We start from the raw sequence: 57,346 nt of genomic DNA on the forward strand, positions 1-57,346 counted from the left end.
CGAGGTGTCTCGGGCACCTGGAAGGACCTCACCGACAACGTCAACGTGATGGCGTCGAACCTGACCGGTCAGGTCCGCTCCATCGCCCAGGTGGCGACGGCCGTGGCCAAGGGAGACCTCTCCCAGAAGATCACGGTCGAGGCGAAGGGCGAGGTCGCGGCGCTCGCGGACGTCATCAACACGATGGTCGACACGCTGTCGGCCTTCGCCGACGAGGTCACCCGGGTGGCCCGCGAGGTCGGCACCGAGGGCCGCCTCGGCGGACAGGCGCACGTGCCCAACGTGGCGGGCACCTGGAAGGACCTCACCGACAACGTCAACTCGATGGCCAACAACCTCACCGGCCAGGTCCGCAACATCGCCCTGGTGACCACGGCGGTGGCCAAGGGAGACCTCTCCAAGAAGATCGACGTGGACGCACGCGGCGAGATCCTGGAGCTCAAGACGACCATCAACACGATGGTCGACCAGCTCTCCGCGTTCGCCGCCGAGGTCACCCGGGTGGCACGGGAGGTCGGCAGCGAGGGCCGGCTCGGCGGACAGGCCGAGGTGGAAGGCGTTTCCGGTACGTGGAAGCGCCTGACGGAGAACGTGAACGAACTGGCGGGCAACCTGACCCGCCAGGTGCGAGCGATCGCCGAGGTGGCCAGCGCCGTGGCCGAGGGCGACCTGACCCGCTCGATCACCGTCGAGGCGTCGGGCGAGGTCTCCGAGCTCAAGGACAACATCAACTCCATGGTCGAGTCCCTGCGCGAGACCACGCGGGCCAACCATGAGCAGGACTGGCTGAAGACCAATCTGGCCCGCGTCTCCGGGTTGATGCAGGGCTACCGCGACCTCGACGTCGTGGCCGACCTGATCATGGACGAACTCACCCCGCTGGTCGCCGCGCAGTACGGCGCCTTCTACCTCGCGGAGGAGACCGCGCACGGGACGGAACTCCGGCTCGTCGGGTCCTACGGCTACCCGGACGACACGGAGCGGCCCGCCCGTATCCCCATGGGCCGCTCACTCGTCGGCCAGGCCGCCCGCAACCGCCGCGCCATCACGGTGGACGAGCTGCCGCCGGGATACGTGACCATCTCCTCCGGACTCGGACAGACGACACCGACAGCTCTGGTGGTGCTGCCCATCGTGGTCGAGGAGCAGGTGCTCGGGGTGATCGAACTGGCCTCGGTGACCCGCTTCACCCCGGTCCACCAGACCTTCCTGGAACAGCTGATGGAGACCATCGGTGTCAACGTCAGCACCATCGTGGCCAACGCCCGCACCGACGAACTGCTGGGCGAGTCCCAGCGCCTGACGGCCGAACTACAGGCTCGGTCCGAGGAGTTGCAGGTTCAGCAGGACGAACTGCAGCGCTCCAACGCCGAACTGGAGGACAAGGCCTCGCTCCTGGTCACCCAGAACCGGGACATCGAGGCCAAGAACCTGCAGATCGAACAGGCCCGGCAGGAGCTCGAAGCACGAGCCCAGCAGCTCTCGCTGGCCTCGAAGTACAAGTCCGAGTTCCTGGCGAACATGAGCCACGAGCTGCGGACCCCGCTCAACAGCCTGCTCATCCTGGCCCAATTGCTGGCCCAGAACCCCTCCCGCAACCTCACGCCGAAGCAGGTCGAGTACGCGGGGATCATCCACTCCGCGGGCTCGGATCTGCTCCAACTGATCAACGACATCCTCGACCTGTCGAAGGTCGAGGCAGGCAAGATGGACCTCTCCCCCGAACAGGTCTCGCTGCGCCGCCTGTTGGAGTACGTCGAGGCCACCTTCCGGCCCATGACCTCGCAGAAGAGTCTGGACTTCACGATCACCACCGCGCCCGGCGCGCCCGACGACCTGCTCACCGACGACTCCCGGCTGCGTCAGGTCCTGCGCAACCTGCTGTCGAACGCGGTCAAGTTCACCGAGCAGGGTCGCGTCGAGCTGCGTATCGAACCGGCGACCGGACACGAGATCCCGCAGGGGGTGCTGCACGCCGGCACCGTCATCGCCTTCCGAGTGAAGGACACCGGTATCGGTATCCCGGAACAGCAACTCGAGACGATCTTCGGCGCGTTCCAGCAGGCCGACGGCACCACGAGCCGCAAGTACGGCGGCACCGGCCTCGGTCTGTCCATCACCCGGGAGATCGCCCGTCTGCTCGGTGGCCAGGTCACCGTGGACAGCACACCCGGCCAGGGCAGTACCTTCACCCTCTTCCTGCCGGTGGCCCGTCCCGACTTCGAGGAGCTGCTGAGCGGCAGCCGGCAGCCGGGCTCCGGGCCGCGCGAGGACGCCGCCGACGTGGTGAGGGCAGGAACTCCGGCACAGGGCCCGGCCGGACTGCCCCGGCAGAACCGGCGCCGGCTGCTGGTCGTCGAGGAACGGCCGCGCGGTCTGCTCACCCTCGTCGCCGAGAGCGCGGTCGGGGATCTCAACCGCAGTCGTGACGACAGCGGCACACGGAAGACGGTCGACGTCGTCACGGTGGTGGGCGCGCAGGAGGCGGCGAGCGCGCTGGCCGCCGGAGCCTGCCACTGCGTCGTCCTCGAACTCGGTATGGCGGACGGGGAGGCGGCCAGTTTCCTGGAGGCCGTCGAGGGCGACTCGGCCCTGGCGAACGTCCCCGTGCTCGTCCACAACGGCAGCCGCGTGGACCTGGCCCAGGAACAGGACCTGCAATCCCGGTCCGGCCCCCGGACGCTGGAGTTCCTTTCCAGCCTGGACGAGTTGCGCGAACGCATCGCCCTGCATCTCTCCGCCGAGGAACCGGGAGACGTGCTCCCGCTGGTCCGCGCCGAGAAGCCGCAGCCCCAGGACACACGGATCGCCGGCGACGACGTCCACGGCACCACAGTTCTCGTGGTCGACGACGACGCCCGCAACCTCTTCGCCCTCAGTGGGATCCTGGAACTGCACGGATTCCAGGTGCTGCACGCGGAGAACGGCAGGAAGGGCATCGAGACCCTGCTCAGCCGTCCCGAGATCGCGGTCGTCCTGATGGACGTGATGATGCCGGAGATGGACGGCTACACCGCCACGGCCGAGATCCGCAAAATGCCCCGGTACGCCGACCTGCCGATCATCGCCGTCACCGCGAAGGCGATGCCCGGCGACCGGGAGAAGAGTCTCCTGTCGGGTGCGAGCGACTATGTGGCCAAGCCGGTCGACACCGACGACCTCATCGCCTGCGTCCGGCGCTGGCTGAGCGAGTGACACCGGAGGGCGCCCGCCGGTTCGAACGGCCGGCCGGGCGCCTTCCCCGCACCCCTCTCCCCCGCCCATGCGGACGTCCCAGCCGAGGAGCAACCGCACCGTGAGCACTCCCGAACAGCCTCCGGGTACCTGGACGGCCGAACCGACGGACGGCCTGACCGACGTCGCGTCGACGTCCATGGTGGGCAGACTGGCCGCCACGGTGGACCGGCTGCGTCGCGAGGTGCAGGCCGCGCAGGCCGAAGCCGATGGCCGCGCCCTGATCGAGCTCGCCAAGGGCATCCTGATCGAGCGTCTGGGCTGCGGCCCCGCGCAGGCCGCCCGACAGCTCACCGAGCTGACCGAGCAGGGCGAGGTGGGCCTGCTCGAACTCGCCGTCGACGTCATCAACCAGGCGGCGCGCGACCGGCTCTCCGAAATCACCAGTACGTTCCTGGCCGCCACGGCCGGTTCCCACGACGCCCGGGACACCTCCCCGGCGGTCCGGCTGCGGGAGGCGGAGAGTGGTGCGCTGGCCGCCGACGACACCCAGTCGGTGGCCGACTCGCTGCTCCAGCACGCCCTGGCACCGCTCGGCGCGGTGGCCGTGGCCATCTGGGCGGTCGGCGCCGACGGTTGTCTCACCCTGGCGGGCAGCGCGGGGTTCTCCGCGGCGGAGGCGGAGCGCTGGCGCTACGTACCGCCCGGCGTGGCGACGGTGGCGCGCCGGGCCCTGTCCGGTCGTACGACACAGTGGACCGCGTCACTCACCGAGGCCGGCCAACCGACCATCGGGCGCACCCACTACCCGTACGGCGGGAGGGTGGCAGCCCCGGCCGGTGTCGGCGGCCGTATCCACGGCGTCCTCGAAATCGCCTGGCCGTCGCCCCTGGAACCGCAGTCGCCCCAGGTCGCCCGCCAGGTCGAGGCGCTGGCCGAGTTGTGCGCCCACACGCTGGAGAGCCGCCCTCTCCTGAGCGACCGCACGCAGGCCAACGCCCCGTATGTCACGCCCGGTGTCGCGGAACTGATCGATCTCATCGACGGACTGCACGATCCCGCGCTGATCCTCGAACCCCACCTCGACGACGGCGGACGGCTCGCGGACTTCCGGATCCGCCATGTGAACAGCCGGTTCGTCGACCCCGCCGGCCGGCCCCGCGGCGTCGTCAATGGAGCCCTGCTGCTGGAGGCCTATCCGTTGGCCGCCGGGGAGAGCGAGCTCTTCCAGCACGTCGAGCGGGTCTACGCGACGGGTGAGCCGTTCCGGGACCACCGGATGGATCTCACGGCGCTGGTCGACCAGGTACCGCTGTCGAGCATGGCCGACATCAGCCTCAGCCGGCACGGCGACAGCGTGCTGCTCCTGTGGCGTATCGAGGAAGAGACCGCACGGCTCGCCAGCCTGCTTCAGCACGCCCAACGGCTCGGCAGGATCGGCGGCTTCGAGGAGAACCTGCTCACCGGCGAGATCACCTGGAACGGCACGCTCTACAGCCTATACGGGCGCTCCGCCTCCGACACGCCCGTGCCGCTCGAGGACCTGCCCGCACACGCACACCCCGACGACGCCGTGGCGATCGGCCGTTTTCTGCGCACCCTCCTCCACCACCGGCGGCCCGCCACGGCGGCGTTCCGGCTCCAGCGCCCGGACGGGGTGACCCGGCATCTGCGGGTGGTGGCCGAGCCGGTGCTTGACGCCGAGAACCAGCTGTTCATCGTACGAGGGGCCTGCCAGGACATCTCGGCCCAGCACTGGACGGAGGTCGCGCTCGCGGCGACGCGTGACCAACTCGCCCACAGCGAGCAGCAGGCCCACGAACGCAACCGGCTGACCCTGCAACTGCAGCATGCGATCATGCCACCGGCCCAGGCTCCGTTGCAGGCGCCGGGGCTCCAGGTGGCCGTCCGCTACCGGCCGGCGGAGACCGAGCAACTGGTGGGCGGCGACTGGTACGACGCCGTTGTCCTGCCCTCGCGGCTGGTGCTCCTGTGTGTCGGCGACGTGGCCGGTCACGGGATCGAGGCGGCGACCAGCATGGTGGTTCTGCGCAACGCGCTGCGCGGACTCGCCGTGACGGGTGCGGGTCCGGGCCAGCTGCTGTCGTGGCTCAACATCGTGGCGCACCATCTGACGGGCTCCATCACCGCCACGGCGGTCTGCGGCCTCTACGACCCGGCCCGGCGCACCCTGCGGTGGGCCAGGGCCGGTCACCTTCCGCCCGTCCTGGTCCGTGACACGGAAGCGAACCCGCTGCCCCTCCTCAAGGGGATCCTGCTCGGTGCCGTACCCGAGGCCACGTACGAGGAGGGCGAGGTCCAACTGGCGGTCGAGGACACCCTGTTGATGTACACGGACGGGCTGGTCGAGCGGCGTGACCGGTCGGTCGAGGAGTCGATGGCCCAGCTGCTGACCAGTGCCCGCACGGTCCGCACCACGCTGGACCACCAGTTGGACCGGCTCCTCACGTACAGCAGGTCGGACACCGACGACGACACCTGCATCGTCGGGATCCGGGTGTCGTAGCACCGTGCGCCGAGGGTGCGGTCAGTCGGGTCTCTCGCCGGTCCGGCAGATCTGACGCGCTATCTCGCGGAGTTTGATGTTGCGGTCCTGGGAGGCCTTCTTGAGGGCCTTGAAGGCCGTGTCCTCGCTCAGCCCGTGGCGCTCCATGAGGATGCCCATGGCCTCACCGATCTCGTGGCGCGTCTCCAGCGCGTGGCTGAGCTGCTGGTGCGTGCGGGCGGCGGAGAACGCCACGGCCGCGTGGGAGGCGAGCACCCAGCCCGCGCGCTGTGCCATGTCGTCGAAGGCGTGCGGCAGGCGCGAGTAGAGGTTGAGCGCGCCGAGCGCGTCGTCCTCGGTGAACAGCAGATAGCCCAGGGAACTCCCCATGCCGAGCTTCCTCAGCTCGGGGGCGAAGCGCGACCAGCGCTCATGCGGTTCCCGCAGATCCTCGATGGAGTAGACCTGTCGGCGGTCGACGACGGCGTCGAAGCACGGCCCTTCCCGCAGGTCCTGCTGAATCCGGTCCGCGGTGCGCACCAGGTCACTCGTCGCGGACAGAGCGTGGACCTCGCCGTGACGGACGGTGAGGATCCCGGCCTCGTCGACTCCCGTGATCAGCACCGAGGCGTGCGCCACGATCCGGTCCAGGGTGGTCTGGACCGAGTCCTGTGCCAGCAGATCCCGCGCCATCTCCGCCAGGCCGATGGCGAACCGCTCCCAGACGTCGTCGGGTTCCTGCGCCATGTTCCACCTCCTCAACTCGTCGGCAGGTGACTGCCGTTCGCCCGGCGCGGGCACATGACCGGCCGCGCTTCGAATCCGCTTTCCCTGGTGGGTCAGGGTTCAAGCAGGCGGATTTCAGCAGGACATCCGGGGCACGCGCCGGGAGGACAGCCGGGGCACGGGCCGCAGGACATTCGGCTCACGCGTCGGCAGGACATTCGGGTCATCGGCGCATTTCTGTTTCACCTGTGCCATCACGGGTGACCCGAACACCGAAGGAACCCGCACCGATCCACACGACTGCGAGCGCAGGAGGCCCTCATGGACAACTGGCGCGAATCCGCGGCATGCCGCACCGTCGACCCCGACCTGTTCTTCCCCGTCGGCACGACAGGCCCCGCGATTCTGCAGATCAACGAGGCGAAGGCCGTCTGCCAGGGCTGCCCGGTACGCGACCAGTGCCTGGAGTGGGCCCTCGAAACGGGCCAGAGTATCGGGGTCTGGGGTGGTACAAGTGAGGCTGAGCGGCGTTCATTGTGGCGGCGGGCGGCTCGGCGGTCCCGAGGCACCACGGCGTAGGCAGCCCCCGGCAAGGGGGACCATGTCCACGTCAGGGGAGAGCGTGGAGGAGCCCACACGGGAAGGCGACATGGCGAGCGATCCGAGTGGGGAAAGAAAGCCGACGCGACAGGGGACCGAGGCCCTCTCCAAGGCCTTCGCCGGCCAGTTGCGCAACGTGACCGATGCGCGCCTGACAGCGGAAGGCTATCTGGCCTCCCTCGCCCGGGCGTCGCCGCCGAGCACGGTCGAGCACTGGGACGACATCCTGCTGGTGGTCACCGAACTCGTCGCCAACTCGGTCCAGTACGCCCCCGGTCCCTTCGAACTCCACATGCGCCGCACCTTCGACGGCGTCCATGTGACCGTGCGGGACAGCAGCACCACTCCGCCCGCACCCCGCCCGTTCCATCCGCGGCAGGGCGGTGGCGGAATCGGCTGGCACCTGATTCACACCCTGTGCGACCAGGTCAGCGTGGAACTGCGGCCCGACGGCAAGGACGTGCACACCTTCCTACCCTGGTGATCTGCCGTTCCTGCCCTGGTGCTCTCCCGGTGCGTGGCGGGTCCGGGCGTGGTGGCGCCCGGACCGTGGCGGGGACGGCCGGACGGACGGCCTCAGTGACCGGATCCGTAGTGGCCGCCCAGCTGGTCGCGGTAGGCGGGGTCGCCCAGGTGTTTGTCCTCGTCGAACTCGGGTGACGCCTTGATCTCGGTCTTGCTGAGGGACACATGGACCTTCTTGGCCTCATGGTCGATGGCCACGATCGTGCCGGCGGGCAGCATGACCTTCCTGCCGAAGATCCACACACCCGTGTCGACCACGATGTACTGGTCGACGACGGCGCCGGAGTGCTTGTCGACGGTTCCGATATGGCCGTCCGCGGCCTCGACCGCGTAGCCGGTCAGGTCGTCGTCGGGCGTGTGACCGCTGGTGGGCGTGTAGTTCCACAGGGACTCGTGCACGGGTACTCCTGGTGTCGGGGGTGGGTGCGCCGGCGGTGCCGGGGGTTGGTGCGCCGGCGCATCGGACGCTGCTGTAGCGGTCGCGGAGGTGTCAGTCGTTGGTGTGTCAGTCGTTGGTGTGTCAGTCGCTGGTGTACCGATAGCGCACCCACATGGGCAGGAAGAACCAGCAGAACAGGTACCAGGCGACCACCCCGGCGACGAGCCACGGAACGTACACGTCGTGCGTGGCCACCCGGAGAATCAGCAGCAGCGACGCGGTCATGGTCGCGAGGAGCAGAACGAGCCCTACGAAGGTCAGCCGCGAAGCCCACCTCACCGCCTGCGGTTTGACGCGCCGCCCGGAGACGATCCGGTGAAGGGCCACGGGACCTATCAGCGCACCCGTCGCAGCGGCCCCGAGGACCACCGTGACGATGTAGATGGCCTTGTCCAGCTGCGCCAACTGCCCGTATCGCGGAGTGAACACGACGGTGAGCAGGAAGCCGAACAGGATCTGCACACCCGTCTGAGCCACCCGGATCTCCTGGATGAGCTCGCTCCATTTGCGGTCGGCTCCCTCTTCCGGGGTCTCGTCACGCCCAGCGTTCCCGGTGGCTGCTTCGTCTCCCGAGACGGTCAACTTTCCTCCCGCTTGGAGTGGTTCGATTCGGTTGCCGGTGCGCTCCTGTCCGGTGTCAGTCGCTCATCGCGGGTATCACCGCGCTCTCGCCCACGAGTTGCCGACGGGCCGCCGCCAGAGCCAGCCGCACATCACGGGTGCCGGTCGAGACACAGAGCGTGTACGCGAGGTCCTGAGCCCGTGGGCCCGGCCTTCCCGTACCGTCCGCGGCTTCCTGGGCCGCGAGTGCCTCGTACTCGGCCACGAGCTCGCGCAGCGTCTCCGGGTGGGGCATCAGCATGTCCGTACTCCTAGGTCATGTGAGAGCAGGCAGGAACAAGCGAAAGCAGCTGACCGGTCAGGTGGTTCGGGTCGGTCCCGCGGGGTCCTGACGACGCGCCTCGTCGGCGAGCACCTCGGCACGTACGCGGGCACAGCTGTTGGTGATGAGCCGGGAGACGTGCATCTGGGAGATGCCCAGCCGGTCGGCGATCCGGTTCTGGGTCATGTCCTCGAAGAACCGCATGTACAGGATGGCGCGCTCGCGCTCGGGCAGGCGGCTCAGGCCCCGCTTCGCGGCCTCGCGGTCCACCACCGTGTCGAAGGAGGAGTCGGCCGCGCCGAGTGTGTCGGCAAGGCTGTAGCCGTCCTCCCTGGAGGACAGTTCGGCGTCCAGGGAGAGGGTGCTGAAGCTCTCCATCGCCTCCATCCCGTCACCGACCTCGTCCTCCGAGAGACCGGTGTGGGCGGCGATCTCGGCGACCGTGGGCTCGGAAGCACCGGCGAACTGGCTGAGCTCGCGACGTGCGATCCGCACCGTGTTCCTGAGTTCCTGCACGCGCCGCGGAACCCGCAACGCCCACATGCGATCGCGGAAGTGGCGCTTGATCTCGCCGGTGATGGTCGGTACCGCGTAGCTCTCGAAGGCCCCGCGCGCCGGGTCGAAGCGGTCGACGGCCTTCACCAGGCCCAGTGCCGCGACCTGTCGAAGGTCCTCGATCGACTCGCCCCGGTCACGGAAGCGGCCCGCGATGCGATAGGCCATCGGCAGCCACGCCTCGACCAGTTCATCGCGGATGAGGTCGCGCTCGGGCCCCTCGTCCAGCTCCACCAGCCGGGTGAAAGCCGATGCGCAGTCCGGTGCGTCGTCGTACGGTCGTTTGGCGGCGGACCCGCTCGGGGCGGGGCCGGGGGAAATGCGCGCGGATACGTCAGTGAGCATGCGAAATCGCCCTCCACGGTGCTGTTGGGGTCTGACCGCGAGACGCGGTGCCATCGGGCCGCCGAAGGGCGGCCATGCGGCATACCACTCCCGCCGGCGCGCCTCCGGTCCGAAGCACGAAATCCAGTTGCCCGGCATTCCTCCGGCCAAACAGACGTGTTCACTTCTTCCGCGAGCCACGTCCGGAAGACGCCCTTGTCCGAAAAGAACACGTGAGAGGGCAGGCTCACTTCTCACGGGTTCGGAGGCAAGGCATATGCGCTGCGAGCCGGGGCATACGGGCCTGTCACGCATACGCCCGGCGGAAAGACGGAAACGAGGCCGATATTCTCCGGAAAGCCTCAGGACGACGAGAGGGGCACCACAGCCGTGATGCGCTTTCCTCCGGTGCGCAGATCCGAGACGACGACATCGCGCGCGAGACGGCAGACGATCGGCCAGCCATGGCCTCCCACCCGCAGGTCAGCCGGCTCGTCGACATCGCGTACGACCAGCGGCAGTTGCTCGCTTCGATCACTCACCGACAGGAGTACTTCGCAGCCGGCCAGCGTGACCTGAAAGTCCGTGAGGCCGCCCCCGTGCCTGATCGCGTTGGTCGTCAGTTCGGAGGCCACGAGCAAGGCGTCACTGGCGGCATCCTCGTCATCAGCGGTATCGCTGTCGCGGAATCGCCCCTCAATTGCGCGCCTGACCGCCTGGCGCACCTCGGCCGGACTGCGCGGCCCTGAGCGCGGCTGCTCCGGGACAGCCACCGTGTCGGTGGAGAGCGTCCGGTTCATCCGGTGTTCCGCGCACATGCTTTGCTCCCAAGTCTCGTCGTGTGACCTTTTCTCGTGACCTTTTTTCATTGCCTTTTGCCGGGGCCATCTCGCAGGAGACGGAATTCCGGGCGTCCTTCAACTGATCCGTCTTGTCCTCGGCAGAGGGTCCACCTCTACGGCTGACCGCGGAATGGCGCTCCAAACCCGTCGGCCGCGAAGGCCTGGGGTGGCATCCGGGTGCTGGTTCAGCAGATTCGCCTTGAGCGGTGCCATTGGTACAGTCGGAAGTGATCACCGGAGGCGGCAGGAGGGCGACGGACCATGGCCGTGGACGAGCTGGACACCCGTATTCTGCGACTGTTGCTGGAGCAGCCACGCACCAGCGTGCGCGAGTACGCCCGTACGCTCGGCATCGCCCGCGGCACCCTCCAGGCCCGCCTCGACCGGCTGGAGCGGGAGGGAGTGATCACCGGTACGAGCCCGACCCTGTCCCCCGCGGCACTGGGCCATCCCGTGCTCGCCTTCGTGCACATCGAGGTCACGCAGGGCCATCTCGACGACGTCGGCGACGCGTTGGCCGCCGTACCGGAGATCATCGAGGCGTTCTCGATCACCGGCGGCGGCGATCTGCTGACCCGGGTCGTGGCGCGCGACAACGCGCACCTGGAGGATGTCATCCAGGCGCTGATCAGCGTGCCGGGCGTCGTGCGCACCCGTACGGAGGTGGTACTGCGCGAGCGCGTCCCGCAGCGGTTGCTGCCGCTGGTGGAGTCGATCGGGCGCGCCGCGAGGAACTGACCGGCCGCCCCCGCGCTCACCGCACCAGCGGCCCGGACGGCCCGGCACCGAGCTGATCATTGGCATCCTGGATTCCATGAGCACCCTCGGCAGCACCTCAGTGATCTTCGATCTCGACGGAACGCTCGTGGACAGCGAGCCGAACTACTTCGAGGCGGGCCGGCGGACGCTCGCCGAGCTCGGCGTCACCGACTTCACCTGGTCCGACCACGAGAGTTACGTCGGCATCAGCACCCAGGAGACACTCGCGCTCCTGAAGGATCGCTACGGCCTGGCGGTGCCGCTCGACACCCTGTTCGCCGAGACGAACCGCCGCTACCTGGAGCTGGCCCGCGCCTCCACGCGTGTGTACCCGGAGATGCGGAAGTTCGTGGAACTGCTGGCCGGGGACGGCGTCCCGATGGCCGTGGCCTCGGGCTCCTCGCCGGAGGCCATCGAGGCGATCCTGACCGGCACGGGCCTGGTCGCCCACCTGCCGATCGTCGTCTCCTCCGACGAGGTCGCGCACGGCAAGCCCGCACCCGATGTCTTCCTGGAGGCGGCGCGCCGCCTGGGGGCGTCCGCGCCCGACTGCATGGTCCTGGAGGACGCCGCCCCGGGCGCCGCGGCCGCGCACGCGGCCGGGATGCGCTGCATCGCCATCCCTTACGTCGCCGCCCAGGCCGACGACCCGCGGTTCGCCACGGCGGATCTGCTGCTGCGCGGCGGCCAGGCCGAGTTCACGGCACGGGCGGCGTACGACTGGCTCGTGAACCCGGCTCCGGCCTCCTGAGCTTCCCGCGCAGACCTTCACCGGTTCACGCGGCCGCCTCGGTGCGGGCCGGCCCGCCGGCGTCCCTCCCGTCCATGTCGCGGTGGATCGGTGTCCCCGATCCGGTCAGCGGAACGCCGGTCCCTCCCCGGCGGGCCGCGACGATCTCCGCCGCGATGGACAGGGCGGTCTCCTCGGGCGTACGGGCGCCGAGGTCGAGTCCGATCGGGGACCGCAGGCGGGCCAACTCGGCGTCGGTGAGCCCGACTTCGCGCAGCCGACGATCACGGTCCTGATGGGTGCGGCGCGAGCCCATCGCACCGACGAACGCGACCGGCAGCCGCAGGGCCGTCTCCAGCAGCGGAATGTCGAACTTGGCGTCATGCGTGAGCACACACAGCACCGTGCGCCCGTCGGTCCCCGTGCTCCGGAGGTAGCGGTGCGGCCAGTCGACCACGATCTCGTCGGCCTCGGGGAAGCGGAGGCGTGTGGCGAAGACCGGACGGGCGTCGCACACGGTCACGTGATAGCCGAGGAACCTGCCCGCCCGCACCAGCGCCGCCGCGAAGTCCACGGCACCGAACACGATCATGCGGGGCGGCGGCACCCTCGTCTCGACGAACAGGGTCACGCCGCCCGGGCAGCGGGATCCGTCCTCGGAGATCTCGACCGTGCCCGTCCGACCGGCGTCCAGCATCGCGCGGGCCTCCGCCAGCGCGGTCCGGTCCGGAGCCGGGAGGCCGTCGTGGCCGTCGTGGCCGTCATCTGTGCGAGGGCCATGGAGACCGCCGTCGTACGAACCCTCCGGGCCGCCCGCGTGCAACTCGTGCGAGTCCCTCCCGTCCGAGCCCCCGAGTCCTCCGTCATGCGACCCGTCGGCGTGGACCAACAACGCCCCGCCGAGCAGCTCGGCCGGGCCGCGGACCACCCGGGCCACGGCGACCGCCTCCCGGCGGGCGGCGGCCGACAGGGCCGCCGCGATCACCTTCCCGCCGGGCGCGTCCGCTCGTACCGGCGTGACCAGGACATCGATGACCCCGCCGCAGGTGAGGCCCACCGCGAAGGCGTCCTCGTCGCTGTAGCCGAACCGTTCGAGCACCGGGTGGCCGTCCTGGAGGGCCTGGACGCACAGCTCGTACACCGCCCCTTCGACGCAGCCGCCGGAGACCGAGCCGATGACCGTGCCGTGGCCGTCGACGGCGAGGGCGGCGCCGGGACCGCGTGGCGCGCTGCCACCGACCGACACCACGGTGGCGACGGCGAAGTCCCGGCCCTCCTCGGTCCACAGGTTCAACTCGTCGGCGAGGTCAAGCATGTCCGCCCGCAGTCGCCATCAGCACGCGGTCGGGCCGGATCGGCAGATGGCGGTGGCGTACGCCGGTCGCGTGCCAGACCGCGTTGGCGATCGCCGCGGCGCCGCCCACCACCCCGATCTCGCCGATGCCCTTGATTCCGACGGGGTCGTCGGGGTCCGGGTCGTCCACCCAGTCCGCCTCGATGGGCGGAATGTCGGCGTGTGCGGCGAAGTGGTAGCCCGCGAGGTCGGCGCCGACATGGCCGCCGGATGCCTGGTCCCTGACCGCCTCCTCGTGCAGCGCCATGGACAGCCCCCAGACCATCCCGCCGATGAACTGGCCGCGTGCGGTCAGCGGGTTGACGATCCGGCCCGCGGCGAAGATGCCGAGCATCCGCCGTACGCGTACTTCACCGCTGGTGACATCCACCGCGACCTCGGCGAACTGCGCACCGAACGCGTTCCGTTCCTTCTTGGACAGTGCGCGGACGGCTTCGAAGGTGTTGGAGCGTGCGGTGATCCCCTGGGGTGGAATGCCACCGCCCAGGGCCAGTTGCTCACGCAGCTCGCCCGCGGCGGCGTTGATCGCCCAGGCCCACGAGCGGGTGCCCATCGAGCCGCCGGCGATCATCGCCTGACCGAAATCACTGTCGGCGATCCGTACCCGCACCCGCCCCGGTTCCACCTCCAGCGCGTCCGCGGAGATCTGCGTCAGCGCGGTGCGCGCCCCCGTCCCGATGTCCGACGCGGTGATCCGCACGGTGAAGGTACCGTCCACCTCCGCCGTCACGGCCGCCGTCGACGGTGCGGAGAGCGTCGGGAACGCGGACGCCGCCATACCGGTACCGAGCAGCCAGCGCCCTTCGCGACGGATGCCGGGGCGCGGGTCGCGGTCCGCCCAGCCGAACCTGCGGGCGCCCTCCTGATAGCAGGCGAGGACGTTCCGGCTGGCGAACGGCAGCCCGGAGACGGGCCCGACGTCGGGCTCGTTGCGTACGCGCAGTGCGATCGGGTCGATGCCGCACTTCTCGGCGAGTTCGTCGAGCGCGGACTCCACCGCGAACGAGCCCGGTGCCTCGCCCGGCGCGCGCATCCAGCTCGGAGTCGGCACGTCGAGCCGTACGACACGGTTCACGGTGTGATGCGCGTCGGCGTCGTACATCGCGTGCCCGAAGTTGGCGCTGTTCTCGACGAATTCATGGACGGTCGAGGTCAGGCTGTGCGCCTGGTGGTCGAACGCGCGCAGTCGCCCGTCGGCGTCGGCGCCGAGCCTGACGCGCTGCGCGGTGGGGCTGCGATAGCCGACCAGCGAGAACATCTGACGACGGGTCAGTACGACTCTGACCGGGCGGTGCAGGACGGTCGCCGCCATCACGGCGAGGATCGAGTGCGGACGGGTCGCCTTGGCTCCGAAGCCGCCGCCCACGTGTTCGGACCGCACCCGCACCGAGTCGCGGTCGAGCGAGAACAGTTTCGCGAGCTCGTCCGCCACGAACGCGCTGCCCTGGTTGGAGTCGACGACTTCGAGTCGGCCGTTGTCCCAGCGCGCCATCGCCGCGTGCGGCTCCAAGGGGCTGTGGTGCTCCTCCGGCGTGGTGTATTCGGCGTCCACGACGACTTCGGACGCGGCGAGTTCGGACTCCAGGTCCCCTTTCGCCGTCTCCGAGTCCTCCGGTGTGTATGTCCCCGGTCGCCCGGCGGAGAACGCGACGTCGTGCGGCTCCTCGTCGTACCGGACCAGCAGCGCCTCGGCGGCCTCCCTCGCCTGCTCGGAGGTTTCGGCGACGACCAGAGCCACCGGCCAGCCGACGAAGGGGACGCGGTCGTGCTGGAAGAGCTGCAGCACGGGGTCGGGCTGCCCGAACGCGTTCGTGTAGTTCGCGTGGAGGCGCGGGGCGTTCCCGTGGTGCAGGACGGCGAGGACTCCGGGCATCCCGAGGACGGGCGCGTCCTCCACCGAACGGATACGTCCGCGGGCCGCGGTCGACAACACCAGCCAGCCGTGGGCGAGTTCGGCGTAGGGGATCTCTCCGGCGTAGCGGGCCGCGCCGGTGACCTTGGCCCGGCCCTCCAGGCGCGTGTGGGCGGTGCCGACGGCGCGGGTCGCGGCGGCGGTTCCGGTTGTCGTGGTCGGTGTCGGCGCCGTCATCGGGTGGCCTCCTCGGCGAGTTCGGTGAGCACGGCCACGACGAGGTTGCGGATCAGCGTCACCTTGTATCCGTTGTGGGGCAGCGCTTCGGCGGCCGCCAGTTCGGCGTCGGCCGCGGCGGCGAACGCCTCGGCACTCACCGGTCCCCCGGTCAGCACCCGTTCGGCCTCCGAGGCCCGCCACGGCCTGGACGCCACCGCTCCGAAGGCCAGCCGCACTTCACGTACGACATCGTCCTGGACGTCGAGGGCGGCGGCGACCGAGCCGACGGCGAAGGCGTACGAGGCGCGCTCGCGCACCTTGCGGTAGCGGGAGTTGGCGGCGACCCGCGTCGACGGCAGGGTGACGCCGGTGATCAGTGCGCCGGGCGGCAGCGCCGTCTCCAGATGAGGGGTGTCACCCACCGGGAGGTAGAGCTCCGCGAGCGGCAACTCGCCCGGCCCGTCGGCCGTTTCGTACGACACGACGGCGTCGAAGGCAGCGAGCGCGACCGCCATGTCCGAGGGGTGGGTGGCCACGCAGTGTTCGGAGGCGCCGAGGATGGCGTGGTTGTGGTGCTCGCCCTTGACGGCGGGGCAACCGCTGCCGGGAGCACGCCTGTTGCACGGTTTTGCCAGGTCGGTGAAGTAGCCGCAGCGGGTGCGCTGGAGCAGGTTCCCGCCGACCGTGGCCATGTTGCGCAGCTGACCGGAGGCGCCGGCCAGGACGGCCTGCGTCAACGCCGGGTAGTGGCGGCGCACTTCGGGGTGGGCGGCAAGGTCGCTGTTGGTGACCGTCGCGCCGATGCGCAGTCCGTCGTCCGGTGTGAACTCGATCCGGTCGAGGGGCAGTTCGCGTACGTCGACGAGCCGGGCGGGCCTTTCCACACCGGCCTTCATCAGGTCGACGAGGTTGGTGCCGCCGCCGAGGAAGCGCGCCTCTGGGTCGGCGTCGAGCAGGGCGACCGCGCCGGGGACGTCGAACGCACGCTGGTACTCGAACTCCCTCATACCGCCGCTCCTTCGGTCCGGGTCTCGGCCTCGGCCGCCTGGGCCTGCGCGGCCCGCTCGACCGCCCGCACGATTGACACATACGCGCCGCAGCGGCACAGGTTTCCGCTCATCCGCTCGCGTATCTCCTCGTCGGTGAGCGGCGGGACCACCGCTTCGGGCCGGACGTCGGCGGTGACGGCGCTCGGCCAGCCCGCCGCGTGCTCCTCGATCACCGCGATGGCGGAACAGATCTGCCCCGGTGTGCAGTACCCGCACTGGTAGCCGTCGAGGTCGAGGAAGGCCTGCTGGACGGGGTGCAGCCGGTCACCGTCCGCCACACCTTCGATGGTGGTGATCGCCCGCCCCTCGGCGGCGACCGCGAGCTGGAGGCAGGAGAGGGCCCGGCGCCCGTCGAGCAGCACCGTGCAGGCGCCGCACTGGCCCTGATCGCAGCCCTTCTTGGTGCCGGTCAGATCCAGGCGCTCACGCAGCGCGTCGAGCAGGGTGGTGCGGTGGTCGACGGGCAGCGTGTGTTTCTCCCCGTTGATGTTCAGGGTGATGGCGCTCGACGTCGAGGGGGCCATGATCGGCCTTCTTTCGCATAGCACTACAGGTGAAGGAGTCGGTGGCGATGGACATCAGTCGGCCACACTGGCCTGATCTGCCGCTACAGTGGGCTCTAAGCGGACAGCTGTCCGGTAGCCCCGAACCTAACGGACAGTTGTCCGCTTAGCAAGACCCGGCCGGAAGGAGGACGCGTGCGACCCGACGAGGACACGAGCGACGTGCACACCAGCGACGGGGACACGAGCGACATGGGCGCTCCCCTGCGCTCGGACGCGCAACGCAATCGCGAGCGCATCCTCGCGGTGGCGCTCACGGAGCTGACGCGCGCGGCCGACGCCCCGCTGAGCGTGATCGCGAAGAAGGCCGGCGTCGGACAGGGAACGTTCTACCGGAACTTCCCGAACCGCGAGGCACTCGTCCTTGAGGTGTACCGCTACGAGGTGCAGCAGGTCGCCGACACCGCGGCCCAGCTGCTGGAGACCCGAGCTCCCGACCAGGCCCTGCGGGAGTGGATGGACCGCCTCGCCCGGTACGCCATGGCCAAGGCCGGCCTGGCCGACGCGCTGCGCAAGACCGCAGGGCCGCCGCACGGCACCCTGGCCAAGGTGGGATACGGCCCGGTGACCTCGGCCATCACCCTGTTGCTGAAGGCGAACAAGGAGGCGGGCACCATCCGCCCGGGAGTGACCCCCGACGACTTCATGCTCGCCATCGCCGGACTCTGGCAGATCGACCCGCACGGAGAGTGGCAGCCGCGCGCCCGACGGCTGCTGGACCTGGTCATGGACGGCTTGCGCGCGGGTGCACCCGGGTCTCGCCACGGCGGCGCATGAGCCTCGTTGATCGGGCGGCCCGGCCGGCCGAACATGGATGGACGGCTGGCTGGCTGGTCAGCGACGGACCAGCCTGGCGTGCGTGACGGCCGCCGAGCTGACCAGTTCCGTGACCCGGTAGCCGTCGACCCCGTCCCCCAGGTTGTCGAACAGGCGCTCGCCCCTCCCGAGGAGAGTCGGGAAGATGGCCAGGTGCAGCTCGTCGATCAGACCGGCGCGCAGGTACTGCTGAACGGTGGCCGCCCCTCCGCCGATCCGCACGTCCTGGCCCGCCGCCGCCTCGAACGCCCGCTCCAACACCTTCTCGACGGGCTCGTCGGTGAAATGGAACGTGGTCCCGCCCTCCATCACCAGCGCGGGCCGAAGGTGATGAGTGTGCACGAACACGTCGTTGTGGTAGGGCGGGTTGTCGCCCCACCAGCCGCGCCAGGTCTCGTCCGGCCACGGTCCTCGCTGGGGCCCGAACATGTTGCGCCCCATGATGGTGGCCCCGATGTTCTCCTCACTGCGGGCGACGTGGTCGACGTCGATCCCTGTCCTGCCCTCGGCCTGGTCACGCAACGCGGCGAACATCCATTTGTGCATGTCCTCCCCGAAGCCCTCACCGAGCGGATACTCCAGTCGCTGGTTGGTGCCTGCGGCAAAGCCGTCCAGCGAGATCGTGATGTTGTGTACGCGCAGCTTCGGCATCGTCGTACTCCTCGGTTCGCCGTCTCCGTCTCTCACCCCTACGTCGAACAAGAGACACCCGGATCGACGGTCCTCGACGACGACTTGCGGATCAGGAGCAGAAGTTGCGGCGATACGGCCGGGGGGTCACGCGCCGCGCTCCGAGGTCCTACGCGCCGCTCGCGTCCAGCATCTCCTCGCGTTCGACGAGCTTCACGCGCTCGCGGCCCTGCGGTTCGCCGAGCGCCTTCTCCGCGGCGTCGAGGCGGTACCAGCCCTCCCAGGTGGTGTAGCGGACGTTCCGCTCGGCCAGGAACGCGTCCACGGCCTCCGGGGCGGGTGCGGCGGGGGTGTGCAGGCGGCCGTTGCCGTGGTCGTCGAGCAGGCTGGCCACCGTCTCGTTGGCGTCGCCCTTGGTGTGGCCGATCAGACCGACGGGGCCGCGCCGGATCCAGCCGGTGACGTACGTCGACTGGAGGTGCTCGCCGGTCTCCTCGATGACCCGGCCGCCCTGGTCGGGAACCGTGCCGGAGTCGACGTCCCAGGGCAGCTTGGGCAGCTTGTCGGAGAGGTAGCCGACGGCACGGTAGACGGCACCGAGGTCCCAGTCCTTGAACTCGCCGGTGCCCTTGACGTTGCCGGTGCCGTCCAGCGCGGTGCGCTCGGTGCGCAGGCCGACGACCCTGCCGTCCTCGCCGAGGATCTCGGTGGGCGACTCGAAGAAGTGCAGGAAGAGCTTGTGCTGCCGGTCGCCGACGTCGCGGATGGCCCAGTTCTCCAGGGTCTTGGCGACCATGTCGGTCTGCTTCTCGCCGCGCCGGGCCGCGATCGAGCCCTCGTCGTAGTCGATGTCCTCGGGGTCGACGATGACCTCGATGTTCGGGGAGTGGTCCAGCTCCCGCAGCTCCATCGGGCTGAACTTCGCCTGCGCCGGGCCGCGTCGGCCGAAGACGTGGACCTCCAGCGCCTTGTTGGCCTTGAGGCCGTCGTGGACGTTGGGCGGGATCTCGGTCGGCAGCAGCTCGTCCGCCGTCTTGGCCAGGATGCGCGCCACGTCGAGGGCGACATTGCCGACGCCGAGGACGGCGACCTTCTCCGCGTCGAGCGGCCAGGTCCGCGGCACGTCCGGGTGTCCGTCGTACCAGGAGACGAAGTCCGCCGCGCCGTACGAGCCGTCGAGATCGATGCCGGGTATGGCGAGCGCCCGGTCGGCCGTCGCGCCCGTGGAGAAGATCACCGCGTCGTAGAAGGCGCGCAGGTCGTCGAGGTTGATGTCGCCCGGGTAGTCGACGTTGCCGAAGAGACGGACCTGGGGCTTGTCGAGCACCTGGTTCAGGGCCTTGACGATGCCCTTGATCCGGGGGTGGTCGGGGGCGACGCCGTAGCGGATCAGTCCGAAGGGAGCCGGCATCCGCTCGAAGAGGTCGATGGAGACACCGGGCTCGGTCGCCGCCACTGCGGACTTCAGCAGCGCGTCGGCAGCGTAGATCCCGGCGGGGCCGGCTCCGACAATGGCTACTCGCAGAGGGCGAGGCATGTTCAGGTTCCCTTCGAGCGACAACAGACGTACTCGCCGGGAAGCCTAAACTAAGGCAAGCCTAAGTCAGTAGTCGGGTTCGATCTATGACCTCATAAGTCCGGCTTATGAGTCGACGGGCCCTGAAAATCGCCCGGCCGACCCCTCAGAACCCGGGTGACCTGGCCGCCGCCGACGTGGTCGGGGCGATCGCGGCCCGATCCCTCCGGCAATCCGGAATGACCTACGGGGCCGTGGCAGTTGCACTCAACAGACGAGTGCGGCGGACGGGTGGTGCGCCTGTCCGCCTCCGGTGCCATACGAGGGAGCGGGCATGACAGTCCAAGAGGTCGACCTGGGCAGCTTCGTACAGGAGTGGGAGCAGTGGCACAGCGCGAAGGAGGGGGTGCTCGCCGGTCCGCACGGGTTTCTGGCGATCACGAGCCTGCGCTGGCTGAGCGCGGAGCCGACTCGATTCGAGGACGCCCCGGGAGCCTGGTCGAGCACCGCCGACGGGGTGGTGGTCGAGCTGGACGAGGGTGAGGAACTGACCGTCGACGGCACGACGGTGCACGGCCGGTACGACTTCGGGGTCATCGCCGAACGGGCCAGTGTCCAGGCCGGGTGGGGTCACGCGGTGATCGAGGTCGCCAAGCGCGGAGGCCACGACATCGTGCGACCCCGCCACCCCGACAGCGCGCTGCGCAACGCCTTCACCCAGACCCCGGCCTACGCCCCCGACCCTCGCTGGGTCCGCACCGGGCGGTTCCTGCCCTTCGCCGAACCGCGCCCGGTGACCGTCGGCGCCGCCGTCGAGGGCCTGGAACACGTCTACGACTCCCCCGGCCAGGTCGAGTTCGAACTGGACGGCACGCCGCACCGGCTCACCGCCTTCAACGGCAGGGCCCCGGGCAGCCTGATGGTGCTGTTCACGGACAAGACCTCCGGCGTGACCACGTACGCCGCGAACCGCTCCCTCCAGGTCGGTCCCCCGGACGGCGAGGGCAGGGTGACCGTCGACTTCAACCGCGCCGGCAACCTCCCCTGCGCCTACACCGACCTGGCGACCTGCCCGCTCCCGCCGACGGAGAACCGGCTGCCGGTCGCCGTCGAAGCGGGCGAGAAGATCCCGCTGGAGCGCGGCGGACAGCTCTGACCCTGCTTCAGACCCGGTCTTGGGCGGCGGGCGGCGGCAGGGTGCCGCCGCCCGCCGACGACCGCGCCGCGAGTTGCTCGTTGAAGAGCGTGACGGGGCGATCCAGGCGTTCGCCGTCCACCGTGATGTCGGCCACTTCGTTGTAGAAGGCGACGCGTCCCTCGATGACGCCCACCGCGGGCAGCATTCCGGGTAGCTCCAGACGATGTTCGGCGGCAGGTCGGCCTCACCGTGCCACCGCCAGTACTCGGCGGTGCCCTTGTACGGGCAGACGCGGCTGTGCTCGCTGGGGTCCAGGAGATCGAAACGGATGTCCTCACGCGCGAGTAGGCCGGAACCAGTCGAAGGCGATGTGCCCGGCCAGGTCGTCGGCGGGGAACGTCCAGGCGGCGTTCTCCACCAGCTCGCCGTCGACTTCGAGGTCGTAGAGGATCTACGACCCGGCGCGCGTGCCCGTCGGAGGATTCTTGGCCGGGCGGAGCAGGTCCTCGCGGACGTCCTCGCGTGGGAAGACGTAGAGCGGGACGACCTGTCCGGGCTCCCACACGAGGACGGGGTGCTTGCTGTCGACGACGGTGACATCGCCCTTGCGTCCGCGCACCCAGCGTTCGCCGGGCTCCCACAGGAGGCCTTCCGGGGTGGCCTGGACGGCCACTGCGGTGAGCAGCGTGGTCATGGTCGGTTCCCCTTCGGCCGGGTCGGTCAGGCGGAGGCGACGTCGGCGACGTACGGCCGGCTCTCGCGTCGGGCGGCAAGCTGTTCGGGGCGGCCGAACACCCTCAGGTACTCCTCCACCTTCCCGTTCGCCCGCTCCCACACCGAGACCGGTTCGAAGTCGGAGCCGTCGGGGTCGGCGAAGGCGGGCAGCGGTTCGACGACCGTGTCGAGGCCGGGGTGGACGAACACGGCCGAGGAGCGGCGGGTCACCGCGCCGCCGGCCACCACACGGTGCCGTCCCGGACGCAGCCGCCCGTCCGTCCAGTTCGCCAGAAGGGTGCCGGTGAACACCTGGAGAGCGTCCGGCCTGATGGGGACGGGGATCCAGCTGCCGTCGGGGCGCTGGCCATGCAGGCCCGCGTACGCACCCTGCTGGTGAAGCACGGTCAGCGCGGAGCTGTCGGCGTGTTCCAGGAGGAGCAGCTTGTCGTCGGCCGCCGGCGCTTCGGCCTGCTCTCCGGCTGTACCGTGCTGCCACGTCGGGTAGTCGTTGACGACGGTCGTCGTGTAGAAATCGTCGCCGAGCGGGAAGGTGTCCACCGGTACGCCGAGCACGCGCGCGTACAGGCCGAGGACGCGGCGGGCGACGTCGACGAACGCGTCGTGGTAGCGGTGGGTCGCGGCGCGCAGGGCGGGTTCCTGCGGCGGCCACACGTTGGCGTCCTTGAAGAGCGTGGCGTGCTCCGGTGTGAGCCCGGCGGCCTCGGCGGCGCCGGCGTCGTCGTACTGGCCGATGTTGTACCGCTCCAGCTCCAGCCGCCCGAAGTCGTCGGGCCACTGGCGCCAGCCGCGGTAGGGGTGTCCGGTGGGGCTGGCCAGCTGCCCCCGGCCACTGATCTCACCCGCCCGGCGCCCGCACCTGCCGCGACGCTCCGTCCTCCGCACGGCCACGCGTCCATTCACGAGCGGCTGGAGCAGGCCCGTGCCCGCCTCGACCGGCTCACTCCCGAGGACGCCGCCCGGGAACTGGCCGACGGCGCGCTGCTGGTCGACGTCCGCGCGGACCTGGTGCGGCGGGCGCAGGGCGAGATCCCCGGTTCTCTCGTCATCGACCGCAATGTTCTGGAGTGGCGGCTCGATCCGTGCAGCGCCTGGCGTATCGAGGAGGCGACCGACCACGGCCTGCGCGTCGTCCTCATCTGCTCCGAGGGCTATATGTCCAGCATGGCCGCCGCCGGCCTGCACGATCTCGGGCTGCTGCGGGCGACCGACATCGTCGGCGGCTACGAGGCCTGGCGCGCCGCGGGCCTTCCGGTGGCGCCCGGCGCCACCATGCCCGGTTCGTACGTCGCCTCCGCCCCCTCCCGGATCAGCCTCGACCCCGGCGGTCAGCGGATGCTGGTGGACGGCTCCCCGGTCTCCCTGACACCTCTGGAGTTCCGTCTCCTCGCGGCGCTGCTGCGCAGCAACGGGCGGGTCGTCTCCCGGGAGGACCTGCGCGCGGGCCTGGGCGAATGGGCCGGCAGCCGCAGCCGTTCCGTGGACCTGCACATCCACCGCATCCGCCGCAAGCTCGGCCCGCGCGGCGCGGCCCTGCTCACCACGCAGTGGGGTGTGGGCTTCCGGCTGCGCGCGACGCCGACTCCGCCGCGGACCTCCGGTCCGACGTAGCCGCGGGTGTCCGACGACTCAGTTGGCCCCTCAGTTGCCCCTCAATTGCCCCTCAGTTGCCCCTCAGTTGCCTTCACGGAAGCAGATCAACTGGCGCTCCAAGCTGCTCTGCAAGTGCTCTCGCATGGACTGCGCGGCGCGGTCGGCGTTGCGTCTGAGTACCGCGCGCAGGATCCGGTCGTGTTCGGCGACCGTCGCCGGGCCCGCACCCGCGATGGCGCTGAGACGGAAGATGTGGAGATGCGCGTGGAGCCGCTCGACGGCGTCCGCGAGCAGACCGCGCCCCGACGCCGTGGCGAGCGCGTCGTGGAACTGCTGGTCGAGGGCGGCGAACCGGCCGTACACGGCATAGCTCCCGCCTTCCTCGGGCTCGCTCCGCATCTCCTCCATGAGCGCTTCTATCCGGTCCAGTTGGGCTTCGTCGGCCCGCTCGGCCGCCAGCCCCGCGGCGTGCGGTTCCAGCAGCAGCCGCATTTCGAAGAGCTCCACGATGCCCTCGACGGTGAGGAGGTCGGTGGCGCGATAGCCGGCGAGGGACCGCTTGGTGACCAGGCCGTCCGCCTCCAACCGTGCGAGGGCCTCGCGTACCGGCGTGGGTGACACCTCCAGGGTGCGGGCGAGCGCCTCGATGCCCACCCGGGCTCCCGGCTTGATCTGGTGGTCCATCACCATGGCCTTGATGGCCTCGTACACACTGTCCGCGAGAACCTGGCGCTGCGGCAGGACCCGGGGCGGCGGGACCTCGTCGGTCGTGGCGCCGTCCGGCACCTGGGTGTGAGGCTCTTCCGACAGCATGTCCTGCCTCCCCTTGAACCTTCCGGACCAGGTAACTCATGCGAATCATATAGGGATTTGAGCGTCACGGTCCGAGTCCCGCGTCGCGTTCCCCTGCCCGTGGATGAGGCGGATGACCTGGCCGCTCATCCGCTCGTAGTCGTGTTCGTTCCTGATCTCCCCCCGGATCCGGTAGTCCGCCATGACGACGATGCGGTCGGCCAGCGTCACCATCTCGCCGAGGTCACTGCTGATCAGCAGGATGGGCAGACCGTCCCGGGCGAGCTCCCAGATGAGTTCGTGGAAGGCGTGCTTGGTGCGGACGTCGACGCCGACCGTCGGTTCGTCGACGACGAGCAACCGGGTGTCCGCCGCAAGCCACTTGGCGAGGCTCACCTTCTGCTGGTTGCCGCCGGACAGTTCACCGGCGTTCTGCTCCAGTGAGGCGATGCGGATGCCGAGGCGTTCCACGAGGTCTTCGGCGACGCTTCTTTCCCGCTTGTCGGAGACGTACCCCAGGGCCTGCGCCAGCTTCTTCCACACGGTGACGGTGATGTTCCGCAGAATCGGCTGTTCGAGGAAGACGCCTTCCTCCTTGCGGTTCTCGGTGAGATAGCCGATGCCGTACTCGTGCAGTGCCTGTCGCGGGGAGGAGATCTTCGCCGGCTCGCCGTACAGGCGGACCCCTCCGGCGGTGACGCGTTCGAGGCCGAGGACGGCCCGGACCAGTTCGCTGCGGCCGGCGCCGATGAGGCCGTACAGCCCGACGATCTCCCCCGGACGCACGTCCAGACCGATGTCGGCGTGGCCCGCGGCGGTGGCCACACCCGTGAGGGACAGGGCCGGCACCGCAGTCGGGTCCACCGTTCGCGGAGAGAGTGCGGAGGCCTCGTGGGTGCGGCCCACCATCAGGCTCACGATTTCGTCGTGCGTGTGCTCGGCGAGAGGCGCCGACCGCAGTACGGAGTGCCCGTCGCGCAACACGGTGACGGTGTCGCAGACCGCGAACACCTCCTCCAGTTTGTGGCTGACGAAGACGACGCAGGTGCCCCGGGCCGTCAGCCGCCGGATCACCTCGAAGAGCCGCTCCGCCTCCTGCGGCGAGAGGGACGCCGTCGGTTCGTCCAGCAGGAGCACCCGGCTGTCCGTGTGGAGCGCCTTGGCGATCTCCACCAACTGCTGCTGCGCTACGGAGAGTTCGCTGACCGGTGTGTGCGGGTCCAGGTCGAGCCCGACCTCCCGGAGACAACGCTCCACCGGCTCGGTCATGGCCGCACGGTCGATGAGACCGCGGCGCGAGGGGGGCTTCAGGAGCGTGATGTTCTCCGCCACGGAGAAGGCGGGAATCAGGTTGCGCTCCTGGTGCACCACCCCGATGCCGGCACGGGTGGCGTCCAGCGGGGTCCGCAGCTGCACCTCGCTGCCGCGCAGCACAAGACGGCCGCCGTCCGGGGGGTGGACCCCGGTCAGCACCTTGATCAGGGTCGACTTGCCGGCGCCGTTCTCGCCCAGCAGGGCGTGCACGGATCCGGCGGTGAGGCGCAGGGCCACCTGGTCCAGGGCGCGCACTCCGGGAAAGACCTTGACGATGTCCTCGCACTCCAGCAGTACGTCGTTCACTGGGCACCCCCGGTGCTCGGCAGGGTGGTGGCGGCAGCCGCCCGGTTGTCTGAGGGCGGTTGCCCGTCCTTGTGCGGGCGTGCGGTACCGAGGTGTGCCTGGTGGAGGCGTCCGCCGACGACGGTGGCGAGCACGACGACGCCGATGAGGAAGTTGACCCAGCTCGGATCGAGCGAGAACTCGGCACGTGCGGAGTCGATGAGCCGCATGACGAAGGCGGCCAGCACGGTCCCCAGAATCGCCACCGAGCCGCCGGTCAGGGCCACTCCACCGATGATGGGAGCCGCGAAACTGGGGAGGAGCCAGTCGCCGCCGACGCTGCGATTGACCCCGGGCAGTGACGCGGTCGCGATCATGGCGGCCACGCCGATCAGCAGGCCGGACAGGGTGTGCGCCAGGACGATCTGACGGTCGGTGGAGATGCCGGAGAGCCGCGCGGCCAGCGGATTGCCGCCCGCCGCGAGGAGTCGCCGTCCCGCGATGCCCCGGTGCATGAAGACGGCGAGGAGAGCAGCCACGACCAGTGCCGTGACGAGGACGAGCGGGATGTTCGCGGGGGCCGCCGTGCCCAGGTCGCGCAGGGTCGCGGAGTAGCCGTCGACGGTACGCGTCCCGGCCAGCCGGTACTGCGCCCCCAGCAGGATGGTCATGGTGCCGAGCGTGACGATGAAGCCGTTGATGCGGGTGACCACGATGAACAGGCCGGTGAGCGCGCCGATCGCGGTGGCCAGCAACACGCCGATGCCGACGGCCAGGCCGGCCGGCATACCGGCGTCGGCCATGAGGACGCCCATGGCACAGGCGGTGAATCCGCCCAGGGCGCCGACCGCGAGATTGAGCTGTCCGACGCACAGGGCGACCATCTGCGCGAGCCCGATCAGGATGGGGGTCGCGAGGTACTGCAGGAACGTCCGGACCGAGTTGCCCTCGAAGAACGAACCGGACGACGCAATGCCCAGTCCGATGTACCCGGCCACGACGACGCAGAGCAGGGTCAGTGAGGTGGAGCGGGAGAAGCGACGCAGCGAGGAGAGGGCTTCGGCCTTCCATGGACGGGGAGTTGTGGGCGTCGTCATGTCGAGCGCACCACCTTTCGGTAGCTGACGATGTGGCGCACCCGGTCGGCGGACAGGGCAAGGAGCAGCACGCAGCCGAGGTAGATGTTGAGGCTCTCCAGCCCCACACCGAGCAGGTCGAGACCCTTGCGGATAACGCCGACCAGCGAAGTGCCCAGCAGAGCCCCGATGACCGAGACGACGCCGCCGGTGAGCAGGGTGCCGCCGAGGACGGCTCCGAGGAACGAGGGCAGCATGAAGTCGTCCCCGATGGAGGCGCGGAAGGTCCCGGTGCTGACGGCGGCCATGAACCCGGCGAGCGCGGCGAGCAGACCGGAGAGCATGTGTGCCGTGATGACGCGGCGGGCGGTGGGGATGCCCGACAGTTCCGCGGCGGCCGGATTGGCGCCCGTCAGCAGGAGTTCCCTGCCGGTACGGGTGTAGCGGTAGAGGAAGCCGAGTCCGAGAAGGGCCAGGACGGTGAACTGGGCCAGTTGCGGAATCGCCGGTGAGCCGCAGACGGGACCGACACAGATGTCGGCGAGCGAGTACTGGCGCAGCTCCGTCATGCCGGACGGTGTGCTGGTGAAGGCGGCGTTCTCGGTGAGCGCGGAGTACAGCAGGGACACCAGCCCGAGGAGGGCGAAGTCCATGGCGAGCGTCACGACGAAGGAGCTCACGCCGGTGCGGGCGATGATCCATCCGCTCAGGGCGCCGATCAGGGCTCCCGCGACCAGGCAGACCAACAGGCCCACGGACAGCGGCAGTCCGAAGCGGTCGTAGCCGAGTCCGGCGAACAGCGCACCGAACGAGGCCATGCGGCCCACGGCCAGGTTCATGTGCCCGACGGACAGGACGACCATCTGGGCCAGTGCCACCACGGTCAGCGTCGAGATGTCGCGCAGCAGCGGGAAGAGGACGAGTCTGGCGTCGAAGAAGGCGGGGCGCAGCAGCCCGAAGAGGATGACGAGCGCGACGACGAGCCCGAGCAGGCCCAGTTGCTGGGGGGCCAGGATGCGTCGGCGGGGCGTCCTGCGCTGTGGCGCCGGTGGCCGGTCGATGTCCGCCGGTGGCGGTGAGGTGGTGGTCATGCCACCCTCCGGTCGTCGATCGCGTCGTGGTCCCAGTCGATGCCGATGCCCGGCTCGTCCGGCGCCACCGCCCGTCCTTCGCGTACGGTCAGTTCGGTGCGGGTGACGGCCCTGAGCTGCGGGATGTACTCGACGTACAGGCCGTTGGGCACCGCTGCCGCGAGGCTCACGTGCAGTTCCATCAGGAAGTGCGGGCAGACCATGACGTTGTACGCCTCTGCCAGGTGGGCGACCTTCAGCCAGGGGGTGATGCCTCCGACGCGTGCCGCGTCGACCTGCACCACGGAGGCGGCTCCGGCCTCCAGGTACTGCCGGAACTGCCCCAGCGAGTAGAGGGTCTCCCCCACGGCGATCGGTACGTTGGTCGCGCGGGCCAGCTTCGCATGGCCGCTCACGTCGTCCGCCGGCATCGGTTCCTCGAACCAGAACGGTCCGTGGGGTTCGAGCGCCGAGGCCAGTCGCACGGCCGAGGACAGGGTCTGGGACTGGTTGGCGTCCGTCATGATGTGCAGCTCGGGCCCGACGGCCTCGCGCACGGCGCGCAACCGTTCCACGTCCTGGGCCGGATGCGGCTTGCCCACCTTGATCTTGACGCCGGCCCATCCGGCGTCGCGGGCCGCCAAGGCCGACTTGACCAGGTCTTCGGTACTCAGATGCAGCCAGCCGCCCTCGGTGTCGTACAGCGGTATCTCCTGACGGTGGCCGCCCGCCAGCCGCCAGAGCGGCTCGCCGGCCCGCTTGCACCTCAGGTCCCACAGGGCCGTGTCGACGGCGGCGAGGGCCAGCGAGGTGATGGCTCCGACGGCGGTCGCCCGCGTCCGGGCGAGCAGCAGCTGCCACAGTGCCTCGACGTTTCGGGCGTCCTGACCGGGCAGCGCCGGAAGCAGATGGTCGCGCAGCAGCGCCAGCACGGAGGAGCCGCCGGTGCCGATGGTGTAGCTGTAGCCGATGCCGGCCAGTCCGTCGTCGGTGGCGAGGTCGACGAATATCGTCTCCTGTTTGATGAACGCCTGGACGGCGTCGGTGCGGTTCTGCTCCACGGCGATGTCGGCCAGCCTGGCCGTGGCGGAGGTGATGATGCTCATTGCGGTGTCCGGCTCTCCCTGGTCAATGGCCGTGGTCGGCGGCCGTGTTGGCGTGGCGTGTGCGTGGCGAGGTTCGGGTCAGCGGCAGTTGAGGAGCTTGTCGGCGACTCTCGGGTCAGCCGCAGTTGAGAGGCTTGTCAGCGACGCTCGGGTCAGCCGCAGTTGAGGAGCTTGTCCGCGAACTCCGTCTTGAGCTCGGCGGTCTTGGTCTGCCGCGCTTTGTCGTAGTCGGCGACGTTCGCCTTGGTGACGACGAAGGATCCGGAGTCCACGGCCGTGCCCGGGGTGCGCATCACGCACTGCTTGCTCTGAAGCAGCGCGAGCACCCAAGTACCCACATCCGCCTGGCCCGTCGGGTTCTGTACGACGGTGGCGCTGACGGAGCCGTCCTTGATGGAGCTGATGATCTTGGCGTCGTCGTCGATGGCCACGACCTTCACCTTGGATCCCGAACTCCGGACGGCCTCGGCGGCGGCGACCGCGGGGTTGTACGCGGTGGTGACGATGCCCTGGATCTCGTTCCCCTTGGCGGCCAGCAGGTCGGACACCGCCTTCTGCGCGGTCTGCAGGTCCTTGTCGATGTCGGTGACCGTCTGGAGGAGTTTCACCTTGCCCTTGGTCTCGTTCACCGCGTCGGCCACGCCCTTGATCCGGAGCTGGGTGTTGGCGTCCACGTTGTTGCCGGTCAGATGGACCAGGGTGCCTGTGCCGCCCATGGCGTCGATGGTGGCGCGGGCCGCGCGGTAGGCGGCGAGCTCGACGTTCGTGGACAGGCAGAAGTCGGCCTTGTTCACGTCACCGGCCGGGCACGAACCGAGTGACGCCACGGCGTAGCCCTGCGACTTGAGATCGGAGAACGTGCTGTTGATATCGGTGGGAGAGACGCCGAAGACGCCGAACGCGTTGTAACCGCGCGCCGCGAGCGTGGACAGCAGGTCGTTCTGCTGTTGCTGATCCCACTCGGCTGTCTCGTCGAACGTCACTCCCCCGAGGCCGTATTCGTCGCGCGCGGCGGCTCCCGCCGTCTTCCACGGCTGGAAGTACGGGTGAGCGCCGCCCGGCACGAGCGCGACCTTGACGGCGGAGCCGTCGGCCAGCTCTGCCGTGCCGTTCCCCGCGCCCGGCGCGGAGGCCACGCTCCCTGCGGCCGGTTCCCCGGAGTTCTTGAGCGTGCATCCCGCCAAGGCACCGGTGAGTACCGCCACGACGGCAGCTCCGGACAAGACAGGCCTGATGCGGAGATACGACGTCAGTGTCACAACTCCCCCTGGATTCCATAGGATATTTGCGGGGAGATGCTGCGACAGACACCGGCTCACGTCAAGACATTCGACAAGAGTGGGCAACTGACGTGGTTTTGGGGTGGTTTTGGCACGTGAGTTGACTTCCACTGCACAGCCCGAGCCTTCAAGACCAGGCTCAGCGCTTCACAATCCCATAGGAAATTAGAAGTCCCGCATCGCGTAAACGGCCGAGGTCACGTGGTCCCGGCCGTCCTTCACCCCAGCCTGGCTCGGCGTTTGCGAGGACGGGCCTCCGGGATCGTGCTCGCCGCGTCGGCGTCGTGGACCACCCAGGCCGCCCGCAGGGCCAGCAGGTTGACGGCTGCGGCGACGAGGAATCCCACCCGGTAGGCGGTGACATCGCCGGCGGGCGCTCCGTCGGCGGGCGTGTCCACGCCCACGAGAACGAGGGCGGTGGTCGCCACGGCGATACCGACGGCGCCCCCGAGCCGCCTGCCCGCGTTGAACAGCGTCGCCGCCCGGCCCGACTTGGCGGACGAGATGGTCGCGAACGACGCCGCCTGGGTCGCCACGAACACCTGGCCGACCCCGAAGCCCACCAGGTAGAGGATGACCCACACCTGCCACAGGGGTCCCCCGACGCTCAGCACCGCCAGCAACGCCATGGACAGGCTCGATCCGACCACACCGACGACAAGATGCCGTCGCGGTCCCAGGCGCCGGTACAGCAACCGGCTGGCGACCTGGGAGCCCGTCATGACGCCCAGGGCCTGCGGCAGAATGCTGAGACCGGAGGCCAGCGGGCTGAGGCCGCGCCCGTCCTGGAGATACAGCGACACCGTGTAGATCACACCGAGGAACGCGACCGATTCCAGCGCCATCACGACGCTGCCCGAGCGGAACAGACGGTCCTGGAACAGGCGGACGTCGATCAGCGGCGCGCGAGATCGCAATTCGACGGCCACCAGGACTCCCAGCAGCGCCCCACCGACCACCAGGCCGACGAGAACAGGACGTGCCGTCCACCCCAGGTCGGGCCCCTGTGAGAGTCCGTACATCGCCAGCGCCAGTCCTGCCGCCGCGAGCAGGAACCCCAGGAGGTCGAACCGTCCCGGTTCCTGCTCGACGGAGTTGCGGAGGAACAGCGCACCGAACACGATCGCCGCGCAGCCCACCGGGACATTGACGAAGAACACCCAACGCCACGACAACTCCGTGACCAGCAGGCCACCGAGCGACGGGCCGACCGTCGGGGCGACGGCGTTCGCCATGCTGAGTACGGCGAAGACGCGTACGCGCTCCCCCGGCGGGAAACTGCGCAGCATCATGGCCATGCCGACCGGGACGAGCATGCCGCCGCCTGCTCCCTGGAGCAGCCGGAAGGCGATGAGTTCGCCGAGACTCGTCGCGAGCCCGGACAGCGCCGACCCAAGCGTGAACACCGCCAGGGCCGTCAGCAGGATCCGCTTTCCGCCGAACCGGTCGCCGAGCCAGCCGGACGCCGGAATGAACACGGCGAGGCTGACGAGGTACGAGATGGAGACGGCGTTCACGGAGGTGGACGGGACCGAGAACGCGCGGCCGACGCTCGGGAGGGCGACATTGACGATCGTCGTGTCCATCACGTTGAGGAAGACTGCGGCGACGTAGACGACGCTGACGGCCGTCGTCTGCTTGACGACGATGCCGCGACCCCGCACACCGGCGGCCCCGCGACTCGGCGGCCAGAAAGACATACGACTCTCTCCAAGTGTCTCTGTGATGCCCGGGACGGGCCCTGCCGGAGGGTCTTCCGCCGGATGGGCTGTCGGCGTGTGTTCCATCGGACGGGGCCTGCCGGAGGGTGGTTCGGCGGACGGGCCCTGCCGACGCGCGGTCCACCGGTCGGACCCTGCCGACACGTGGCCCACCGGTCGGACCCCTGTCGGAGCCCAGCAAGCCGTCGTACGACCGCTGGGCTCCGTCGGATGTGTCAGCCGGTCAGTCGCGCTGCCACTTCAGCGCTCGCCGCTCGAAGACGCCGATGAGCGAACTCCCGAACACCACCATCGCCACGATGATCACCAGCGCGGCGAAGAGTCCGGCCGGGTCGAACTGCTGGGTCGAGGTCATCGAGTAGTAGCCCAGGCCCTTGTCCGCCGAGATGAACTCGCCGGCGATGACTCCGATCATCGCGAACGACACACCGGCCTTCAGTCCGGCGAACAGCGGAACGCTGACGGACGGCAGAACCACCTTGCGCACCACGAACATGCGCGAAGCGCCCATGGAACGAGCCACCTCGACCAGCGGTTGCGGCACGTTGCGCATGCCCGAGTAGACGTTGAAGAAGACGAGGAAGAACACGATCATGCTGGCGATCGCGATCTTCGAGCCCATCCCAAGTCCGAACCAGAGCAGCATCATCGGAGCGAGTGCGACCTTGGGAATCCCGTTGATCGCGTTGAGGATCGGCTCCATGATCTCGCCGGCGGTCTTGAACGCGCCGAGCGCCCAGCCCATCACGGCACCCGCGGACGCCCCCAGCGCCCATCCGAGGATCAGTTCCTGGCCGGTCGCCATGATGTGGCCGTGCATCGTGCTGTCCCCGAGGACGTTGTAGAGCTTGGCTATGACGTCGACCGGGTTGCTGATGAGGAAGTAGTCGATCACGCGGCCGCTGAGGAGCTGCCAGACCCCCAGGAACAGCAGCACGATGCCGAGCTGTCCGAGCATGACCATGGTGCCGTGGCGTCCGCGTGGACGCCCTTGGGAGTTCTTCGGCCGGACCGCCCGGCCCCGTCGCATGGTGAGTGGTTCCTGTTCGCCGACGACAGCCATTGCGCTCTCCTTCTCCTCAGGCCTTGGGATCGATGTCGATGTCGGTTTCGAGCAGGCTCCACAGCTCGTGCCGCAGTTCCTGGAAAGTCGCCAGATCGGTGATGTTGAAGACGTCCCTTGGCCGGTCGAGGGGGATGTCCACCGTCCGCCTGATCCGGCCGGGGCGCCCCGTCATGACCGCGACCCGGTCCGAGAGGGCGATCGCCTCGGTCAGGTCGTGGGTGATGAAGATGACCGAGGTCTGGCGCCGCTGCCACAGGTCCAGAACGGTCTTCTGCATGGTCTGCTTCGTGATGGCGTCGAGCGCGCCGAAGGGTTCGTCCATGAGCAGCACTTCGGGCTCGTAGACCATGGTGCGTGCGATGGAGCAGCGTTTCTGCATACCGCCGGAAAGCTGCCGCGGATAGTGGTTCTCGAAGCCTTCGAGGCCGACGATCTTGATCCATTCCCTGGCGCGCTCGATCCGCTCCTGCTTGGGAACCTTGCGGATCTCCAGCGGCATCATGATGTTCTCGATCACGGTGAACCAGGGGAAGAGATTGGAGTCCTGAGTGATGTATCCGATCTCCAGCTTGTCCAGTTCCCGGTCGCCCTTCAGGCACTGGATGGTCCCGTCGGTCGGCTGGAGCAGACCGGACGCGATGTTCAGCAGGGTGCTCTTTCCGCACCCGCTGGGCCCGACGACCGTGAAGAACTCCTTTTCCCGGACCGTGACGGACACGTCCCGCAGGACGTCCATCATCTTTCCGCTCGGAGTGACGAACCGGTGTGTGAGATCCCCGAGGATCACCGCCGGCCGCTCAGTACTGAGGTCCTGCATATCTTCCTCCGCCTCGTCCCTGCCCCGGCGTCGGCACGGACCGTGCCGGCGTTCCGCTCCGGTTCACTTCTGGTAGTCCGACGTGTAGGCCCCTTCGACCACGTCCGCGGACGGCTGGTCGAACATGCCCAGTCCGGCGAGGACTTCGACGCTCTTGGCGAACTGGTCCTCACTCATGGCCGCGTCTTTCGCCCACTTGTAGGTCTCCATGCTGTCCGCGAGGACTTTCTCGTCGAACGAGTTCATGTCCTTGTGCAGGGTCTTCGCGGCCTCGTCGGGGTGCTCGTCCAGGTAGTTGTTGGCCTTGCCGACGGCGTTGCAGATCTTCGCGCTGATATCGGGGTGCTCGGTGGCGTACTTCGTCGAGGAACCGATTCCGGACCAGGAGACTCCGTCCAGTTCGGAGAACAGGTCGGAGCTCCCGGTGTCGTAGATGATGCGGCCCGGCGCCACCGAAAGAACCTGGTCGGGGATCGGCTGCGGCTGGAAGACCAGGCCCACCTGGCCCTTCTGGAACGCGGCTGTCGACGCGGCGGTGCTGGCCTGCGAGAGCACGCCGATCGACTCCGCGGGAAGGCCCTCCTTCTTCAGCAGGCTTTCCAGCAGTTTCGCGCCGGGATTGACGGTGCGGCCGCCGATCGCCGTGATGTTCTCGCCCTCCAGGGCCGCCAGTTTCTCCTTGAGCGTCATGGACTCGTTCATGTTGTTCCGGTCCCATGCCACATTGCTCACCGCGAGGATGTACGACGGGTCCACCTGCGTCACACAGACCTGCTGCAGATCCGTGTCCTGCGTCGCCGCCTGGACAACCGTGCTGGTGTTCACGGCGCCGTACTGCACTTTTCCTGTGGCGATCTGCAGACTCGCGTTCGCGATGATCTGCACCTTGACGTCGAGGCCTTCGTCCTCGAAGTATCCGAGTTCGTCGGCAAGGAAGATCGGGGCGTTCGCCGGCGCCGCTATGGAGACCGACACGGTGATCTGGTCCCCCGCACCGGGATTGGAGCCGCCGGCGCAGCCCGCCGCCGCCGTCAGTGCGATCGCCGCTGTGATGGCGCCCCAGCGCCGTCTCACGGGTCCGGACAGTACGTTCGATGAAGCGCCGTTGCTTCGGTTGTTCATTTCAGGTCCCTATCTCGCGACTCTTCAGGTCCCGATCTCGCGGCTCTCGGACGCTCACACGGCTTGGTCCGAACTCTCCGACATGCATCGCAGTCACGTCCGGCGGTCGGAGCGACGAGGGTTCGACGGCCGTCCCGTCGCCGATGTCGTCAATTCCGCCTTGGCATATGAATCGAGTCGAGTCGAGGAATTCGGCGCCCCGACCTACGGCACTTCGCCTTCAAGTGCTGGTCGCAGAAGCCCGTGGTGCCCTGTGGGCCGAGCAAGAGGCGGTTGTCACTTCTCCACGCTGCCGAAAGTGCTTGGTTGTACGGCGAGTTCGATGCCGTGGGGTAGCGGTCTCCCCCGCCGGAGACGGATCGGTCAGCCCGCGTCGGCGACCAGGCCGGCCTTCTCCACGCCGAAGACGGCGACGGCCTCGTCGTTGTCGGGCCGGTCACCGCTGACGCCGACCGCGCCGAGCAGTTCGCCGTCCTCGTCCCGGATCAGCACACCGCCCTTGGACGAGGCGACCCGTCCCTCGGAGATCGCGGCCAGCGCCGCGAAGAAGGCCGGGTCGCGGGTGGCGTGGCGGGCTCCGACGGCGCCGCCCTGGCCGGTGCCGAGGGAGCCCCAGGCCTTGGCGTGGGCGATCCCCGGGCGCAGGATGCCCGCCCCGTCCTCGCGTTTGACGACCTTCGGGTGACCGCCCGGATCGAGCACGGTGACCGTCAGGGGACGCAGTCCCAACTCACGTGCGTGGCTCAGGGCCGCGTCCACGATTTCCGAAGCCTGGGTCAGGCTCAGTCCACTCATGTCTGTCGCTCCTGGTGTCTCGTCGGTGTCGGAGTGTCGGAGTGTCGGATGGAGCAGGTGGGGGCCGGGGCTCGTGGGGAGGCCGCCAACTGTGCACGCGTGCAGGGGGAGGACGGTGCTCGCCGCGTCGCGCTGTCGCTCACGCCGGGCGAGGTGAGGTGTGCGGGGCCTGGGAGAGCACGCGGGCCGTGTCCCCGGGACGCCGCCTGCCAGGCCGTACTGGTCGTAGTGGTCGTACTCAGCCGCCGGCCGCGTCCTTCGCGTTCTCGAAGCTGATGCCGCCGTCGGTGACGACGGTGACGAACTTGTCGTCGTCGGGCTCGACGGGCTGCTGGATCGGGGGCAGGCCCACGGTGAACAGGACCAGCTCCTCGGTGGCCGTGAAGTGGGCCTTCTCGCCGGGGTCGGCCTCCACCGCGCCGAGCTTGCCGACCTCGGTGCCCTCCGCGGTGCCGGCGCCGGAGAGCACCACGGTCAGCCGCTTGGCGTCCTCGCTCTGCGACACCCACTCGGCGCCGGCCTCGATCTTGACGAACTCGATCCAGAACTCGCGCTCGGTGTACGTGCCGATCGGCTTGCGCCTGACACCCGACCAGCCCGCGACCGGCAGCCAGTTGAGGTGGTCCGGGTTGCTGATGACCACGCCGTTGTAACGCGGCTTGGGGAACTTCTGGTCCCGCCGGGGACGGCGCTCGGCCTGTGCCTCCTTGTTGTCGGGGCCGCGGCCGCGACCCGCGCTCATACCGAGCGCGGAGGCGCCGGCGAACTGCAGCACGAGCTGGATCTGCTTGGGGTCGGTCAGCGGGTCGTCCTGCGGGCCGTAGGTCTGGCCCTCGGGGAAGTAGCCGACCTCGCCCTCGCGCAGGATCCCCTGCTCGCCCAGGTTCATGTCACCCACCAGCGGCAGCCGGATCTGCTCGAAGGTGTGGCAGTGCCGGGGCATGCGGAAGTCGGCCTCCTGGCGGCCCAGGATGTAGCGGTAGTTCTCCATGGGCTTGCTCCGGTCACCCATGAGCAGATAGTTGAACGAGACCGTCCCCCTGGGATGGTCCATCTTGAACGCGTTCTCGTCGAACGGAGCGATCTTCATCGCAGTCCTCCGTTGTCCAGTGCGCAGCCCTGAACGACCGAGCGGTCGGCGGGCTGGTGCAGAACGGGGCGTAAAGGATGTGCGCGATCGGTCGAAGTGAGGTTCTTCCGCAGTCCCGTTGCGGAACGTTCCCTCATCGCGTCCGGTCGCCTTGAGACCAAGAAACCTTCTTAGTAGGTATGGTGTCAAGGTAGGTGACGTGTATTTCATGACGGGCTTTTTACCCAGGGGCACCGCAGGCCACCCGGCACACATGAAGGGGCCGCGACGTCGACGCTGTCAGCAATGATCACGTTCACGCACAGGGCGGCGTAGTCACCGGAGCGGCGCCGCCCCAGGTCCAGTGCGGAACCGTCAGCCACTGCAAACGGTTCGCGGACTCCCAGCCCGCCTCACCTTCCTGACACTCCATCAGCAGGGGCTTTCACCGCACTCCTCCACGGAGCCGGCGCCGACGGAACGGGCGGGCGCGGAGACGTCGCGGACATGGCACCGGAGCGACCCGCCCCGATGCTCGCACGCCGTCGGGCGCTCAGGCAGGACTGTCCCACAGCACATGCAGGGTGGCGGGCTTGCGGAAGACCAGACCGTGCGCGGCGGCGGGGCGGTCCGCGTCGAGGCGCAGGGTGGGGAGGCGTTCGAGGAGGCGCTGGAGAGCGATGCGGGTCTCCAGGCGGGCGAGGTGGGCGGCGAGGCAGTAGTGCGGGCCGTGCGCAAAGGCCAGTTGGAGACGCGCGTTCTCTCGGCGGACGTCGAAGCGGTCGGGGTCGGGAAAGACGTCCGGGTCGCGGTTGGCGCCGGTCAGGGAGACGGTGACGAGCTCGCCGCGGCGGATCGTGGCCGGGCCGAGGACGGTGTCGCAGGTGGCGTAGCGGTCGACGACCGCCGCACCGGGTTCGAGGCGCAGGGATTCCTCTATCGCGCCGTCCAGCAGGCCGACGTCGGCCTGGACGAGGGCGAGTTGGTCGGGGTGCCGGAGCAGGTGCAGCAGCGCGTTGGTGATCATTCCCTCGGTGGTCTCGATGCCTCCGAACATCAGCACCGCGGCGTTGGATGCCACCTCGGGCACTGTCAGTTGCCCGGCTGCGGAGCCGAGGAGCGACGCTGCGCCCCGGTCCGCGACGGTGGCTTCCACCGCGGCCCTCAGCTCCGCGTACGCCGCCGTACCTGCTGGTCCCGCCTCGTGTCCGGCGGTGATGTCGGAGACCGCGCGCACGATGGAGTCGTACCAGGCAAGGACCGTGGCCGGGGTGGTGCCGACCAGCCCGAGTGCCTCGGTCACGACGGCTACCGCGAGCGGACCGGCGAAGGCACGTCGCAGTTCGACGCCGCCCGCCGGTTCCAGTGCCGTGATGAGCCGGTCGGTCTCCCGCTCGATGAACGAGGCGAAACCGTCATGGACCTGCCGAGGGCGGAAGGGAGCAGTGAAGGGCTCACGGTGGCGGGCGTGCCGGTCACCGTCAAGGGACAGCATGCTCGGCCCGACGACCTGCGCGGTGGAGAACCGGGGGTCGTCGACGGTGAACGTCTCGGCGTCCCGCATCACACTCAGCGCGAGGTCGCGCCGGGTCACCAGCCAGCCGTCCAGCTCGGGCAGCCAGGACACGGGCTCCTGTGCACGGAGCAGCGCCAGTCGCGGATGTGGGTCCCGGGCGAGTTCGGCGAGCGTGGTCCCGGCACCGAGCGGGAACGCGTCGACGACGCTCATCACGAGCCTTGGCCGGGGAAGGGGCCCGGTGCGGGTGCGGGTGCGGGTGCGGGGAAACCGATCACAGCCAAGGCTAACAATCGCCGTTGGCACGGTGCGGACCGGTGTCCTGGGCCGAAGGTCCGCCGAAGGTGCCGCCGAAAGACAGGGACGAATTCCAGCCACCCGAAGTCTTGACTGCGGCCCGGTCATGGCGGAGGCTGACCGAAACGTCACGCAAACCGGTTTGTCATCAAGGAGTGCACGTGAACGACGCACACAGTGCCCCCAAGAGGGGGCGCGCGCAAACCGGGTTGCGTGGTGGGACGGCCGGAGAACCCATCAAGGGACCGCCGACGATCTCGGATGTCGCCGAGCTCGCCGGAGTCAGCAAGACCACCGTTTCGCATGTCCTGTCCGGTCGGCGCCCGGTGTCCGAAGCGACCCGCCGCAAGGTCACCCGGGTCATCGAGGAGCTGGGATTCCAGCAGAACTTCTTCGCCGCGGGTCTGACCGGGAGGCGCAGCCGGACCATCGCCCTGGTCGTGCAGGACCTGACCAACCCGTTCTATCCGGCGCTGGCCCGCGGCCTGCAGCAGGCGGTCGCCGAACGCGGCCATGTCGTCCTGCTGGCCGACGTGGGCACCGGCGCTCCGCCGGTCGACGCGTTCCTCGGCGAGGCCGTGCAACGCCGGGTGGACGGTGTCGTGGTCGCCGCGGTCGACGTGTCCGACCGGCAGCTGGAGCCGCTGCGCGCGTCCGGTGCCCATGTGGTCACCGTTGGCGCACCCCGCCACGGCACCTCCACGGACGTGGTGTCGTCCGACGACGAGAGGATCGCCGCGGATGCGGTGGCGTACCTGTACGGCAAGGGCCACCGCCACCTCGGCGTCATCTCCGGTCCGCCGCGTACCGCACCCGGCTCCAGCCGTCTGCACGGCTACCGGGAGGCGCTGCGCGCCCACGGCCTGCGGCCACTGCGGGCCGCCGAGTCCGTGGGCGACTGGACCCGGGAGTCCGGCGCGAAGGGGATGGCCGCGCTGATGGACCAACCCCGCCCGCCCACCGCCGTGTTCTGCGCGAACGACCTGATGGCGATCGGCGCCCTGGACGCGGCCCGCGCGCTGGGCCTCGTCGTCCCCACCGACGTGGCCGTGATCGGCGTCGACGACATCGACGCCGCGAGCCTGGTCAGCCCGTCCCTGACCACCGTGCGCGTACCGGCACAGGAGATCGGACGGGTGGCGGGCGAGCAACTGCTGGCCCGGATAGCCGATCCGGCCGGCACCGCCCGCAGGGTCCTGGTCCAGCACAACCTGGTCATCCGCGAATCAGCCTGAGGAGCCCCGCACGTGCACGACGTACTCGATCCCCGCGACCTCGTCCCCGACGAGGCCGAACAACTCGCCGGCTCCGGTTACGACGCGAGCGGCCTGCTGGCCGAGGCCCGCGCCGCCGCCGCGCGGTCCGACGACGCGGCGCTTGCGGGGATCAGAACCCGGCTGGTCGCCCTGCCCCGCGCCACGGACTGGCCCTACGACGAGCCGTCCGAGCCGTCCGCCGTGTGGGCCGCGCTGCCGCCCGCACCGGCCCTCGACCGGACAGGACCGGCTCCGGCCGACGTCCCCGAACGGACAGCCGGTGCATGGCTGGGCCGCTGCGTCGGCAACACCATGGGCAAGCCCGTCGAGGGCCTGACCGGCACCGAGGTCGGTATCTATCTGCGGGCGGTCGGGCAATGGCCGCAGACCGGGTACGTACCGCTGCTGGCGACGCTGCCCGTCGGCGTCAGTCACCTGCACGAGTCCGCGCCGTACGCGGCGGCCGGCCGGTTCGACGCCGTCCCGCGCGACGACGACCTGGACTGGACGATCCTCGGCCTGCACCTGTTGGAAACCTACGGGCACGGGCTGACCACCGAGGACATCGCCCGCGAGTGGCTGGATCGCATCCCTTTCACCCAGACCTTCACCGCCGAGCGCGCCGCCTACCGCAACCTCGTCACCGGCCACCTGCCGCCGCTGACGGCCACCGTCGACAACCCCTACCGGGAGTGGATCGGGGCGCTGATCCGTACCGACGCCTACGGCTACATCCACCCCGGCCGCCCCCGGGCCGCGGCCCACCTCGCGCTCACCGACGCGGTGCTGTCGCACACGGGCAACGGAATCTACGGCGCGATGTGGGCGGCGGCGCTGGTCGCGGCGGCGCTCACCGCGGACGGTCCGCTGCCCGCTCTGCACAGCGCGCTGGCCGCCGTACCGGTCGGCTCGCGGCTCTACAGGAGTCAGGCGGAGCTGCTGGCGCTGGCCGAGCGGGGCGCGACCGCCGAAGAGGCGCTGTCCTGGATCGAGCGGACCCTCGGCGCCTACAACTGGGTGCACACCCTGCACAACGCCGCCACCATCAGCGCCGCACTGCTGTGGGGCGAGGGCGACTTCGTCCGCAGCATCGCCCTGGCGGTACGGGCCGGCCGCGACACCGACTCCACCGCGGCGACCGTCGGTAGTGTCTTCGGCGCACTGCACGGATCCGCCGCGATCCCCGAGCGCCTGGTGGCACCGACCGGGGGCGTGGTCCGCAGCGCCGTCCGCGGCTTCGACGGAATCACCGTCGCCGAACTGGCACGGCGTACGGACGCGGTGCGCGTCGCGTTGGAACGCACGACTGACCAGGGCGCGGAACCCCCGGTCGCAGACGCGGCGCGCGTCACGTTGGAACGCACGACTGACGAAGGCGCGGAACCCCCGGTCGCAGACGCGGCGCGCGTCGCGCTGGAACGCACGACTGACGAAGGCGCGGAACCCCCGGTCGGTGACGAGACCGTTCGCGCGGACGCGGCTGACGTACCGGCCGGCCATGAAAGCGCCACCCCCGACGACGCCGGACCGCGCGGTACGGGATCCACGCCCCCATCCTCATCCTCATCCGCCGCACCGGAACAGGAGGTGGCCTCATGACCGCCGCCCGCAGGATCGTCATCGACACTGACCCCGGGCTGGGGGAACCCGGCTCCGACATCGACGACGGGCTGGCCATCGCCCTGGCGTTGCGCTCGCCGGAACTCCAGGTCGACGGGCTGACCGTCGTTAACGGCAACGTGGAGGTCGACGCCGGCGTCGACGTGGCACGTCGGCTGACCGAACGGATGGGACACCCCGACCTGCCGGTGCTGCGCGGCGCCGACCGACCGCTGCTGCGCGACATGGCCCCGGTGCGGGCGCTGTTCGACGACGTGATCGGCGACCGGCCCGTCGCCCGCACCGCACCGGCCGAACGGCGCGGCCCCACCAGCCCGTTGAGCGCCGCACAATTCCTCGTCGACATCACCGCCGCCCACCCCGGCGAGATCACCGTGGTGGCCATCGGACCCATGACCAACCTGGCGCTCGCGCTGCGTCTGGACCCGGCCTTCGCCGGCAATGTCGCCGAGATCGTGATGATGGCGGGCTCCGCCACCGGCTACGCACAGAACATCACCGTCGTCGGCGACTTCAACGCCTACGTCGACCCCGAGGCCCTGGCCATGGTGCTGACCAGCGGAGCCAAGCTGCGCATGGTCGGCATCGACCAGACATCGCGGGTACGGCTCACCCGCGCCGACGCCGCCGTGCTGCGACGCGGCGACGCCTTCGGGCGCTGGGCCGGCGAATGCGCCCTGGCCTGGATCGATTTCCTCGCCAAGGCGTTTCCGCTGCGCGCCGAACACCGCGACGCCTGCTTCCTGCACGATCCGCTGGTCGTCGCCGCCGTCATCGACCCCACCCTGCTGAGCTGGGAGGGCGCCCACGTCGCCACCGACCCCGGCAGCGAACTCGCCCGCGGCCTGGTGATCGCCGACCGCGGCCTGGCCCTCGCGCCGCCACCCGGGCCCACCAACGCCTCGGTGGCGGTCGACACCGATGTCGCCGGCTTCGGCCGACTGTTCCTCGACCGGGTGACCGGGACCGAGCCCAGTCACCCGACCGCCGAGTGACTCCACGCCTCCCATGACCGTCAGAGAGGACCGTCATGAAGCATTCCCGCTCCCAGAGAGCGCCTGCCCCGGGACCGCGTGCGGTCCTGCCGCCGCCCGACGAGGGGCTCCGCGCAGGCGAGTTCCGCACCGGGCCCCTCGCGGGAGAATTCCGCACCGGCTCCCCTGTCGGCGGCTTGCGCACCGGATCGCCCGAAGGCGGCTTCTCCACCGGGGAGTTCGCCGGCCGGGTGACCGATGCCGCCGAACACCTCGCTCACCAACCGCTCACCCGTAGGTCGTTCACCGCGATGGCGGCCGCCGGCGCGACCGCGCTGCTCGCGGCAGGCTGCGGTTCCGGCTCCATGTCCACCGCGCAGCCCGCCGGGCTGACCGCCGCCGGACAGCTGAAGGATCCGGCGAGTCCGGTGACCATCACCTACGCCGGTTCCGCCTACTCCGCGGACGACATCAAGCCGGTCCTCGCCGCCTTCCACCAAGCTCATCCCACCATCACCGTCGACTACCAGTCCGTACCGTTCGACCAGTTCAACAGCGTGCTCAGCACCAGGTTGAGTCGTCAGGACAGCACCCTGGACCTTTTCGATGTCGACATGCCCCGCACCGACGCCTACCGGGTGCGCGGCTGGCTGGCCGACCTGTCCTCGCTGTTCCCGGGCCTGTCCGGCCAGGTGGACAAGATGTCCCTGGAGGCCGCGACCAGCGACGGCAAGCTCGTCGCGATGCCGTACCAGACCTCCAGCCAACTGCTCTATTACAACAAGACGCTGCTGCGAAAAGCCGGTATCCCCTTCCCGTCAGACCGGGCCGACGCCCGGATGACGTGGGAGCAGGTGACCGCCGATGCCAAGAAGGCGCAGACCGCGGGCGCCAAGTGGGGCCTGCTGTTCGATCAGGTCAACCGCTACTACCAGCTCCAGCCGCTGGCCGAGAGCCTGGGCGGCGGCTCCGGCGCGACCGGCAAGGGCAATCTGACTCCCGCGCTGGAGAACGCCGGCTGGACCAAGGCCATGACCTGGTACGGCTCACTGTTCAAGGACAAGATCTCGCCGCGTGGGGTGCCGGTCGCCCAGACGCCGGACATGTTCGCCTCGGGGCAGGTCGCCTACTTCCCCGGTGGTCCCTGGTGGGCCGGCCAGTTCACCGGTGAGAAGACGCTGGAGTTCGGCGTCGCCGCCTACCCCTACTTCGCGGGCGGCAAGGCGGTCACCCCGACCGGCGGCTGGTCGCTCGGCCTGAACCGGGCGACCAAGCACGCGGCCGCCGCCGAGATCTTCATGAAGTTCATGGCCCTCGACAACGGCGGCTTCGCCCAGTACATGCCGAGCCTGTCGGTACCGCCGTCCAACACCGTCGGCACCGCGCGGTTCTACCGGGAGCCGGTGTTCAGCGATCCGCGGATGGCCGGCGCGGTCGACCTGACCAAGTACGAGCTCGCCCACACGGCGACGCTGCGGGCCCGTACCGCCGGCTATGTGGAGTTCGAGGACACCCTCGGCCGGACCTTCGAGGACATCGCCAACGGTGCCTCGGCGGCGTCCGCGCTCGCCTCCGCGACCAGCACGATCGACTCCGCGTGGGCCAAGTACCGCTAGCGAACTCCGCTTTCGCACCGAGCGACGCCCGCCCCGCTTCCCGCCAGGCCTTCGAGTCCTGCCAAACCCTCGGATCCTGCCAAGCCTTTGAGGCACACCCCCCGCACCACCTACTCCCCGCTACACCGACCGGCCCCGGACGGACGATCCCGGGTCGGCGGGAGGGACCACCGCCATGACTTCGACCACTCAACCACCCGCCGTACGAGCCACCCCGCCGCCTGCACCGCCCACCCGCACCCTGCACCGCCGACGCCGCATCGGTAATCTCACCGCGGCCGCGCTCTTCCTGACGCCCGCGCTCGCACTGATCGTCGTACTGCGGCTGGTGCCGGTCATCCAGGCCGTCAACGACGCCACCCACACCAGCCTGCCCGGCAGCACCCTGCCACCGAGTTGGGCAGGGGCGGCCAACTTCACCGCCCTGTGGCACTCTCACCAGTTCTGGACCTCGGTGCAGCAGACCCTGCTGTTCAACGTGATCGTGAACCCGCTACAGATCGTGGTCGCCCTGGCGCTCGCGGTGCTGCTCACCCGCAACCTGCCCGCAACCGGCCTGTGGCGGACCCTGATCTTCCTGCCCGCCGCGGTTCCGATGACCGGTTCCGCGGTCGTCTGGGGCATCGCGCTACGCCCCGACGGCCCGGTCAACGCGGCTCTCGGCAGCGTCGGCATCGGCCAGCAGCCCTTCCTCACCGGCCCGAACCAGGTCGTCGGCAGCCTGATCCTGATCGCCAGCTGGATCGGCGTCGGCTACTGGATGATCTTCCTGATCGCCGGGCTCAACGACATCCCGCAGGTGTACTACGAGGCCGCCGAGGTGGACGGCGCGGGACCACTGCGGCAGTTCTGGTCGGTGACCCTGCCACAGCTGCGCCGGCCGCTGTTGTTCGTGCTGGTCGCCGACACCGTCTCCAACTTCGTGCTCTTCGCGCCGATGCAGATCCTCACCAACGGCGGGCCCGAGCAGAAGTCCAACTTCCTGATGTACGACATCTTCCACAACAGCTTCGACCTCGCCGACCCGCACACCGCGGCCGCCGAACTCCTGGTCCTGCTGGCGCTGATGATCGTCATCGTCGCGGTGCAGTTCCGGCTGCTGCGCAGTACGGAGGGTGAGTGACCATGAGCCGCACCTTCACTTCCGCCGACGGCGGTCGGAGCGCCGCTCCCCGGGGCCCCCGCGACGGCTCCCGGGCCGGCCGGATCGTCCTCAGCGTGGTCGCCGTCCTGGTGGCGCTGGCCTTCCTGCTGCCCGTGCTGTGGCTGATCGCCAGCACCTTCCGCAGCTCGACAGAGACCTTCGCGAGCAACTCCTCCCTGAACTGGCACATGCTGTGGCCCCGGGACTTCACGCTGCGCAACCTCGACGCCGCCTGGGACAACGGCTTCGGCCGTAATCTCGCCAACTCGGTGATCGTGGCCGCCGCCACCGTCGTCCTCGGCATCGCCATCTCGGCACTGGCGGCGTTCGCTCTTGCCGTGGTGGACTTCCCCGGGCGGAAGTTCGTCTTCGCCATGGTCGTCCTCAGCTTCCTGGTGCCCTTCGAGGCGATCGCCATCCCGCTCTCCCACACCTTCAGCGACTGGCACCTCACCAACAGCATCCCCGCGCTGGTGCTGCCAGGGCTCGGCAACGGCCTGGCGATCTTCACCCTGCGCCAGTTCTTCCTGGGCGTCCCCACCGAGCTCGCCGAGGCCGCGCGGGTCGACGGGGCAGGCTGGCCGCGCATCTTCACCCGCATCTACCTGCCGCTGGCCCGGCCCGCACTGATCGGCACCGGACTGATTCTGTTCCTGTTCCAGTGGCAGGCGTACCTGTGGCCGATCCTCGTCACGACCAGTGACAGCAACGACGTCGCGCCGGTGTCCATCGCCAAGACCTTCAACGCGTTCAGCACGGACTACGGCCGGGTGTTCGCGGAGACCGCGGTCCTGGCCGTGATCCCGGCCATCATCCTGCTCGCCCTCCAGCGCTACTTCGTCGCCTCGGTCGCCACCACCGGGAGCAAGAATTGACCGGCCGCGCGAGCGCCTCATCGCCCTGGGCTGGCGAGTCCCCGGCCAATCCGGTGTGGCGGGAGGGAGATTCGCCCGCCATGTCGGCCGACACACCGAGCCCTCAAGCACCTTGGCCCACTCCCTCGGCCAACACACCGAGACCTGAAACGCCTTGGCCCACTCCCTCGGCCAACACGCCGAGACCTGAAACACCTTGGCCCACTCCCTCGGCCACCGCCTCGACCCCTGGGGCTGGTTCGCCCGCTCCACCGGCCAACACACCCAACCCCGAGACCACATCGTCGACCTCGCCGACCGGCACACCGTACGGCGGCCCGTCGACCTGCTACCGGACCACTGTCACCTCAGTGGCGGTCCCCTCATCCGCAGCCCAGGTCATCATCGCCGTGGAAACCAACACCGTGGCGAGTCCGGTCAAGCCCGGTCTGGCCACCCACTCCCCCCTTCGGGCCACGGCCGACGAGACCGTGCCCGGCAGCGGGCAGCTCGCACGGCATCCCTGCGGCAAGGGCCTCAACCAGGCCGTCGCCGCGGCAGATTCAACCGCCGCGCACGCCCTCCGAACCCCGCCGTCCGGCCGCTAGCCACCCTCCCGGCCGGTCCCCCACGGCGAGACCGGGCCAACGGGTGCAAACCGCGAGACCAGTACGGCAGGCGACCTCAAGCCCTGCCGGAAGACACCGCGAGATCAAGCCGGTCGACGCTGACGCGCATCACCCAACCGGCGCCCGCACGGGCCGACAGCCCATCTCAACCACCCTGATTGGAGCACCCCCTTGTCCACTCCCGCTCCCCTACCGCGCACCCCTGTGACGCGCCCGGCGGCCGCAATCCTGTTCGCCGTCGGACTGACCGCGGCGGCACTGGCGGTCTCCGCGGCGCCCGCAACGGCATCCACATCCGTCTCCTCATCAACCGCCGCGGCTACCGCCACTGTCGCCGGTACCCCGGTCGGCGCAAGGACACAGCGCTCCGGCCCCGCCCCGCACACCAAGGGCGGCCGGACCTTCTACCTCGACGCCCAGAGCGGCGACGACCAGGCGGCCGGCACCAGTTCCGCGACCGCCTGGAAGAGCCTCGCCCGGATCACCGCCGCCGACTTCCGGCCCGGCGACACCATCGCGCTGCGCCGGGGCGAGACCTTCACCGGCACCGCCACCATCAACGGAACCGGTACCGCCGCCGCACCGATCACCATCACCGCGTACGGCACCGGCGACGCGCCGACCCTCACCAACCCGACCGGTTGGAACATGCTCCAGCTGTCCGCCCCGCACGTCGTCGTCGACCAACTTCGGTTCGCCGACGGGGTGGTGTTCGACAACGCCGACGGCGTGGGCATCCGCGGTCCGAAGTACGAGCTGAGCGGCGCGATCGCCCTCACCGACACTGCCACCGACGCGTACATCCACGACAACGAGTTCACGCAGGTCGGCATCGGCGTCAAGACCTACGCCACCGGCACGCTCATCGCGCACAACAGCTTCCACGACCTCAAGATCGCCTTCCGCGGCATGGACTCGGGCTCCGAGGCCTCCTACGGCGCCATCGGCATCTCGATCAACAACAGCGACGCCCGGGTCACCGCCAACGAGTTCATCAACTGCCGCTCCACCGACAGCCCTTACGGAGCGGACGGCGGCGCCGTGGAGATCGAGGGCTTCGACCACCCCAAGGACGACATCTCCATCGACCACAACCTGTCCCTGGGCTCACAGGGCTTCACGGAGGTCACCGAGACCACCACCACCGATGTCCACCTGACGTACAACATCAGTGACGACTACCAGCAGTTCCTGGCCTACGACACCACCACCCACCCGGACGCCTACCTGGTCGCCCACAACACCATCGTCCGTGACCGCGACAACTCGCGGCTGTTCGCGATCTACTACTACCGCGAGGCCGGCCCCACACCGCAGGACTCCTGGCTCACCATCACCGGCAACATCATCCAGATGACCGGCGGCAGCGTGCTCAAGGACTACGCGTGGCCGCACGACCACAACGTGATCCAGGGCACCCTGGGCGACGCCCCGGGCACCGGCGACACCCTGGCCGACCCGCAGTTCACCGACCGCGCCGCGGGTGACTACCGTCCGCTGCCCACCAGTCCCGCCATCGACAACGGCGGCGCGGCTGCCGGGCGCACCGACTTCTACGGCAACCGCGCAACCGTCGGCGCCGCCTCCGACTCCGGCGCCATCGAGTCCCAACTACGCGAGTCCAGCGGGCACTAGCTATGTCTTGTCGTCACATTCCCGTCTGCCTCCCTCCGGGCGACGACAGGAATGTGACGACAAGACATAGGACGCCGGCGCCCTTCCCCGAGCCCGCGCCGGGGAAGGGCGCAGGGCGGACAAGGGCGCAGGGCAGAGGACAGAAGACAGAAAGGTGCTCGACTCTGCTGAGGACCCCCTCCCCCTCGCTCAGCCGCCCACGTACGCCGCGAGGTGCTCGCCGGTGAGGGTGGAGCGGGCGGCGACGAGGTCGGCGGGGGCGCCCTCGAAGACGATCTTGCCGCCGTCGTGGCCCGCGCCGGGGCCGAGGTCGATGATCCAGTCGGCGTGTGCCATGACCGCCTGGTGGTGCTCGACGACGATGACCGACTTGCCGGAGTCGACGAGCCGGTCGAGCAGGCCGAGCAGCTGCTCGACGTCGGCGAGGTGGAGCCCCGCGGTCGGCTCGTCGAGGACGTAGACCCCGCCCTTCTCGCCCATGTGGGTGGCCAGCTTGAGCCGCTGCCGCTCGCCGCCGGACAGCGTGGTGAGCGGCTGTCCGAGGCTGAGGTAGCCGAGCCCGACGTCGGCGAGCCGGCGGAGAATGGCGTGCGCGGCCGGCGTACGCGCCTCGCCCGCGCCGAAGAACTCCTCGGCCTCGGTCACCGACATCGCGAGAACCTCGCTGATGTCACGCCCGCCGAAGTGGTACTCGAGGACCGACGCGTCGAACCGCTTTCCCTCGCAGTCCTCGCAGGGGGTGGCGACGCCGGCCATCATCCCCAGGTCGGTGTAGATCACGCCGGCGCCGTTGCAGGTCGGGCAGGCACCCTCGGAGTTGGCGCTGAACAGCGCCGGCTTGACGCCGTTGGCCTTGGCGAACGCCTTGCGGATCGGTTCGAGCAGCCCCGTGTACGTAGCCGGGTTGCTCCGCCGCGAGCCGCGGATCGCGCCCTGGTCGACCGACACCACACCCTCGCCGGCCGGGATCGACCCGTGCACCAGCGAACTCTTGCCGGAGCCCGCGACGCCGGTGACGACGGCCAGTACCCCGAGCGGGATGTCGACGTCGACACCCTGCAGGTTGTGCGTCGACGCGCCCCGGATCTCCAGCGTCCCGGTGGGCTTGCGCACCGATTCCTTGAGGGTGGCCCGGTCGTCGAAATGGCGGCCGGTGACGGTGCCGCCGGTCCGTAGCCCCTCGACGGTGCCCTCGAAGCAGACGGTGCCGCCCCCCGTACCGGCGCCGGGGCCGAGGTCGACGACGTGGTCGGCGATGGCGATCGTCTCCGGCTTGTGCTCGACGACGAGGACCGTGTTGCCCTTGTCGCGCAGCCGCAGCAGCAGGTCGTTCATCCGCTGGATGTCATGCGGGTGCAGGCCGATGGTGGGCTCGTCGAAGATGTAGGTGACGTCGGTGAGCGAGGAGCCGAGGTGGCGGATCATCTTGACGCGCTGTGCCTCACCGCCCGACAGCGTGCCGGAGGGCCGGTCGAGCGAGAGGTAGCCGAGGCCGATCTCCACGAACGAGTCGAGGGTCTGTTGCAGCGCGGTGAGCAGCGGTGCCACCGACGGTTCGTCGAGGCCGCGGATCCACTTGGCCAGGTCGCGGATCTCCATCGCGCAGGCGTCGGCGATGCTGATCCGCTTGATCTTCGAGGACCGGGCCCCCTCGCTGAGCCGGGTGCCGTCGCACTCGGGGCAGGTGGTGAAGGTGACCGCCCGCTCCACGAACGCCCGGATGTGCGGCTGGAGCGCCTCCTTGTCCTTGGACAGGAACGACTTCTGGATCTTGGGGATCAGCCCCTCGTAGGTGAGGTTGACACCGTTGACCTTGACCTTGACTGGCTCCCCGTAGAGGAAGTCCCGCAACTCCTTCTTGGTGTACTCGCGGATCGGCTTGTCCGGGTCGACGAAGCCGGACTGGGCGTAGACCTGCACGGTCCACTGGCTGTCCGACTTCCAGCCGGGGATGGTGAAGGCGCCCTCGGCGAGCGACTTGGAGTCGTCGTAGAGCTGCGTGAGGTCGATGTCGGAGACCGCGCCCCGGCCCTCGCAGCGCGTACACATGCCGCCGGTGCGGTTGAAGGTCGCCTTCACCGTCTTGGTCTTGGCCTCTCCGCGATCGACGGTGATCCCACCGCTCGCCCGGACCGAGGCGGTGTTGAAGGAGTACGCGCTGGGAGGGCCGATGTACGGCTTGCCGAGCCGGCTGAAGAGGATGCGCAGCATCGCGTTGGCGTCGGTGGCGGTGCCGACCGTGGAGCGAGGGTCGACGCCCATCCGCTGCTGGTCGACGGTGATCACGGTGGTCAGTCCGTCGAGGACGTCGACCTCGGGCCGCGCAAGCGTCGGCATGAAGCCCTGTAGGAAGGCGCTGTAGGTCTCGTTGATCAGCCGCTGCGACTCCGCGGCGATCGTGTTGAACACCAGCGAGCTCTTGCCCGAGCCGGAGACGCCGGTGAACACCGTCAGCCGGCGCTTCGGGATCTCGATGCTGACGTCCTTGAGGTTGTTCACGCGCGCGCCGTGCACGCGGATCATGTCGTGGCTGTCGGCGACGTGCGGCGCAGGCGACTGCGTGTCCCTCTTCGTGACCATGCTTATCGCGTCTCCATCTGTTGGGCGGGCCGCCTTCGCGGTCTCCGTCGTCGCCTGGCTCGGATCTGACCGGCTTCGAGCAGTACGTCTGGTTCTACTTCGTCGGCGCCTTCGCGGGCAACGGTCCGGCGGCTGTCCGGTCAGCGGTCTCGGCCGGAGTCACGCGCCCGGCCGAGGCGTCGGACCGACCAGTGGTACGCCGTGGCCCGCACACACTGGCCGAACGGGTGTGCGAGTCTAACCGGCGTACGCGACGAAACGCTCTCCCCCGCTCCTGCGGCAGCGCTCCCACGCCAGGCGTGGGGCGGGGGCAGGCAGTCAGCGGTCCTGAAGCAGCCCGAGGACGTTGCCGTCGGGGTCGACGACCGCGGCCACCAGACGGCCGCCACCGACGTCGTGCGCGGGCTCCTTCACGGTGGCCCCCGCGGCGATCACCTCGGCCAGCTTCACCTCGATGTCCGGCACGTGCCAGTAGGCCACCGGTGCGTCCATGCCCTGCGATCCCCCGCCCGGGACCAGCCCGATGTGCTGGCCCTCGGCCTCGAAGCCGACGTAGTAGGACTCGTCGGTCGTCGGCGCCACGCCGAGCAGGGCGGCGTACACCGCCTTGGCCTTCGTCAGGTCGGACACGGGATGCAGCACGGTCTTGATTCCCTGGGTGGCTGAGCTGGTCATGGTCACTCCTGAAGTCATGGGTCACATCGACCCGGTGGGCCTGTCGGGCCCGGAGTCGGGCTCGGAGACGAACTCACGTGAACCGTGATGTCCATGACTTTCACGCTAGCTCCGGCACGATGACCGGCGCTTCTCGAATCCTGACCGGTCTGTTCGGCTGTCCCCGCCGCGTGCGGGGACAAGCCGGAGGCGCTGGCGTCGGGACAGCAAAAGGCGCGCGTCCACCCGCCGAAAGGCGGACGGACGCGCGCCCGGACGATCACCCGCTCACTGCGACCGCTCCTCCAGGATCTGTCCCAGGATCAGATCAGGCGGCCGCCGGTTCAGGGCTGGTGTCCTCGACCTCCGACTCGGCGAGGTTCACCTTGGGCCGGCCACCGCGCAGCACCAGCCCCGCGAGCAGGCAGGACACCAGCGCGGCACAGGCGCAGACCACGAAGCCGACGGAGTAGCCGTGGCCGAGCGCGTCCAGAGCCAGCGGCACCGCGCCCCCAGGCGGCGATTGCGGCGGCAGCGAGTTCACGGCGAGCGGCCCGCCCGCCGCCGCGACCTGTCCGGCAGCGGCCTTGACCCCTTCCGGCAGCGGCGACGTGGCCAGGGAGTTGCCGAACTCGCTCGCGGCGCGGCTGAGGGCGATCGCGCCGATGACGGCCGGCCCCAGGGTGAATCCGAGGTCGCGCAGCTGGCTGGTGGTCGCGCTGGCCATGCCGGCGAGGCGTACGGGCACGGTGTTCACGGCGGTCGCGGTGATCGACGAGACGGCGAGGGTGAAGCCCATGCCGACGAGGATCAGCGGCACGATCAGTGAAGGCAGCGCCCGGTCCGTGATCGACAACCGGGCGAGGAGCACATCGCCGACCGCTATCAGCAGGAAGCCGCTGCTCAGCAGCCACCGTGCGGCGACTCGGGCGAGGAGCACGGCGGTGATCGGAGCCAGCACCATGGTGGGTCCGTTGGTGAGCAGGAAGGCCACCGAGGTACGCAGCGGGCTCTGGTGCTGGATCGGGCCGAGCCGGATGCTGAGTGCGTAGCAGGTACCGATGAAGCTGAACATGCCGACCACCGCGACCACTGAGGACAGCGCGAACGCACGGTGCTTGAACAGGTGCAGCTGCAACAGCGGGGCACGGGAGCGCATTTCGACCACGATGAACAGCGTCAGGAAGACGGCCGCGACCAGGAAGCCCAGGACGACACCGGCGGAGTCCCAGCCGTCCGAGGGGCCCTGGATGACGGCGTACAGGAGCGCGAAAAGGCCGATGGCTATGGCGAGTTGGCCCTTGACGTCGAGGGAGCGGCCGAGCGGCGCGCTCGAGTCCTGCGCGATGAAGCCCACTGCCGCGGTGACCACGCCGATCATGGCGACGATGATGAGTGCCCAGCGCCACGAGCCGTAGTTGGCCGTGATGCCGCCGAGCAGTGGCGCGACGAAGCCGCCGCCCGCGAGGCTGGCCGACCAGGCGGCGATCGCCGTGGCGCGCTGCCTGTTGGTGCGCGTGCCGACGGCGATCATGGCGAGGGAGCTGGGGAAGATCGCCGCGGCGCCGACGCCGACCAGCGCCTGGCCGGCCCACAGGAGGTGGACGCTGTTCGCCGCGGCCGAGGCCGCCTCACCGGCCGCCATCAGCAGCGCTCCGCCGATCAGCAGCCGCTTGCGTCCGAACAGGTCGCCGAACACGCCGAAGGTCAGCCCAAGTACCGCGACCGGAAGCAGAGTTGCGGACGAAATCCAGGTCAGCTGTGACCCGGTGGTGTCAAGGTCGGTCTGGAAGAGTCCGTTGAGCGTGGCGGGGATCGCGAGGCCGGTCTGAGCGAGGCAGACGGCGAGACAGCCGGCGATCAGCGTGGCCACGGGGAGGCCTCTGCCGGCGACTGGTGGGCTCGTGGTGTCGGTCATGCCGCATCCAAGGGTTGTCGGGAAGGGCTGAAGGTGCACCTGCGGTCGCCGCAGGCAGAGGCGGGGGGCTGTCCGGCGGATCGGGCCGGAGGGAAACAACGGGGTGGGCAGCGCCCGCGATCAGGACGCCTGGGGCGCCTGTTCGATGGGAACGTTGCCGCGGAAGACCCCTTCGGGGTCCAGTCGGCTCTTGATGCGCCGCAGCCGCTCGTAGGTCCGGGGCGGGTAGACGCTGCGGACGCGATCCGGCTCGGCGTCGAAGAAGTTGATGTATCCGGCGTCGGAACCGACGCTGTCCATCGCGGTGTAGGTGTCGCGGGCCCATCCGATGTGCGTCTCGGTTCCCGCCGGGTCGGTCCATGCCGCGACGACGTTGAGGATGTACGCGGCGTCGCGGTGCGCGAAGGCGGTCGCGTCCGCGGGCACCCTGCTCGCGGCTCCGCCGAGGCGCAGCACCTCGATCTGCGAGTGCTGTCCGGGCAGCCGTCGGCCTGCCTCCAGCAGGGCCTTGATCGCGGTTTCGTCGACGCGGTCGAGGTAGCGGGACTTGTTGTAGTTGCGGCGTCCGTGCGGATGGAGGTCGTCCTGCATGGACTGCACGGCGACGTAGGGCATCCGCACCACGGAACTCACCACGGGCGCGCCCTTGTTGACGAGCAGCCCTATCGGCTCGGCTCCGGCGTCCAGATCTCCCGACCACACCGCGTTGATCATGACGACCGGTCGGCCGACGACCTCCGGCGGTACGCCGGGTATCGGCGGCGCCGCGCAGATGATGCAGATGGCGGTCAGCTCGTCCGGAGCGGCCTCCATGGTGGAGACGTAGTGCGCCAGCGACTGCGGGAGGTCGTCGAGCAGGAAGATCGCCTGCCCGAGCAGAACGTCCGTGAGGGGGTGGGTGGCCAGCGTGAACTCGGTGACGACACCGAAGTTGCCACCCCCGCCGCGCAGCGCCCAGAGCAGGTCGGCGTCCGCCCCCTCTCCCGCGTGGACGACCGTGCCGTCGGCCGTGACGACCTCCGCGCCCGTGATGTTGTCGCAGGTCAGCCCATAGTTGCGGAAGGTCCAGCCGAATCCGCCGCCCAGCGCGAGACCACCGAGGCCGGTGTGCGAGACGACTCCCGCGGGGACGACACGGCCGATGGAGGCGGCCTTCTTGTCCACGTCGCCCAGCAGGCAGCCGCCGCCCGCCCGGATGCTCGTACCGTCATCGTCGACGACGACCGATCGCATCCGGGACAGATCCACCACGACACCCTCGTCGCAGACGGCCAGTCCCGCGACCTGATGTCCTCCGCCGCGTACGGAGAGGGGGACCTGCGCCGTCCGGGCCGCGCGGACGACCAGCGCGACGTCGGCGGTCGACTCGCAGTAGGCGATCACGGCGGGACGCTTGTCGACGGTGGCGTTCCAGACACGGCGCGCCTGCTCGTAGGCCGGGTCCGAGGGGAGTACCACCGTTCCTTCGAACTGGCCGTCCAGCGAGGCAAGAATGCTGCCGACGGGCTGAGAGATGTCCATGCGCTGCGTACGCTCCTCAGGTCGTGATGCTCTCTCTCGGTGGTCTCGAGGGGGGTGGTTCGGGTCAGCGGCCGCGCGCCGGGACCGTGGCCATCGCTTCCTTGTCCACGGGTTTGCGGCTGGCGACCACGGTCAGGCCGGCCAGCACTCCGAGGGCCACGGCGACCGGTCCCCAGGGCGCGCCGCGGGGCAGGTCCAGCCAGTGGTCGATGCTCCACCTGCCGGGTCCGCAGAAGCCGACCGCGATGACACCGGCCAGGATCATCAGCTCGAACTCGAAGCCGTGCTTCTTGCCGTCAAGGCCGTTGCGCAGGTGGAGCGCCGTGACGTTGGTGAGTACGCCGGTGAGCATGGCCGTGCCCAGGACGCTCAGCGCGCCCGTGCCCAGCAGCACGGCGCCGGTGGTCTCGGTGACGCCGGCGACGAGGGCCATCAGCCGCGGCGGCCGGAAACCCTGGGCGCCGAAGAACTTCTCGGCGCGGTCGAGTCCGCCGCCGTCCCACCAGCCGAAGAGCTTCTGAGTGCCGTGGAAGGCCATGATCACGGCGATGACGAGGCGGAGTTCGAGCAGCCCGAACGAGGCGGCGGTGCCCATCAGTTGGCCGTTGGGTTCGGTGCCTCGCCGAACTGCGGCAGCACCTCGTCCAGGAAGAGGTCGAGCGACCGGCCGGACTCCGCGGCCGTCATGAAGCCGAAGTTGAAGAGCAGCGACATGTGCCGGACCCCCACCTCGGCGAAGGCGTTGATCTGCTCGGCGACCGTCGCGGGACTGCCGACGATCATCGCGCGCTGCAGGAACTCGTCCGGGTTCTGCGGGGACACCCCGACGACGCTCTTGAGGTGGGCGCTGTCCTTGATGTCGCCGGTCATGGAGAAGCTCTTCTTCTGGTGGGCGCCCATCTCCTCCATGCGGGCCCGCGCGAACGCGACGGCCTCCTCGTCGGTCTCGCGGACGATCACCTGCTTCTGCACGAGGCTCCAGTCCAGGCGTTCTTCGATGAACTCCTGGCCGTGCCCGGCTTCGGCGAGCGCGTCGGCGTACAGCTTGAGCCGGGGGCCGATGACGTCGGCGGTCTCCCGGGCGGTGAACAGGTACCAGCCCTTGCGGCCGGTCCACAGGACGCCCTCGTCGTTCTGCGTCGCCCGCGCGAACTTCGGCCGGGAGGCGTGGTAGGCGGCCGGCATGATCCTGGTGCGCAGCGACCCCTTCTCGAAGGCGGTCGCCCACTCGTAGGGCGGATCCTCCGGCTTCTTGTCGAGCGCCCGCTCCATGATCTCGAGGTTGTGCATCATCTGCTCGTGGCGTACGGAGGGGTCGCGTCCCAGACCGGCGTACTCGACGGGAGATCCGCCGGCCGCGAAGCCGACGATGAGGTTGCCACGGGTCATGATGTCGAGCAGATTGCAGCTTTGCGCAAGGCGCATCGGGTTGTGCAGCGTCGGGACGGCCACGGCCAGGAGGAACATCGTGCCGTCGGGCACCTGGGAGCTCAGGTGGGAGGCCAGCATGAAGTTGTTGCCGTAGGTGTTGTAGCCGGAGAAGTGGTGCTCGGTGAGCGCGACGCCCTGAACACCCGCCCGGGTGGCGCGGACGGCCTGGTCGACCGTCGTCTCGATGATGGAGACGTCCTCCTCGGCTCCACGGGTCTGGGGGTTCAGGTAGATCGAGAACCGCATGGCGGGGACTCCTTCTGCAGTTTTTAAAGCGGTTGCATTGAGTGGTACCACGCGTCATACAGGCGGTCAACGGTTATTGCAGACCTACGGCTTGACACTGGGAGCCACCCCTGGACATCATCATGCAACCGGTTGAATACCGATTTCGGTGAAACGCAACGACGCGAGACCGAGGAGCCACACAGATGACGGACATCATCTTCATCAATTGTTTCGAGGTCCCCGTGGGGCGGGAGGACGCGTTCCTCGCCCTGTGGGCGGAGATCGACGACTACATGCTCAAGAAGCCCGGGTTCCAGTGGCGCAAGCTGCACCGCTCACTGGATTCGACGACCCGCCTGCGGTACGTGAACGTGGCCGGCTGGGAGTCGGCCGAGCTGTTCGACGCCGCCCACGACGGGGAGTTCCGCCGGA

The 57,346-nt window shown here is 69.5% G+C and carries 50 protein-coding genes and 1 pseudogene (2 of these 51 cut by a window edge); 18 read left to right on the forward strand and 33 right to left on the reverse strand.

What is annotated here, in order from left to right; genetic code table 11:
* Together ACIPC1_RS37675 and ACIPC1_RS37680 are read left to right on the forward strand one after the other, a co-directional pair.
* Positions 1–3,195, forward strand: the 3' portion of a protein-coding gene (locus ACIPC1_RS37675) for a HAMP domain-containing protein (RefSeq protein ID WP_402525650.1). It extends 1,083 nt beyond the left edge of the window; the window shows 3,195 of its 4,278 coding nt (coding positions 1,084–4,278); its start codon lies off the left edge, out of view; it ends in the stop codon at positions 3,193–3,195.
* 100 nt (positions 3,196–3,295) lie between these two features.
* A complete protein-coding gene (locus ACIPC1_RS37680; RefSeq protein ID WP_402525652.1) occupies positions 3,296–5,701 on the forward strand; it encodes a SpoIIE family protein phosphatase in 2,406 nt (801 codons plus the stop codon).
* 21 nt (positions 5,702–5,722) lie between these two features.
* On the opposite strand, the gene ACIPC1_RS37685 is transcribed toward ACIPC1_RS37680, so the two are convergent.
* Positions 5,723–6,427 (reverse strand): GAF and ANTAR domain-containing protein, encoded by a 705-nt coding sequence (locus ACIPC1_RS37685; protein ID WP_402525654.1) that lies wholly within the window; start codon positions 6,425–6,427, stop codon positions 5,723–5,725.
* 300 nt (positions 6,428–6,727) lie between these two features.
* Here ACIPC1_RS37685 and ACIPC1_RS37690 point away from each other — a divergent pair, with 300 nt between their 5' ends.
* Together ACIPC1_RS37690 and ACIPC1_RS37695 are read left to right on the forward strand one after the other, a co-directional pair.
* Positions 6,728–6,985 carry a WhiB family transcriptional regulator gene (locus ACIPC1_RS37690; RefSeq protein ID WP_384382461.1) on the forward strand — a complete coding sequence of 86 codons (258 nt, stop codon included), beginning with the start codon at positions 6,728–6,730 and terminating at the stop codon, positions 6,983–6,985.
* A gap of 22 nt (positions 6,986–7,007) precedes the next feature.
* Entirely contained in the window at positions 7,008–7,490 is a 483-nt protein-coding gene (locus ACIPC1_RS37695) for an ATP-binding protein (RefSeq protein WP_402525657.1), read from the forward strand.
* 92 nt (positions 7,491–7,582) lie between these two features.
* Here the strand turns inward: ACIPC1_RS37695 and ACIPC1_RS37700 are convergent, their stop codons facing one another.
* The 5 genes from ACIPC1_RS37700 to ACIPC1_RS37720 all read right to left on the reverse strand — a co-directional run bounded on the left by ACIPC1_RS37700 (position 7,583) and on the right by ACIPC1_RS37720 (position 10,532).
* Positions 7,583–7,930, reverse strand: coding sequence for a PRC-barrel domain containing protein (locus tag ACIPC1_RS37700; protein WP_402525660.1), 348 nt, complete (start codon positions 7,928–7,930; stop codon positions 7,583–7,585).
* A gap of 121 nt (positions 7,931–8,051) precedes the next feature.
* Positions 8,052–8,552: a DUF6328 family protein gene (locus tag ACIPC1_RS37705; protein ID WP_402525663.1), complete on the reverse strand. Its 501-nt coding sequence runs from the start codon at positions 8,550–8,552 to the stop codon at positions 8,052–8,054.
* A gap of 55 nt (positions 8,553–8,607) precedes the next feature.
* A complete protein-coding gene (locus ACIPC1_RS37710) occupies positions 8,608–8,832 on the reverse strand; it encodes a DUF5133 domain-containing protein (protein WP_402525665.1) in 225 nt (74 codons plus the stop codon).
* 57 nt (positions 8,833–8,889) lie between these two features.
* Positions 8,890–9,753 (reverse strand): SigB/SigF/SigG family RNA polymerase sigma factor, encoded by an 864-nt coding sequence (locus ACIPC1_RS37715; protein WP_402525667.1) that lies wholly within the window; start codon positions 9,751–9,753, stop codon positions 8,890–8,892.
* A 341-nt stretch (positions 9,754–10,094) separates the two neighbouring features.
* Positions 10,095–10,532: an ATP-binding protein gene (locus tag ACIPC1_RS37720; protein ID WP_402525669.1), complete on the reverse strand. Its 438-nt coding sequence runs from the start codon at positions 10,530–10,532 to the stop codon at positions 10,095–10,097.
* 303 nt (positions 10,533–10,835) lie between these two features.
* Here ACIPC1_RS37720 and ACIPC1_RS37725 point away from each other — a divergent pair, with 303 nt between their 5' ends.
* A complete protein-coding gene (locus tag ACIPC1_RS37725; protein ID WP_402525671.1) occupies positions 10,836–11,312 on the forward strand; it encodes an Lrp/AsnC family transcriptional regulator in 477 nt (158 codons plus the stop codon).
* 76 nt (positions 11,313–11,388) lie between these two features.
* Positions 11,389–12,084 carry an HAD family hydrolase gene (locus ACIPC1_RS37730; protein ID WP_402525673.1) on the forward strand — a complete coding sequence of 232 codons (696 nt, stop codon included), beginning with the start codon at positions 11,389–11,391 and terminating at the stop codon, positions 12,082–12,084.
* Positions 12,085–12,109: 25 nt separating this feature from the next.
* Here the strand turns inward: ACIPC1_RS37730 and ACIPC1_RS37735 are convergent, their stop codons facing one another.
* The 4 genes from ACIPC1_RS37735 to ACIPC1_RS37750 are packed head-to-tail and all read right to left on the reverse strand — an operon-like array spanning position 12,110 to position 17,061.
* The gene (locus ACIPC1_RS37735) at positions 12,110–13,378 is read right to left on the reverse strand and encodes an XdhC family protein (RefSeq protein WP_402525675.1); all 1,269 of its coding nucleotides are present in this window, start codon (positions 13,376–13,378) and stop codon (positions 12,110–12,112) included.
* Entirely contained in the window at positions 13,371–15,506 is a 2,136-nt protein-coding gene (locus ACIPC1_RS37740) for a xanthine dehydrogenase family protein molybdopterin-binding subunit (protein ID WP_402525677.1), read from the reverse strand. The genes ACIPC1_RS37735 and ACIPC1_RS37740 overlap by 8 nt, the downstream gene beginning before the upstream one ends.
* Positions 15,503–16,495 (reverse strand): FAD binding domain-containing protein, encoded by a 993-nt coding sequence (locus tag ACIPC1_RS37745; RefSeq protein ID WP_402525680.1) that lies wholly within the window; start codon positions 16,493–16,495, stop codon positions 15,503–15,505. Before ACIPC1_RS37745 ends, ACIPC1_RS37740 begins: the two co-directional genes overlap by 4 nt.
* On the reverse strand, positions 16,492–17,061 hold the full coding sequence (locus ACIPC1_RS37750) for a (2Fe-2S)-binding protein (protein WP_402525682.1): 570 nt from the start codon (positions 17,059–17,061) through the stop codon (positions 16,492–16,494). The genes ACIPC1_RS37745 and ACIPC1_RS37750 overlap by 4 nt, the downstream gene beginning before the upstream one ends.
* A 231-nt stretch (positions 17,062–17,292) precedes the next feature.
* Between ACIPC1_RS37750 and ACIPC1_RS37755 the strand changes: the two genes are divergently transcribed.
* The gene (locus ACIPC1_RS37755) at positions 17,293–17,877 is read left to right on the forward strand and encodes a TetR/AcrR family transcriptional regulator (RefSeq protein ID WP_402525778.1); all 585 of its coding nucleotides are present in this window, start codon (positions 17,293–17,295) and stop codon (positions 17,875–17,877) included.
* Positions 17,878–17,934: 57 nt separating this feature from the next.
* Here the strand turns inward: ACIPC1_RS37755 and ACIPC1_RS37760 are convergent, their stop codons facing one another.
* Both ACIPC1_RS37760 and ACIPC1_RS37765 read right to left on the reverse strand, forming a co-directional pair.
* On the reverse strand, positions 17,935–18,567 hold the full coding sequence (locus ACIPC1_RS37760) for a dihydrofolate reductase family protein (protein ID WP_402525684.1): 633 nt from the start codon (positions 18,565–18,567) through the stop codon (positions 17,935–17,937).
* Between the two features lie 148 nt (positions 18,568–18,715).
* Positions 18,716–20,083: an FAD-dependent oxidoreductase gene (locus tag ACIPC1_RS37765; protein WP_402525687.1), complete on the reverse strand. Its 1,368-nt coding sequence runs from the start codon at positions 20,081–20,083 to the stop codon at positions 18,716–18,718.
* Positions 20,084–20,396: 313 nt separating this feature from the next.
* Here ACIPC1_RS37765 and ACIPC1_RS37770 point away from each other — a divergent pair, with 313 nt between their 5' ends.
* Complete coding sequence (locus tag ACIPC1_RS37770) at positions 20,397–21,218, forward strand: DUF1684 domain-containing protein (protein WP_402525690.1); 822 nt, start codon at positions 20,397–20,399, stop codon at positions 21,216–21,218.
* A gap of 7 nt (positions 21,219–21,225) precedes the next feature.
* Here the strand turns inward: ACIPC1_RS37770 and ACIPC1_RS37775 are convergent.
* Both ACIPC1_RS37775 and ACIPC1_RS37780 read right to left on the reverse strand, forming a co-directional pair.
* A pseudogene (locus ACIPC1_RS37775) lies at positions 21,226–21,894 on the reverse strand (DUF427 domain-containing protein).
* Between the two features lie 26 nt (positions 21,895–21,920).
* A complete protein-coding gene (locus ACIPC1_RS37780; RefSeq protein WP_402525692.1) occupies positions 21,921–22,820 on the reverse strand; it encodes a 2OG-Fe(II) oxygenase family protein in 900 nt (299 codons plus the stop codon).
* On the opposite strand from ACIPC1_RS37780, the gene ACIPC1_RS37785 reads away from it, so the two are divergent.
* A complete protein-coding gene (locus ACIPC1_RS37785; RefSeq protein WP_402525695.1) occupies positions 22,734–23,546 on the forward strand; it encodes a winged helix-turn-helix domain-containing protein in 813 nt (270 codons plus the stop codon). The two genes, ACIPC1_RS37780 and ACIPC1_RS37785, sit on opposite strands and share 87 nt — an antisense overlap.
* Positions 23,547–23,609: 63 nt before the next feature.
* On the opposite strand, the gene ACIPC1_RS37790 is transcribed toward ACIPC1_RS37785, so the two are convergent.
* From ACIPC1_RS37790 to ACIPC1_RS37850, 13 genes are all read right to left on the reverse strand, one after another.
* The gene (locus tag ACIPC1_RS37790; RefSeq protein WP_402525697.1) at positions 23,610–24,341 is read right to left on the reverse strand and encodes a GntR family transcriptional regulator; all 732 of its coding nucleotides are present in this window, start codon (positions 24,339–24,341) and stop codon (positions 23,610–23,612) included.
* A 45-nt stretch (positions 24,342–24,386) separates the two neighbouring features.
* A complete protein-coding gene (locus ACIPC1_RS37795) occupies positions 24,387–25,940 on the reverse strand; it encodes a sugar ABC transporter ATP-binding protein (protein ID WP_402525699.1) in 1,554 nt (517 codons plus the stop codon).
* Positions 25,937–27,016 carry an ABC transporter permease gene (locus ACIPC1_RS37800; RefSeq protein ID WP_402525701.1) on the reverse strand — a complete coding sequence of 360 codons (1,080 nt, stop codon included), beginning with the start codon at positions 27,014–27,016 and terminating at the stop codon, positions 25,937–25,939. Before ACIPC1_RS37800 ends, ACIPC1_RS37795 begins: the two co-directional genes overlap by 4 nt.
* Complete coding sequence (locus ACIPC1_RS37805; RefSeq protein WP_402525704.1) at positions 27,013–28,086, reverse strand: ABC transporter permease; 1,074 nt, start codon at positions 28,084–28,086, stop codon at positions 27,013–27,015. The genes ACIPC1_RS37800 and ACIPC1_RS37805 overlap by 4 nt, the downstream gene beginning before the upstream one ends.
* Complete coding sequence (locus ACIPC1_RS37810; RefSeq protein ID WP_402525706.1) at positions 28,083–29,171, reverse strand: mandelate racemase/muconate lactonizing enzyme family protein; 1,089 nt, start codon at positions 29,169–29,171, stop codon at positions 28,083–28,085. The genes ACIPC1_RS37805 and ACIPC1_RS37810 overlap by 4 nt, the downstream gene beginning before the upstream one ends.
* 152 nt (positions 29,172–29,323) lie before the next feature.
* Entirely contained in the window at positions 29,324–30,376 is a 1,053-nt protein-coding gene (locus ACIPC1_RS37815; protein ID WP_402525708.1) for a sugar ABC transporter substrate-binding protein, read from the reverse strand.
* Positions 30,377–30,669: 293 nt separating this feature from the next.
* Positions 30,670–32,151, reverse strand: a complete 1,482-nt coding sequence (locus ACIPC1_RS37820) for an MDR family MFS transporter (RefSeq protein ID WP_402525710.1) — start codon at positions 32,149–32,151, stop codon at positions 30,670–30,672.
* A 244-nt stretch (positions 32,152–32,395) separates the two neighbouring features.
* Entirely contained in the window at positions 32,396–33,235 is an 840-nt protein-coding gene (locus tag ACIPC1_RS37825) for an ABC transporter permease (protein ID WP_402525712.1), read from the reverse strand.
* A gap of 16 nt (positions 33,236–33,251) precedes the next feature.
* The gene (locus ACIPC1_RS37830; RefSeq protein WP_384393414.1) at positions 33,252–34,055 is read right to left on the reverse strand and encodes an ABC transporter ATP-binding protein; all 804 of its coding nucleotides are present in this window, start codon (positions 34,053–34,055) and stop codon (positions 33,252–33,254) included.
* Positions 34,056–34,118: 63 nt separating this feature from the next.
* Positions 34,119–35,129 (reverse strand): ABC transporter substrate-binding protein, encoded by a 1,011-nt coding sequence (locus tag ACIPC1_RS37835; protein ID WP_402525714.1) that lies wholly within the window; start codon positions 35,127–35,129, stop codon positions 34,119–34,121.
* Between the two features lie 411 nt (positions 35,130–35,540).
* Positions 35,541–35,972: a heme-binding protein gene (locus ACIPC1_RS37840; protein ID WP_384393408.1), complete on the reverse strand. Its 432-nt coding sequence runs from the start codon at positions 35,970–35,972 to the stop codon at positions 35,541–35,543.
* Positions 35,973–36,210: 238 nt separating this feature from the next.
* Entirely contained in the window at positions 36,211–37,062 is an 852-nt protein-coding gene (locus ACIPC1_RS37845) for a hypothetical protein (RefSeq protein ID WP_402525717.1), read from the reverse strand.
* Positions 37,063–37,594: 532 nt separating this feature from the next.
* Positions 37,595–38,770 (reverse strand): cytochrome P450, encoded by a 1,176-nt coding sequence (locus ACIPC1_RS37850; protein ID WP_402525719.1) that lies wholly within the window; start codon positions 38,768–38,770, stop codon positions 37,595–37,597.
* A 245-nt stretch (positions 38,771–39,015) separates the two neighbouring features.
* Between ACIPC1_RS37850 and ACIPC1_RS37855 the strand changes: the two genes are divergently transcribed.
* From ACIPC1_RS37855 to ACIPC1_RS37890, 8 genes are all read left to right on the forward strand, one after another.
* A complete protein-coding gene (locus ACIPC1_RS37855) occupies positions 39,016–40,089 on the forward strand; it encodes a LacI family DNA-binding transcriptional regulator (protein ID WP_402525721.1) in 1,074 nt (357 codons plus the stop codon).
* Between the two features lie 12 nt (positions 40,090–40,101).
* Positions 40,102–41,709, forward strand: a complete 1,608-nt coding sequence (locus ACIPC1_RS37860; protein WP_402525723.1) for an ADP-ribosylglycohydrolase family protein — start codon at positions 40,102–40,104, stop codon at positions 41,707–41,709.
* A complete protein-coding gene (locus ACIPC1_RS37865; protein WP_402525726.1) occupies positions 41,706–42,725 on the forward strand; it encodes a nucleoside hydrolase in 1,020 nt (339 codons plus the stop codon). The genes ACIPC1_RS37860 and ACIPC1_RS37865 overlap by 4 nt, the downstream gene beginning before the upstream one ends.
* A gap of 35 nt (positions 42,726–42,760) precedes the next feature.
* Positions 42,761–44,320 (forward strand): ABC transporter substrate-binding protein, encoded by a 1,560-nt coding sequence (locus ACIPC1_RS37870; protein WP_402525728.1) that lies wholly within the window; start codon positions 42,761–42,763, stop codon positions 44,318–44,320.
* 175 nt (positions 44,321–44,495) lie between these two features.
* The gene (locus ACIPC1_RS37875) at positions 44,496–45,443 is read left to right on the forward strand and encodes a carbohydrate ABC transporter permease (RefSeq protein ID WP_402525731.1); all 948 of its coding nucleotides are present in this window, start codon (positions 44,496–44,498) and stop codon (positions 45,441–45,443) included.
* Positions 45,444–45,445: 2 nt separating this feature from the next.
* Positions 45,446–46,339, forward strand: coding sequence for a carbohydrate ABC transporter permease (locus ACIPC1_RS37880; RefSeq protein WP_384393340.1), 894 nt, complete (start codon positions 45,446–45,448; stop codon positions 46,337–46,339).
* A 350-nt stretch (positions 46,340–46,689) separates the two neighbouring features.
* The gene (locus ACIPC1_RS37885; RefSeq protein WP_402525734.1) at positions 46,690–46,926 is read left to right on the forward strand and encodes a hypothetical protein; all 237 of its coding nucleotides are present in this window, start codon (positions 46,690–46,692) and stop codon (positions 46,924–46,926) included.
* A 225-nt stretch (positions 46,927–47,151) separates the two neighbouring features.
* Entirely contained in the window at positions 47,152–48,582 is a 1,431-nt protein-coding gene (locus ACIPC1_RS37890) for a choice-of-anchor Q domain-containing protein (protein ID WP_402525736.1), read from the forward strand.
* A 189-nt stretch (positions 48,583–48,771) separates the two neighbouring features.
* Here ACIPC1_RS37890 and ACIPC1_RS37895 read toward each other — a convergent pair whose 3' ends face one another.
* From ACIPC1_RS37895 to ACIPC1_RS37920, 6 genes are all read right to left on the reverse strand, one after another.
* Positions 48,772–51,162, reverse strand: a complete 2,391-nt coding sequence (locus ACIPC1_RS37895) for an ATP-binding cassette domain-containing protein (protein ID WP_402525738.1) — start codon at positions 51,160–51,162, stop codon at positions 48,772–48,774.
* Between the two features lie 318 nt (positions 51,163–51,480).
* Entirely contained in the window at positions 51,481–51,837 is a 357-nt protein-coding gene (locus ACIPC1_RS37900) for a VOC family protein (RefSeq protein ID WP_402525740.1), read from the reverse strand.
* Positions 51,838–52,144: 307 nt separating this feature from the next.
* A complete protein-coding gene (locus ACIPC1_RS37905) occupies positions 52,145–53,734 on the reverse strand; it encodes an MFS transporter (RefSeq protein ID WP_402525743.1) in 1,590 nt (529 codons plus the stop codon).
* 120 nt (positions 53,735–53,854) lie between these two features.
* The gene (locus tag ACIPC1_RS37910; RefSeq protein WP_402525745.1) at positions 53,855–55,255 is read right to left on the reverse strand and encodes an FAD-binding oxidoreductase; all 1,401 of its coding nucleotides are present in this window, start codon (positions 55,253–55,255) and stop codon (positions 53,855–53,857) included.
* A gap of 64 nt (positions 55,256–55,319) precedes the next feature.
* The gene (locus tag ACIPC1_RS37915; protein WP_402525748.1) at positions 55,320–55,850 is read right to left on the reverse strand and encodes a DoxX family protein; all 531 of its coding nucleotides are present in this window, start codon (positions 55,848–55,850) and stop codon (positions 55,320–55,322) included.
* Positions 55,850–56,932, reverse strand: a complete 1,083-nt coding sequence (locus tag ACIPC1_RS37920) for an LLM class flavin-dependent oxidoreductase (protein WP_402525750.1) — start codon at positions 56,930–56,932, stop codon at positions 55,850–55,852. The genes ACIPC1_RS37915 and ACIPC1_RS37920 overlap by 1 nt, the downstream gene beginning before the upstream one ends.
* 185 nt (positions 56,933–57,117) lie before the next feature.
* Between ACIPC1_RS37920 and ACIPC1_RS37925 the strand changes: the two genes are divergently transcribed.
* A protein-coding gene (locus tag ACIPC1_RS37925) for an antibiotic biosynthesis monooxygenase family protein (RefSeq protein ID WP_402525753.1) crosses the window boundary here: on the forward strand, positions 57,118–57,346 show its 5' portion. It continues 101 nt past the right edge of the window; only the first 229 of its 330 coding nucleotides appear in the window; it begins with the start codon at positions 57,118–57,120; its stop codon lies off the right edge, out of view.

The organism is Streptomyces sp. NPDC087263 (assembly GCF_044744645.1).
In the GTDB taxonomy this organism is placed as follows: domain Bacteria; phylum Actinomycetota; class Actinomycetes; order Streptomycetales; family Streptomycetaceae; genus Streptomyces.

Bases quoted from the DNA above. Each gene is read 5' to 3' on its own strand.
- ACIPC1_RS37715 (WP_402525667.1), bottom strand. From the start codon at position 9,753: ATGCTCACTGACGTATCCGCGCGCATTTCCCCCGGCCCCGCCCCGAGC.
- ACIPC1_RS37710 (WP_402525665.1), bottom strand. From the start codon at position 8,832: ATGCTGATGCCCCACCCGGAGACGCTGCGCGAGCTCGTGGCCGAGTAC.
- ACIPC1_RS37920 (WP_402525750.1), bottom strand. From the start codon at position 56,932: ATGCGGTTCTCGATCTACCTGAACCCCCAGACCCGTGGAGCCGAGGAG.
- ACIPC1_RS37740 (WP_402525677.1), bottom strand. From the start codon at position 15,506: ATGACGGCGCCGACACCGACCACGACAACCGGAACCGCCGCCGCGACC.
- ACIPC1_RS37825 (WP_402525712.1), bottom strand. From the start codon at position 33,235: ATGGCTGTCGTCGGCGAACAGGAACCACTCACCATGCGACGGGGCCGG.
- ACIPC1_RS37805 (WP_402525704.1), bottom strand. From the start codon at position 28,086: ATGACCACCACCTCACCGCCACCGGCGGACATCGACCGGCCACCGGCG.
- ACIPC1_RS37910 (WP_402525745.1), bottom strand. From the start codon at position 55,255: ATGGACATCTCTCAGCCCGTCGGCAGCATTCTTGCCTCGCTGGACGGC.
- ACIPC1_RS37895 (WP_402525738.1), bottom strand. From the start codon at position 51,162: ATGGTCACGAAGAGGGACACGCAGTCGCCTGCGCCGCACGTCGCCGAC.
- ACIPC1_RS37870 (WP_402525728.1), top strand. From the start codon at position 42,761: ATGAAGCATTCCCGCTCCCAGAGAGCGCCTGCCCCGGGACCGCGTGCG.
- ACIPC1_RS37880 (WP_384393340.1), top strand. From the start codon at position 45,446: ATGAGCCGCACCTTCACTTCCGCCGACGGCGGTCGGAGCGCCGCTCCC.
- ACIPC1_RS37790 (WP_402525697.1), bottom strand. From the start codon at position 24,341: ATGCTGTCGGAAGAGCCTCACACCCAGGTGCCGGACGGCGCCACGACC.
- ACIPC1_RS37820 (WP_402525710.1), bottom strand. From the start codon at position 32,151: ATGTCTTTCTGGCCGCCGAGTCGCGGGGCCGCCGGTGTGCGGGGTCGC.
- ACIPC1_RS37915 (WP_402525748.1), bottom strand. From the start codon at position 55,850: ATGGGCACCGCCGCCTCGTTCGGGCTGCTCGAACTCCGCCTCGTCATC.
- ACIPC1_RS37730 (WP_402525673.1), top strand. From the start codon at position 11,389: ATGAGCACCCTCGGCAGCACCTCAGTGATCTTCGATCTCGACGGAACG.
- ACIPC1_RS37800 (WP_402525701.1), bottom strand. From the start codon at position 27,016: ATGACGACGCCCACAACTCCCCGTCCATGGAAGGCCGAAGCCCTCTCC.
- ACIPC1_RS37850 (WP_402525719.1), bottom strand. From the start codon at position 38,770: ATGAGCGTCGTCGACGCGTTCCCGCTCGGTGCCGGGACCACGCTCGCC.
- ACIPC1_RS37725 (WP_402525671.1), top strand. From the start codon at position 10,836: ATGGCCGTGGACGAGCTGGACACCCGTATTCTGCGACTGTTGCTGGAG.
- ACIPC1_RS37685 (WP_402525654.1), bottom strand. From the start codon at position 6,427: ATGGCGCAGGAACCCGACGACGTCTGGGAGCGGTTCGCCATCGGCCTG.
- ACIPC1_RS37905 (WP_402525743.1), bottom strand. From the start codon at position 53,734: ATGACCGACACCACGAGCCCACCAGTCGCCGGCAGAGGCCTCCCCGTG.
- ACIPC1_RS37765 (WP_402525687.1), bottom strand. From the start codon at position 20,083: ATGCCTCGCCCTCTGCGAGTAGCCATTGTCGGAGCCGGCCCCGCCGGG.
- ACIPC1_RS37770 (WP_402525690.1), top strand. From the start codon at position 20,397: ATGACAGTCCAAGAGGTCGACCTGGGCAGCTTCGTACAGGAGTGGGAG.
- ACIPC1_RS37690 (WP_384382461.1), top strand. From the start codon at position 6,728: ATGGACAACTGGCGCGAATCCGCGGCATGCCGCACCGTCGACCCCGAC.
- ACIPC1_RS37695 (WP_402525657.1), top strand. From the start codon at position 7,008: ATGTCCACGTCAGGGGAGAGCGTGGAGGAGCCCACACGGGAAGGCGAC.
- ACIPC1_RS37720 (WP_402525669.1), bottom strand. From the start codon at position 10,532: ATGAACCGGACGCTCTCCACCGACACGGTGGCTGTCCCGGAGCAGCCG.
- ACIPC1_RS37735 (WP_402525675.1), bottom strand. From the start codon at position 13,378: ATGCTTGACCTCGCCGACGAGTTGAACCTGTGGACCGAGGAGGGCCGG.
- ACIPC1_RS37840 (WP_384393408.1), bottom strand. From the start codon at position 35,972: ATGAGTGGACTGAGCCTGACCCAGGCTTCGGAAATCGTGGACGCGGCC.
- ACIPC1_RS37900 (WP_402525740.1), bottom strand. From the start codon at position 51,837: ATGACCAGCTCAGCCACCCAGGGAATCAAGACCGTGCTGCATCCCGTG.
- ACIPC1_RS37875 (WP_402525731.1), top strand. From the start codon at position 44,496: ATGACTTCGACCACTCAACCACCCGCCGTACGAGCCACCCCGCCGCCT.
- ACIPC1_RS37760 (WP_402525684.1), bottom strand. From the start codon at position 18,567: ATGCCGAAGCTGCGCGTACACAACATCACGATCTCGCTGGACGGCTTT.
- ACIPC1_RS37845 (WP_402525717.1), bottom strand. From the start codon at position 37,062: ATGAAGATCGCTCCGTTCGACGAGAACGCGTTCAAGATGGACCATCCC.
- ACIPC1_RS37865 (WP_402525726.1), top strand. From the start codon at position 41,706: ATGACCGCCGCCCGCAGGATCGTCATCGACACTGACCCCGGGCTGGGG.
- ACIPC1_RS37810 (WP_402525706.1), bottom strand. From the start codon at position 29,171: ATGAGCATCATCACCTCCGCCACGGCCAGGCTGGCCGACATCGCCGTG.
- ACIPC1_RS37830 (WP_384393414.1), bottom strand. From the start codon at position 34,055: ATGCAGGACCTCAGTACTGAGCGGCCGGCGGTGATCCTCGGGGATCTC.
- ACIPC1_RS37750 (WP_402525682.1), bottom strand. From the start codon at position 17,061: ATGGCCCCCTCGACGTCGAGCGCCATCACCCTGAACATCAACGGGGAG.
- ACIPC1_RS37755 (WP_402525778.1), top strand. From the start codon at position 17,293: ATGGGCGCTCCCCTGCGCTCGGACGCGCAACGCAATCGCGAGCGCATC.
- ACIPC1_RS37745 (WP_402525680.1), bottom strand. From the start codon at position 16,495: ATGAGGGAGTTCGAGTACCAGCGTGCGTTCGACGTCCCCGGCGCGGTC.